The organism is Pseudomonas sp. SWRI179, assembly GCF_014268705.1.
Taxonomy (GTDB): Bacteria; Pseudomonadota; Gammaproteobacteria; order Pseudomonadales; family Pseudomonadaceae; genus Aquipseudomonas; species Aquipseudomonas zanjanensis.
The window spans coordinates 1-57671 of sequence record NZ_JABWRA010000007.1; the positions used below are offsets into that span (position 1 = coordinate 1).

Here is a 57671-nt window from a genome sequence, read left to right on the forward strand (position 1 = left end):
CCTGGCCGTCGGGCAAGGTCTTGAGTTGCAGCCGCCCGGCCGCGTCGCGCTGGTAGCGGGTGACCCATTGCGAACCGTCCTCGCCGTGCTCAATTTTTTCCAGCAGGTGACCGTTGAGGTCGTAGGCGTAGGCGGTGCGTTGGCCGTCGAAGCCGATTTGCTGTCGGATCAAGCCGTTGGGCGTGTAGTCCAGCTGATATTGTTCGCCGGATTCGTTTTCGATCTCGGTCAGCAACAGCCGCGCCGAGTCGTAGCGGTACTTCAGCTCGCTGCCGTCGGGGTTCAGGCGACGGCTGACCAGGTGCAGGTCATCGGCGTATTCGTAGCGGGTGGTGCGGCCCTGCTCGTCGCGTTCGGCAATGACCTTGCCGTAGGCGTTGTAGCTCCAGGCCCGAATGGCGCCGGTGGGCAGGGTGACTTGCAGCAGTCGGCCGACGGCGTCCCATTGGTAGTGCGTGAGGGCGCCGTGTTCGTCCCGGCGGCTGAGCAAACGTCCCAGGGCATCGTAGGAAAAACACCGGCGACCGCCGTCGGGCAGGATTTCTTCGGTCAGTTGGCCCAGGCGACTCCAGGTGAAGCGATGTTCGCCGCCGTCCGGGTCGTACCTTGCCAGCAGTTGTCCGTGGGCGTCGTAGGCATATTCCGTACGCTGGCCGTCCGGGTCGATGCTGGCGATCACATCGCCAAGGTCATTGCGGCGGTAGGTCCATACGGCCTGGCCGCGCTGACGGGTGTGCAGGAAACCGTTGCGGTATTCGTAGGACGTCGGCGCTTCATCTGGAGGAATCAGCGCCAACAGTCGTCCGACGTCGTCGTAGCGGTATTCGCGGACCGCCCCCAGCGGGTCCTGTTCGGCGATCAGTCGGCCCTGTTCGTCATAGGCCTTGAGGTGCTCGCCACCGTCGGGCTCGACCTTGCGCACCAGCCGCGCCCGGTCGTCGTGGACATACACTTCCTGGCTGCCATCCAGATGCCGGACCGTGACACTGCCGTCCTCGCCCCAGGTGTAGCGGCTGTCCATCTGCGCAAACGAGGCCCAATGCCGTACGCAGCGGGCTGCCGCCCCGACGCCTTGCCATTCCCAATAAAAACTCGCGCCGCCGGCCAGTTGCCGCTGGAGGATGACGTGCTGGTCGTCGTAGTCGTAGCGTTCGCTTTCTCCGGCGGCATTGATCGCTTCGATCAGTCGGAAACGTCCGTCGTAGCGGTAGGACACCAGCGTCTGCTCGGTCCGCCAGGCCTCGTCGAGGGTAATGGCCGGGTGGAAGCTCTGGTAATCGACGGCGATCAGGTGGCGCTGTTCGTAGCGCAGGCGCAGGGAACGCCCGGCACCGTTGTCCAGGCGGCAGATGTCGCCGTGGATGTTGCGCTGGAGGGTCAGGCGGTTGTCGTAGCGGTCGCTGAGGGCGATCAGGTGGCCGTCGCGAAAGTGCAGGAACGGAGCGTTTTCCCCCGGTTGGGCGACGATCAGTTCGTCCGGCTCGGCCCCCAGGTAGATTGCTGCGCGGGCCAGGCTGTTGTGGATCGCCGGGCGCTGGGTGGTGGGCAATGGAAAAAGCGTGCGACGGTTTTCCTGGTCGACCCAAGTGACCTGTTCGCCGTCGAGTTCCAGGCGATGGGCCAGGGCATGGCTCCAGCCGCGCCCGAGGCCGACGTCCAGGTCGGCGGCGCTGGTGCGGTATAAACGGGTGAAAACGAACGGCAAACGGCCGTCGAGGGTGCCATCGTCGAGGGTCAGTAGTTCTTCGCCGGTGACCATCGACACCGGGCAGCCGCTGGTCTGGGTCTGGGCGGCGGTGTCGGCGCTGTCGCCGTTGGGGTTTTTCGATTGGGCGGGGGCGTCGTCGTGGGGTTCGTGTTTTTTCAGTGTGGTGTTGCGCTGTGCATCCCAGCGCAGCTGCATCCGGCCTTTTTTTATCCCCGCCGCGATGCCGCGTGCCGCCACGGTTTTGTAGCGGTCCACGTAGGTCATGAAGCCGTTGACCACCGCGAAGATCGCACGGATGAAACGCTGCAGGGCACCCAGCAGGTGCACGCCTACATTCCCCAGGCGCATCGACAGATAAGCGATACCGGCCCCCGCCCCGGTGAAGGTCAGGACGACACCGATCAACAGATCGATCAACAACTGCACCGTCACCCTCGACAAGGCTTCGGCCGTGTCACCAGCAATCTCACTGGGCGGCAACATGTCCAACCAGAGACTGGCGGTGCGCACCAACAGGCACAGTGCAGCTTCGTCGCTGGCCAGGAGCTGCAGCTTGGCCATCACTTGCGGCGTGTCCTGAGCCAGTTTTTTCAACTGATCAGCGCTTTCGCCCAACCGATCAACAAACTGACCGGGATCCTTGAGGATGTCCGAGAGCAAGCTGATGCTGTCCCACACACTTTCAATCGCTGCCCAACTGCCGGCGAGCAACCCGTTCCCCACAGCTGCTGCGGAAGTCGCCAAGGACTGCTGCGCCCATCGCGGCTTGAAACCCTGCCACTCACCGCGCAACCAGTCCGTCAGATCAGTGGTCAGGCCATCGTAGGAAGAAAACAAGTTCTCTATTTGCTTGGCGGACACCTCGCCCTGAACGTGAACCCGATAGGACTTGCCCGCCTCCCCCTTGAAGGTCCCCAGGCCCCGGGTATCCAGAGTGACCGGCGTAACCTCGCCGCCCTCCACCGCCACCACATCCACCACGATGTCGCCCAAGGGGATGTCGTACACCGACTCGAACTTGCTCTCGATCGTCATCACGCCGCCCAGGGGGCACTGGACGACCGTGGAGAGAAAATCATCGTCACGGGTGCTGACGGCAGTGGTGCTGTCGCCGAAACGGATCAGCCGCTCCATGCCCATCAGCGAGGGCAAGTCGGCCGCGTGGCTGGCCCGGTCCGCCGCCCGGCTGTACCAGCGCTCAAGCTGCTCGCGGTAGACCGACAAGGTGTCTTTGAAGCTGTCGAGTTCCTGCTCGATACGGTTCACCTGTTCCATCAGGACAGGGCTCGCTCAAGGGCCGGCAGGAAAAAACGGTCGAACATGGGCAATGTCTCGCAGCACTCAAGGAGCGCGAGACTGTGCCGGGGATGGCGGGGGAATTAAGTCAGGGGAACGGGACAAAGGATGTAGGGCGATTCGCTAAATTCGCCCCGCTGCACCACGAATAGCCTGTGGATAACGCTAAGGGTCGCGGGCTTCGAGGGCCTTGAGTTTGATCTCGGCCAACGGATGCCCGGCTTTCGCCGCCAAGGTCCACCAGCGTGCCGCTTCGAGCGGGTCCGGCGCCTGGTTGGTGGTACCGGCCAGGCTGATCACGCCGACTTGGTAGGCGGCCTTGCCATCACCGGCCAGTGCCGCCAGGCGCAGCAGGCGAATCCCTTCTTCACGGGCGCCCAGCCCTTGGCCGCGAAAGGTGAGGATGTGCCCGTAGAAACTTTGCGCACCGACATCGCCCAGGTTGGCCATGCGCGAGAACTGGCCCTCGAGCCAGGCCCAGCCACGCGGCTGGCGGACGAACCAGGGCCAGTGAAACAACCGACGCGCCAGCCAATAACCGAGCCGCGCCTTGAGTCGCCAGAGCACTCAGGCCTCCGCCGACTCGGGGTATTCGTATTCAAACACCCGGACCACTTCCGAAGCGTGCCAGGAAGCGGCGGCCACCCCATCGGAAGGCCCGGAAAAGCGGCCCAGGCGTTCTACGCACTCGAAGAACCCCGTACGCGGCAACCGGCTCGCGCCCTGGCTGATCACCAGGGAACTGCGCAGCGGCTGTTCTGCCCGGGCGTCCAGCGCCGCCAGATGCTCAAGGGCCGCAGTCAAGGTCTGCATGGCCGGGCTGGGGAGTTGCAAGCGCTCCAGCAAGGCGCGGTAAGTCAATAAATGGCGCTGGCGCCGCGCCTGGTCCAATTCACCCAACAACCCATCCCAATGCTGCCGACTGATGCGTACGCTCACGATTCTTCCCTCCAACCCGGCACCGTCAACTCCCAGGCCAGACTGCGCCGAATCGCGGCATCGGGCTGTCGCTCGCCGCTCTCGATCAAGGCCAGATAAGACGGGCTGATACCTACCGTGCGAGCCAACGCCTCAATGGCGATGCCCTTCCCTTCGCGCAAACTGCGTAATTGATCCAGGCCAGGGAGAACCTGGTCGGGTGCCGCCGCGTGCCGGACTGTCGCTTCGCGCGGCGGAGCTTGATTGACACCTGCTGCTTTCAACAACGCTTGGTACTGATCCCACGGCAAAACCGCGTACTCGGGCTCTCCGTCACGTGTGATTATTTGAATATCCATGTCTACCCCGTAGGACAACAACACTTAGCGAGTCAGCCTTTTTCCTTGGAAGTGTAATCCTAAATGCCGGCTAAGGTCGCGGGGTGATGCATTCTCAGGGGATCAGGGCTTTTTCTGACCTTGGAGCTGGAGTTGTTCCGGGGTGTCGGGAAGCCTTTCGACTTTGGCCAGCGTCTCGGGTGACTGTCGATAACGCCAGGCGCGGAATGCCTCCAGTTCAACGTCGAGGGTTTTCATGATCCAGGCCAACACCGCGATGTCGTCGAACATGCCAAACATGGGCAAGAGGTCTGGAATGGCGTCCAAGGGGCTGAGGAAGTACATGAGCCCCGCCACTATCGACAGCATCGACTTGGCGCTGACCGCGCGGTATTCGCCGCGCCAGTAGGCCAGGCACAAGGCCTGCAACAGGCGCAGGTCCTCCTTGAGCTTGCCCAGCCGCCCACCCTCCCGGGCACCTTTGCTGGCGACGGCGAAGAGCAATGTCGGCAATCGACCGCGGGCCAACAGGCGGCCTGCCAAGGGCAGAAATCGCGCAAAATTCCACGGGGCCTTCATTTTTTCTCCCACTGAAATGTTATCCACACAAATTGTGGATAACCTTGTGAACAGAGCTGCATTTCACCGCTGAAGCCCCCGTTCCATAAGGGCCCGGCTTAGATCGGGCGTTTTTTACTCACATAAAAAAACCCAATATTTCATTGACTTGACCAGCCGACTGCGTCTAGCACAGCGCCTGTAATGCCTATGACTATAGCGTGCGCCGGGCGTTCGTTTTTTTGCCATCTTGCCGCCGCCCAGATGCAACAACGCCCCGCATAAGCGAGGCGTTGTCGTTATAACAGACGCGATTACTTGGCTGCGTCTTCTTTTGCCGGATCCTTGATCGCCAGCAGCTCCAGGTCGAACACCAGGACCGAGTTGGCCGGGATGGCCGGGCTCGGGCTCTGGGCGCCGTAGGCCAGGTCGCTCGGGATGTACAGCTTGTACTTCTCGCCGACGTGCATCAGTTGCAGGCCTTCGACCCAACCTGGGATCACGCCGCTGACCGGCAGGTCAATCGGGCTGCCACGCTCGACGGAGCTGTCGAACACGGTGCCATTGGTCAGCTTGCCGGTGTAGTGAACGGTCACTACGTCGGTCGGCTTAGGCTGCGCGCCATCGGCTTTCTTGACCACTTCGTACTGCAAGCCGGAAGCGGTGGTGGTGACACCGGCTTTCTTGCCATTTTCTTCGAGGAATTTCTTGCCGGCGGCTGCCGACTCTTCGCTCATCTTGGCCATGCGCTCTTCGGCACGCTTTTGCAGCGCGGCAAAGGCTTCGACCAGTTCTTCGTCTTTCAGCTTCTGTTCTTTCTTGCCGACGGCATCTTCGATGCCCTGGGCAACTGCTTTGGAGTCCAGGTCATCCATACCTTCCTGAGCCAGGCTTTTGCCCATGTTCAGGCCGATACCGTAGGAAGCTTTCTGCGCCGGGGTTTTCAGCTCTACGCTGGTCTGCGAGTCGCAACCCGCGAGTACCAGGCCAACCAGGGCTACCGCCGCCGCCAACCGATGCTGTTTCATGCTATTTCCTTGTTCATGCGCCTAAAGGGCAATCGAGTAAAGCCGCGAGCTTATCAGGCGGCCACGACCAATGGCTACCGGCATGTGAGCCGCAAAGTGATGATAAGTTCAGGTCCGCAAACGCTTTTTGATCCCAGGCAAATGAAGCATCTGTCATCCGTTACGCGCAGGGACACCTTGCCGCTCCCCCACAGGCCGGGGCTACTGGCCACTTGCCCGCCGCGCAACGCTGAGGCATAAGGGCATATCAAAAAAAACAAGGACGTAACCGTGCGCCTCCTCTCTCGCATTCTCTTGCTGCTCCTCGCGCTGCTGATCGTCGTCGTGGCCGTGGTGCTTTATTACGTCGCCAATCCCCGGCTGCCGTTCTATGAGCCCATCCAACAGGTGCATTACCTGGATCAATGGAGCGCCGCCGAACGCCAGACCTATTACTTCACGCCCCAGGGCACCCAGGTCAAAGGCCTGCGCTACGACTGGTTCACGGCCCTCGAACTGCCGTTTTCGCAACAACGCTTCGCATCGCCGGAGTATCTGGCGCGCTTTGGCTTCCTTATCGATCCGGCCCAGAAAGCCACGCCCGAGAATCCCGGCAATCTGCCGGTGGGTTTCACCCGGCACCAGAACGCAGGCAGCGCCGACCCATTCCTCGATATCACCTGCGCTGCGTGCCACACCGGCGAATTGCACTTCAAGGGCCAGGCGATACGGATCGACGGCGGCTCGGCACAGCACGTGCTGCCTTCCAGCGTTCCTACGCTACGCGGTGGCAGTTTCGGACAGGCATTAGTCGCCAGTCTGGCGTCTACGTACTACAACCCTTGGAAATTCGAACGCTTCGCCCGCCAAGTCCTGGGCAAGGACTACGACGCCCGCCACGAGGACCTGCGCAAGGCGTTCAAGGACTCCCTGGATACTTTCCTGCGGGTGGCCTGGAACGATACCCATCGCGGCCTCTACCCCACCGAAGAAGGCCCTGGCCGTACCGACGCCTTCGGCCGCATTGCCAATGCCAGCTTCGGCGACGCCATCTCGGCGGAAAACTACCGGGTCGCCAACGCGCCGGTGGACTATCCACAGTTGTGGGAAATGTGGACCTTCGACTGGGTGCAGTGGAACGGATCGGCCCAGCAACCGATGGCCCGAAACGTCGGTGAAGCGCTGGGAGTCGGCGCCACACTGAATTTCTTCGACGCCCAGGGCAAACCGCTGCAGGGCGACGCGCGATACCCCTCCAGCGTGCGCGTGCGGGACTTGAACAAGATCGAAGAGACCTTGCAACTGCTCAAGGCGCCCGTGTGGCCGGAAGCGTTGCTGGGCGCGGTCGATAAACCGCTGGCCGCCAAGGGCCGGGCCCTGTTCGTCGAAAACTGCGCCGGCTGCCATGTGCCCAAAGTGGTCCAGGGGCCCGACAGGCCGGTACAGCAGTTGCATATGCTGCCGGTGAAAGTGATCGGCACCGACCCGGGCACTGCCAATAATATTGCCGACCACCGTTACGACCTGACCAGCCTGCAATGGGACCCGGCCGAACTGGCGAAGCTGGACGTGCAACTGCACCCGACCCCGACGGAGCCGCTGGACCTGAGCCAACTCTCGGTCGCCAAAGGCTTGGCCTACGTCACTGCCTTCGTCGAAAACCGTGCTTACCGTGACGCCGGGGTCACCCCCGCCGAGCGCCCGGCCCTGGACGGTTTCGGCCTGCCCATCGGCGTACGTGAATTGCGCGCCTACAAGGCCCGGCCGTTGGCGGGTGTCTGGGCCACGCCACCGTTCCTGCACAACGGCTCGGTGCCGACGATCTATCAACTGTTGTCCCCCCAGGCTGAGCGGGCGACCACCTTCTATAAAGGCAACTTCGAATACGACCCACGCCATTTGGGCTATCGCACCGAAGCCTTCACTAACGGCTTTAACTTCGATACCCGGGTTACCGGCAATCACAACAGCGGCCATGAATTTCGCGCGGGCGAACGCGGCAACGGCGTCATTGGCCGCCTGCTGCAACCGCAGGAACGCTGGGCCTTGCTGGAGTATTTAAAAGTGCTGGGCGGGCCACTGGAGTCGCAACTGTAATGATGAACCCCACCGGTAAAAGGATGTTGGCATGTTGATCACGCTCTGGCTGCGCCTCGGCGCCTTTTTGGGCAAGACGCTCCTGTGGCTGCTGGGCATCGGGTTGCTCGGCTGGGCACTGTCCTCGGCCTGGTTTGCCTGGCAACACAGGGGACCTGTCCCGGACAAGGAACAGGTGGCACCCGGCGAAGCCGCCATGACCCAGGACATCATCCAGACTGCGATCCGCATCGTCGATCAGCACCGCGAAGGCACACGCTATCTGCGTGATGCCCATGCCAAGGCGCACGGCTGCGTCATGGCCGAGGTCCAAGTGCAGAGCGGCCTGCCTAGCCCGTTGCGCCAGGGGGTGTTCGCCGAACCGGGCAAGACCTGGCAGGCCACGATCCGCCTGTCCAACGGCAACGCTTATCCGCAATTCGACAGCCTGCGCGATGCCCGGGGGATGGCAATCAAACTGCTGAACGTGCCCGGCAAGCAATTGCTGGCGGACCGGCAATCATTCGGCGAGCAGGATTTCGTGATGTTCAATCATCCGAACTTCTTTGTCAGCGATGTCGCCGAGTACCGTCAGAATGTGGCCGCTCAGGCTGACGGGAAGAAGGCGATGGCTTTTTTTCCGAGCCTGGACCCGCGCACTTGGCAGATTCGGCATCTGTTCATCGCTTTGGCGACCCTCTCGCCGGCTCCGGCCAGTCCGACCCAGACCACTTATTTCTCGGTATCGCCTTATAAGTTTGGCGAGGCCAACGCCAAGTTTCGCGTCGCGCCGGATCCGGACAGCTGTCCAAGCTATACCCTGCCACCGCAGAATCAGGATTTGCCGAATTTCTTGCGCAGCGCGCTGAACCAGCAGTTATCCACAGACCGGATGCCGGCGTGTTTTGTCTTGCAGGTCCAGCGTCAGGATCCGAGCAAGTACATGCCGATCGAAGACACCAGTATTGAATGGCAGGAAAGTGATGCGCCGTTCGAAACCGTGGCGCGCATTAAGGTGCCGGCTCAGGATTTTGATACGCCCAAGCTGAATCTGGCTTGTGATAATCAGTCGTTCAATCCTTGGTTTGGGATTGAGGCGCATCGGCCGATTGGGGGGATTAATCGGTTGCGTAAGGCGGTGTATGAGGCGGTCAGCGATTATCGGCATCGTCGAAATGCTGAGCAGTAGACGGGGGGTTGGGTGTATATCCGTTCCGCTATCGCGAGCAAGCTCACTCCCGCACCTGATCTTCAGCAGCCCACAAAGCGTATATACACCGCAGAACCCATTGTGGGAGCGAGCCTGCTCGCGAAGTGGCCGGCACAGCCAACATCAATGCAAACTGCCCCACCGCCTCGCGAGCAGGCTCGCTCCCACAAAGGTCCGCAGCGAACACAAAACTCATGAACACCCAAGATCACCTGTGGGAGCGAGCCTGCTCGCGATGAGGTCAGCCCATCCAACACCTTCATCGACTATGAAACCGTGGTGGGCATGAGCGCTTTGGTTACTTTTGACTGGGCCGGCTTCCGGGCTCTTCAAAGTGACCCGCCGCCAGGGCGGAACCCTAAGTCGCCGTTACTGCAGCAACGGATACACACAAAAAAAGAGAACAAAAAAAAACGACGCTCTCCCCTCGTAAAGGAAAAGCGTCGTTTCTAGTAGCCACCTGGCGTTCAGCATTCCAGGTAACCAAATATGGCGCAGCGGACGGGACTCGAACCCGCGACCCCCGGCGTGACAGGCCGGTATTCTAACCGACTGAACTACCGCTGCGCGTAACATTGAAAGTTTGGTGGGTGATGACGGGATCGAACCGCCGACATTCTGCTTGTAAGGCAGACGCTCTCCCAGCTGAGCTAATCACCCTTCACTTTCGATGCGGGGCGCATTCTCTCACAGTTTTTTGTAACGTGCTGATTTAATTAGCAAATTCAGCAAAAAAAACATGAGCAACACACACCGCGGGAACTGCAAACAGCAAAAAGCCCGCGTTAGCGGGCTTTCCGTGGTGACCTGGCGTTCAGTGTTCCAGGTTACCGAATATGGCGCAGCGGACGGGACTCGAACCCGCGACCCCCGGCGTGACAGGCCGGTATTCTAACCGACTGAACTACCGCTGCGCGTAACACGTTGAGCGAAATGGTGGGTGATGACGGGATCGAACCGCCGACATTCTGCTTGTAAGGCAGACGCTCTCCCAGCTGAGCTAATCACCCTTCGCTTTCGGTGTGGCGCGCATTCTACGGAGCACTCTTTAAGCTGGCAAGCACTTTTTAAATTAATTTTTTCAGGCCTTCCAAAGGCTTAGCGAAGGGTTGGCCTATGGCGCCGCGAAGAGAATAATGCCCCCCTTTGTATAAAGGAGAGACTCACCCCATGTGGTTCAAAAACCTGCTTATCTATCGCCTGACCCAAGATCTGCCTTTTGATGCCGAGGCGTTGGAAACTGCACTGGCCAGCAAACTGGCGCGTCCATGTGCAAGCCAGGAGTTGACCACTTACGGTTTCGTCGCGCCGTTTGGCAAAGGCGAAGACGCGCCGCTGGTGCACGTCAGCCAGGACTTCCTGCTGATCGCCGCGCGCAAGGAAGAACGCATCTTGCCCGGCAGCGTCGTGCGCGATGCCCTGAAAGAAAAGGTCGAAGAGATCGAAGCCGAGCAAATGCGCAAGGTCTATAAAAAGGAACGGGACCAGCTCAAGGATGAAATCATCCAGGCGTTCCTGCCCCGTGCGTTCATCCGTCGCTCGTCCACCTTTGCCGCCATCGCGCCGAAACAGGGCCTGATCCTGGTGAACTCGGCCAGCCCGAAACGCGCCGAAGACCTGCTGTCGACCCTGCGCGAAGTCATCGGCTCGCTGCCGGTACGCCCGCTGACGGTCAAGATGGCCCCGACCGCGACCATGACCGACTGGGTCAAGACCCAGAAAGCCGCGGACGACTTCTTCGTGCTGGATGAATGCGAACTGCGCGACACCCACGAAGATGGCGGTATCGTGCGTTGCAAGCGCCAGGATCTGACCAGTGACGAAATCCAGCTGCACCTGAACACCGGCAAGGTGGTGACACAATTGTCGCTGGCCTGGCAGGACAAGTTGTCCTTCGTGCTGGACGACAAGATGGTGGTCAAGCGCCTGAAGTTCGAAGACCTGTTGCAGGACCAGGCAGAGCAGGACGGCGGCGACGAAGCCCTCGGCCAACTGGACGCCAGCTTCACGCTGATGATGCTGACGTTCGGCGAGTTCTTGCCGGCGCTGGTGGAAGCGTTGGGTGGTGAAGAGATTCCGCAGGGGATCTAAAGGCGGTGATCTCTAGTGTGGGAGCGGGCTTGCTCGCGAAGGCGGTGTGTCAGCAACCCCTATGCTGTCTGACACACCGTCTTCGCGAGCAAGCCCGCTCCCACATTTTATATTTGTGGTGTTCTTAATAATAAGGATCAGGTCATGCGCGCATTGGCTGCATTGAGTCGCTTCGTCGGCAATACCTTCGCTTACTGGGTACTGTTTTTCGCGGTACTGGCTTTCCTGCAACCGCAATGGTTCGTTGGCCTGAAAGTCGCCATCGTGCCGCTACTGGGCCTGGTGATGTTCGGCATGGGCCTAGCATTGAAGTTGGAGGACTTTGCCGAAGTCGCCCGCCGTCCGGGACGCGTGGCCCTGGGGGTGGTTGCCCAGTTCGTGATCATGCCCGGTACGGCGTGGCTGCTTTGCCAAGTGTTCAGCCTGCCGCCGGAAATCGCCGTCGGCGTGATCCTGGTGGGTTGCTGCCCGAGCGGCACATCGTCCAACGTCATGACCTGGCTGGCTCGCGGTGATTTGGCCCTGGCCGTGGCGATTTCCGCCATCACCACCCTGCTTGCTCCGCTGCTGACCCCTGCGCTGATCTGGCTGCTGGCCTCGGCCTGGTTGCCGGTGTCGTTCTCGGCGTTGTTCTGGTCGATCCTGCAAATCGTGCTGGTGCCGATCGCGCTGGGCATCGTCGCCCAACGCCTGTTGGGTGCCCGGGTTCGTCATGCCATAGACGTGCTGCCGCTGATATCCGTGGTGAGCATCGTGATCATTGTGGCGGCGGTGGTCGCGGCCAGTCAGGCGAAGATCGCCGAATCCGGCCTGCTGATCATGGCCATTGTGATGCTGCACAACAGCTTCGGTTATCTGCTGGGGTACTTCACCGGGCGTTTGTTCGGCTTGCCGTTGGCCCAACGCAAAACCCTTTCATTGGAAGTCGGCATGCAGAACTCCGGCCTCGGCGCGGCGCTGGCGAGCGCGCACTTTTCGCCACTGGCGGCGGTGCCCAGTGCGCTGTTCAGCGTCTGGCACAATATTTCCGGAGCCCTGCTCTCGACGTACTTCCGGCGCATGAGCGAAAAACAGGACCGCGAGCTACTTGACCGTCAAGCGGCAGACTGACCGAGTGACTTGACCAAACAGTCAGCATTGGGCACTCTTGCGCCCAATGCGGGGACGACCCCGCAACGCCAAAGAGTTCACTATCCGGGGACGACCCCACCCATCGATGAGGTGCGTGATGTCCTGGATCATTCTGTTTTTTGCCGGCCTGTTCGAAGTCGGCTGGGCTGTTGGCCTGAAGTACACCGACGGCTTCAGCCGCCCTCTTCCCACCGCACTGACCATCGCCGCCATGGCGATCAGCCTCGGCCTGCTCGGCCTGGCGATGAAGGAACTGCCGCTGGGGACGGCCTATGCGATCTGGACCGGGGTCGGTGCCGTGGGCACGGTGATCGCCGGGATCATTTTGTTTGGTGAGTCGATGGCGCTGGTTCGCCTGGCCAGCGTGGCATTGATCGTTGCAGGGTTGATCGGGCTCAAGGTCAGCGCCTGAGCCCTCCCGGTAGGAGCAAGACCTGTGGGAACAAAGAGCTGTGGGAGCAAGGCTTGCCCGCGATAGCGATCTCAGGGACGCCATCGCGAGCAAGCTTTGCTCCCACAGCACCTTGCTCCCACAGGTCTTCTCCTTCAGTTTTTCGTTCTAGCGGACCGTGCCACGCAACTCCCCCACCAACGCTTGCAACTTCGCCGGCTCAGCCACTTCCACCGCAACCGCCGAGCCCGCCACCAACGTCACCCGCGACCAGAACCGACGAAACAGCCCCTTGGCCGGGTCGCGACTGAAGAAACTGCCCCACAACCCCTGCAGCGCCAAGGGAATCACTGGCACCGGGGTTTCCTGGAGGATGCGCGTCAGTCCACTCTTGAACTCATTGATCTCTCCGTCAGCGGTCAGTTTTCCTTCAGGGAAAATGCACACCAGCTCGCCGTCCTTCAAGTATTGGGCAATTCGCTTGAAGGCTTTTTCATAGATATGGATATCTTCCTGGCGCCCGGCAATCGGGATGGTGCCGGCGGTGCGGAAGATGAAATTCAGCACCGGCAGGTTGTAGATCTTGTAGTACATCACGAAGCGAATCGGCCGACGCACCGCGCCGCCAATCAGCAAGGCATCGACGAAGGACACGTGATTGCAGACCAGCAGCGCTGCGCCTTCATCCGGTATCGCCTCCAGGTTGCGATGCTCCACGCGGTACATGGAATGGCTCAGCAGCCAGATCATGAAACGCATGCTGAACTCGGGGACGATCTTGAAGATGTAGGCGTTGACGCCGATGTTGAGCAACGACACCACCAGGAACAGCTGCGGGATCGACAGCTTGGCCAGGCTCAGCAACACGATGGAGACAATCGCCGAGACCACCATGAACAACGCGTTGAGAATATTGTTGGCGGCAATCACCCGCGCCCGCTCGTTCTCCACGGTGCGCGACTGGATCAGCGCATACAGCGGCACGATGTAGAAACCGCCAAAGACGCCCAATCCGAGGATGTCGATCAACACCAGCCAGGCATGGCCGAAACCGAGCACTTCAAGCCAACCGTGGCCCTCGACGCTGGCGGGAATCCCACCGGAATGCCACCACAACAGCAGGCCAAACACAGTCAAACCGAACGAACCGAACGGCACCAGGCCGATCTCGACTTTGCGCCCGGAAAGCTTTTCACACAGCATCGAACCCAACGCGATCCCCACCGAGAACACTGTGAGGATCAAGGTCACCACGGTCTCGTCGCCGTGCATCCACTCCTTGGCATAAGCGGGAATCTGCGTCAGGTAAATCGCCCCGACAAACCAGAACCAGGAGTTGCCGACAATCGACCGAGACACCGCCGGGGTTTGCCCCAACCCCAATTTCAGGGTGGCCCAGGATTGGCTGAAGATGTTCCAGTTCAGACGCATTTGCGGCGAGGCCGCCGCCGCGCGCGGAATGCTGCGACTGGCCAGGTAACCGAGCACGGCGATGCCGATGATCGCGGTAGCCACCACCGGGGCGTAATGCGCCGAGGACATCATGATCCCGGCGCCGATGGTGCCGGCCAGGATCGCCAGGAACGTCCCCATCTCCACCAAGCCGTTGCCGCCGACCAACTCATCTTCACGCAAGGCCTGCGGCAAGATCGAATACTTCACCGGACCGAACAGCGCCGAATGCGTGCCCATGGCGAACAGCGCCAGCAGCATCAGCCACAAGTGATCGAACAGGAAACCCACCGCGCCCACCGCCATAATGGCGATTTCGCCAAGCTTGATCAGGCGAATCAACGCGTCCTTGGCGAATTTTTCCCCGAACTGCCCCGCTAATGCCGAGAACAGAAAGAATGGCAGGATGAACAGCAGCGCGCAGAGGTTGACCCAGATCGAGCGGTCGCCTTCGATGGTCAATTTGTAGAGGATGGCGAGGATCAGCGACTGCTTGAAAATGTTGTCGTTGAACGCGCCCAAGGACTGCGTGATGAAGAACGGCAGAAAACGCCGCGTGCGAAGCAAGGTGAACTGCGAAGGGTGACTCATCTTCCATGTTCCTGAGTGGCGTGGACGCTTATTGGAATGAACGTTTTTCGATCCAGGCCACACATTACCTGTCTTTAGCGATTATTTCGCCAGCCCTGCAATGCAGGGCGACACAAACAGCTCACCGTGCCAGGCGCCCAGCACCGTACGCCGCCCAACGATCAGCCACATCACCACCAGCAAGGCCACCAGCACAGCACCGAACACGCCGAAGAAACCCAGGCCCAGCAGCTCGGAAAGCTTCAGCGTCGTCAGCGCGTACACGCCCAGGGGAAAGGTAAAGCCCCACCAGCCCAGGTTGAAGGGAATGCCTTCGCGCAAATAGCGCGCGGTGATCAGCAGCGCCATCAACATCCACCACAACCCCAGGCCCCACAGCGTGATGCCGGCCACCAGGCCCAAGCCGGCGGCGATGTCGCCCACGCCGGGCAGGCCATTGGCGGCAAAAATCAGCGGGGCATCGTTGCCCAGCAGCAACATGCCCAGGGCACCGGTGCCAATCGGGCCGAGGGCCAGCCAGCTCGAGGCGGCCATGTTCCCGTGAGGCAGTTTGTGCAGGGCCATGCGCAACAGCAGAATCGTCAGGATGCTGAACGCCACCGGCAGGGAAAAGGCCCAGAGCACGTAGCTGGTCACCAGCATGACCAGTTGTGCATGAGCGTCGGCCAGATGCGGCGCCAACAGCCCGCCGCTGGCCGCCGCGACTTCGGCGGCCACCACCGGCAACAACCACACGGCGGTCATCTGGTCGATCCGGTGTTCCTGGCGAGTGAACATCAAGAAAGGGATCAGCACGCCACAGGTCAGCGACATGGCCACGTCTATCCACCATAACGCCTCGGCCACCGCCACCACGCCCTCCCCCCAGCGCGGCAGCCCAAAGACCAGACAGCCATTGATGAGGGTCGCCAGCCCCATGGGAATGGTGCCGAAAAACATCGAGACCGTCGAATGGCCGAAAATCCGTCGTGCTTCGTCGAAGAACAACACCCAACGGGCCGTGTACATGAGGGCGAACACCACGAACAACAGCGTGTTGAACAACCACAACCCTTCGCCCAAGGCGCGCAGGCCCGGCATCTGCGCCGGCCATTGCGCCAGGGCCAGCGCCAGCACACCGGTGCCCATGGTCACGGCGAACCAGTTAGGTGTGAATTGGCGAATGGCTTCCAATGGCCTGGGCAAATGGCTCAACGGGCGCAAGCGGTTTTTCGCGGCACAGCATGTCATGGTGAACTCCTGTCCTCGGATGAGGTGGAGCCATGCTAGAGCGGGTTCGAATATCTATATAACGGGTAATTTCTCTATATGTAATCTGTTTTACAGATAAGCATCAGACGCTGCCCTCGGTTTCGATCACCAGGATTCTCGCTTCGCCCAGAGGCTTGGCGACATGTTCGGTGCCCACCGAGGCGTAGAAAATGTCCCCAACGTCCAGCAGGGTCGCCTTTTCGACACCCTCTTCGCGATAGCACATCCGCACTTGCCCATCGAGCACCACAAAGACTTCCTGACCGTCGTTGATGTGCCATTTGTACGGCTGGTCGGTCCAGTGCAGGCGCGTGGTGATGCCGTTCATGTTGGCGATGTCCAGCGCCGCCCAGGCACGGTCACCGGTGAAGGACTTGCTGCGAATGATTTTCAAGGGATCCGTCCGTAAAAAGATTGAGGTGCCAAGACTAACCTACCGCCAGCGGCACCCGCATGCAGGGTTTCAAGGCCGAACGCCATCGCTGACTGGTTTCACCGACTGACGCAGTCGAGCGGCTGATCAATGTGGTGGTGGCGCCGACGGTGTTCCGCATTCTCTTTGCTAACGCGCCGCTGGAGGTTGGGGAGTTGTATCGGCTGGTGGATATTGCGTTGGGTCAGTAAGGTCGCCATCGCGAGCAAGTTCCCACAGTGGACTTGTGGTGTCAGCCATATCTGCGCTCACCACAAAACCCTGTGGGAGCCGAGCTTGCTCGCGATGGCGGCGGTACATCCAGCATCCCAGTGACAGGTACACCGCCTTCGCGAGCAAGCCCGCTCCCACAGTGGGCTTGCGGTGTCAGCAATATCTGCGTTCACCACAAAACCCTGTGGGAGCGAGCTTGCTCGCGAAGGCGGTGGCACATTCAACATCGATGCAAGCTGACCCAGCGCTTTCGCGAGCAGGCTCGCTCCCACATGGGTTCTCCAGTGGACATAAGATTTGTATCCACCACAGATCCAATGTGGGAGCGAGCCTGCTCGCGATGAGGCCAGCAAAACCCCTGCATAACCCAAGATTCTCCCCACCTGCGACACCCCACCACGCCTCGACCTTGGTCGACACTGACGAACCCGAGCGGGCATGCGAGACTGTCCTGCCGGGCTCAAGCCCCGGTGTCTTTGTCGGGGAGTTTCCATGTCGTTGTCCAGCGGGCTGATCGCCGTTGTCGCCCTGGCCTATATGGCCATCATGTTCGCCATCGCCTTCTACGGCGACCGGCGCAGCACGCCGCTGCCGCCACGGGTGCGGGCCTGGGTCTACAGCCTGTCGCTGGCGGTCTATTGCACCAGTTGGACGTTCTTTGGCGCCGTGGGCCAGGCCGCCGAACAGCTCTGGTCATTCCTGCCGATCTACCTCGGGCCGATCCTGCTGTTGGTGTTCGCGCCGTGGGTGCTGCAGAAAATGGTGATGATCAGCAAGCAGGAGAACATCACCTCCATCGCCGACTTCATCGCCGCCCGCTACGGCAAATCCCAATCCCTGGCGGTGGTGGTCGCGTTGATCTGCCTGGTCGGCGTGCTGCCGTACATTGCCTTGCAACTCAAGGGCATCGTGCTCGGAGTGAACCTGTTGATCGGCGCCGGCGCCGATGCCATGGGCACCCGCGCCCAGGACACCGCGCTGATCGTCTCGCTGATCCTGGCGCTGTTCACCATCGTGTTCGGTACCCGCAACCTGGACGCCACCGAACACCACCGCGGCATGGTGTTGGCGATCGCCTTCGAATCCCTGGTCAAGCTGTTCGCCTTCCTGGCCGTCGGTGCGTTCGTCACGTACGGCCTGTATGACGGTTTCGACGACCTGTTCAACCAGGCGATGCTCGCCCCACGCCTGGAGCAATACTGGAAAGAAACCATCAACTGGCCGTCCATGGTGGTGCAGACCGGGGTGGCGATGATGGCGATCATCTGCTTGCCGCGGCAGTTCCACGTGACCGTGGTGGAAAACATCGAGCCTCAGGACCTGCGCCTGGCCAAATGGGTGTTCCCCGCCTACCTGGCCCTGGCCGCGCTGTTCGTGGTGCCCATCGCCCTCGCCGGGCAAATGATGCTGCCCAGCTCGGTGCTGCCGGACTCGTTCGTCATCAGCCTGCCGCTGGCCCAGGCCCACCCGGCCCTGGCCGTGCTGGCGTTCATCGGCGGCGCCTCGGCGGCCACCGGCATGGTGATCGTCGCCAGCGTGGCGCTGTCGACCATGGTTTCCAACGACATGTTGTTGCCGTGGCTGCTGCGCCGCAACGCCGCCGAACGCCCTTTCGAGGTGTTCCGCCAGTGGATGCTCTCGGTGCGCCGGGTGAGCATCGTGGTGATCCTGTTGCTGGCCTACGTCAGTTACCGTCTGCTGGGTTCGACGGCGAGCCTGGCGACCATCGGCCAGATCGCCTTCGCCGCCGTGACCCAACTGGCCCCAGCCATGCTCGGCGCGCTGTACTGGAAACAGGCCAACCGCCGCGGCGTATTCGCCGGCCTCGCCACGGGGATCTTCCTATGGTTCTACACCTTGGTGTTGCCGATCGCCGCCCACAGCCTCGGCTGGTCGCTCAGCACCTTCCCGGGCCTGGCCTGGTTGCACGGCAATCCGCTGAACCTGCCGATTACCCCGCTGACCCAAGGGGTGGTCCTGTCCCTGGCCGGCAACTTCACGCTGTTTGCCTGGGTGTCCGTGCTGTCGCGTACGCGCGTCTCGGAGCACTGGCAGGCCGGACGCTTCATCGGCCAGGAAATCAGCGCCCGTCCCAACCCCCGCTCGATGCTGGCGGTGCACATCGAAGACCTGTTGCAACTGGCCGCGCGTTTCGTCGGTGAAGAACGGGCGCGGCAGAGTTTCATCCGCTTTGCCTACCGCCAAGGCAAAGGCTTCAACCCGAACCAGAACGCCGACAGCGAATGGATCGCCCACACCGAACGCCTGCTGGCCGGTGTACTCGGCGCCTCTTCGACGCGCGCCGTGGTAAAAGCCGCTATTGAAGGTCGGGAAATGCAGCTTGAAGACGTGGTCCGGATCGCGGACGAAGCGTCGGAAGTGCTGCAGTTCAACCGCGCCCTGCTGCAAGGCGCCATCGAAAACATCAGCCAGGGCATCAGCGTGGTCGACCAGTCCCTCAGGCTGGTGGCGTGGAATCGTCGCTACCTGGAACTGTTCAACTACCCGGATGGCTTGATCAGTGTCGGCCGGCCCATTGCCGACATCATCCGCTACAACGCCGAACGGGGCCTCTGTGGGCCGGGCGAGGCGGAAGTCCACGTCGCCAGGCGCCTGCACTGGATGCGCCAGGGCCGCGCCCATACCTCCGAGCGACTGTTCCCCAACGGCCGGGTCATCGAGCTGATCGGCAACCCGATGCCCGGTGGCGGTTTCGTCATGAGCTTCACCGACATCACCGCCTTCCGTGAAGCTGCCCAGGCGTTGACGGAAGCCAACGAAGGGCTGGAGCAGCGGGTGGCCGAACGCACGCGGGAATTGTCCCAACTGAACCTGGCCCTGACCGACGCCAAGAGCACCGCCGAAGCGGCTTATCAATCCAAGACCCGGTTCCTGGCCGCGGTCAGCCACGACTTGATGCAACCGCTCAACGCCGCGCGCTTGTTCTCCGCCGCGCTGTCCCATCAGCACGACGCGTTGCCGAGCGAGGCCCGGCAACTGGTGCACCACCTGGACAGTTCGCTGCGCTCGGCGGAAGACCTGATCACCGACCTGCTGGATATCTCCCGCCTGGAAAACGGCAAGATCAACCCCGACCGCAAGCCCTTCGCCCTCAACGATCTGTTCGATACCCTCGGTGCAGAGTTCACGGCGCTGGCCCAGGAACAAGGCTTGAAGTTCCGGGTTCGCGGCTCATCCCTGCGCGTGGACAGCGATATCAAGCTGCTGCGACGTATTTTGCAGAACTTCCTGACCAATGCATTCCGCTACGCCAAGGGCCCAGTGCTGCTGGGCGTGCGCCGGCGCAACGGCGAGTTGTGCCTGGAGGTCTGGGATCGCGGGCCGGGCATCGCCGAGGACAAGCTGCAGGTCATATTCGAAGAGTTCAAGCGCCTGGACAGCCACCAGACTCGCGCCGAAAAAGGCCTGGGGCTGGGCCTGGCCATCGCCGACGGGCTCTGTCGCGTGCTGGGCCATAGCCTGCAGGTGCGCTCCTGGCCTGGGCGTGGCAGCGTATTCAGCGTCAGCGTTCCCTTGGCCCAGACACAAGCCGTCGCACCGAGCGCCGTGACCGAGCCCAACGGTCATTTGCCAAGCGGCGCGCAGGTGCTGTGCGTCGATAACGAAGACAGCATCCTGATCGGCATGAACAGCCTGCTGACGCGCTGGGGTTGCCAGGTGTGGACGGCGCGCAACCGCGAGGAATGCGAGCGTTGGCTGGCCCAGGGCGGCCGACCGCAACTGGCGCTGGTGGACTTTCATCTGGACGACGGCGAGACCGGTACCGAACTGATGGCCTGGTTGCGCACGCGCATGGGAGAGCCGGTGCCGGGCGTGGTGATCAGCGCCGATGGTCGGCCCGAGACGGTGGCACTGGTGCATGCGGCGGGCCTGGATTACCTGGCCAAGCCGGTGAAGCCGGCGGCGTTGCGGGCGTTGTTGAGTCGGCATTTGCCGTTGTAACTTCGGCAAATGATAGCTCCTGTGGCGAGGGAGCTTGCTCCCGCTTGAGTGCGCAGCACTCACAAAAAGAGGGCCGCTGCGCAGCCCAGCGGGAGCAAGCTCCCTCGCCACAGGGTGCTGTTTTTGCCTTGAGATCTGATTCAGCCCGAAGGCGGCTTCAGCTTTGGGTTCACTTCAGCCCTGGGTTTTCTCGCTGGCTTCTTCCGGCAACTCCGGCAGCCCATCCGCATCGGTCATCGCCCGTTCGAGCAGTTCGCTGGGCAAGCTCTTGCTGGCCCGGGCGCCGAGCAGCTTGAGTTGTTCGCTGCGGCTGATCAGGTTGCCGCGCCCTTCCGTCAGTTTGTTGCGCGCTGCGCTGTAGGCTTTGTCCAACTGCTGCAAGCGACTGCCGATCTCGTCCAGATCCTGGATAAACAAAACGAATTTGTCATACAGCCACCCGGCCCGCTCGGCGATTTCCCGGGCGTTCTGGCTCTGGCGTTCCTGCTTCCACAAGCTGTCGATCACCCGTAGTGTCGCCAGCAGCGTGGTCGGGCTGACGATCACGATGTTGCGGTCGAAGGCTTCCTGGAACAGGTTCGGCTCGGCTTGCAAGGCGGCGGAGAACGCCGCCTCGATCGGCACGAACAGCAACACGAAATCCAGGCTGTGCAAACCGTCCAAGCGCTTGTAATCCTTGCCGGCCAAGCCTTTGACGTGAGTTCGCAACGACAGCACATGTTGTTTGAGGGCGAGTTGGCCGATGGCATCATCTTCAGCCGCCACGTACTGCTGGTAGGCGGTGAGGCTGACTTTGGAATCGACCACCACTTGCTTGTCGCCCGGCAGGTAAATCAACACGTCCGGCTGGAAACGCTCGCCGTCCGGGCCCTTGAGGCTGACCTGGGTCTGGTACTCGCGGCCCTTCTCCAGGCCGGCATGTTCAAGCACCCGCTCCAGGATCAGTTCGCCCCAGTTGCCCTGGGTTTTCTGGCCCTTGAGCGCGCGGGTGAGGTTGGTGGCCTCGTCGCTCAGGCGCAGGTTCAGTTGTTGCAGGCGCTCCAGTTCCTTGCCCAGGGAGAAACGCTCCCGGGCCTCGGCCTGATAACTTTCTTCAACGCGTTTTTCGAAGGACTGGATGCGCTCTTTCAGCGGATCGAGCAACTGGCCCAGGCGTTGCTGGCTGGTTTCGGCGAAGCGTTGCTCACGCTCATCGAAGATCTTTCCAGCAAGCTCGGCGAACTGTGCCCGCAGCTCATCTCGCGAACCTTGCAGGTCATCCAGGCGTTGCTGATGGCTTTCCTGCTGCTCGCGCAGTTCGGCCTGCAACGACGCCGCCTGGGCATCGAGCCGGCGCAGCTCGGCTTCCTTGTTGGCGCGTTCAAGGTTCCAGGCGTGGGCCGCATCCCGGGCATTGTCGCGCTCGATCTGCAGCAAATCGACTTCGCGACAGGCCGCGGCAAGCTCGGCTTGCTTGGCGGCGTTGGCCTGGCTCAGGTCGCTGATCTCGTCGCGGCAGGCATCGAGCTGGGCGTTGAGGCCATCGTGGGCCATGTGGGCCGTGGCCAGGCGCTCTTCCAGCAGAGCCAATTCGGTCTGGGCAGTGGCGGCTTGGCGTTGCAGGTGCCAGGCCAGTGCCAGCAACGGCACCGCGGCGCCTGCCAGGCCAAACAACAGGCTGGTCAAATCCATAGCCATGACAATTCCTGCCGATCAAATAAAGCCCGAAGGTTAACCAAGCGGCTGGGGGTTGCCCAGCGCAGTCTGCGATTTCAGTCTTCGATTTCACCGAGGGCCCGGCGGGCACGATCATCGCCGGCCCGGGCGGCCTGGCGCAGCAGGTCGTGACCGATGCGTCGATCCCGAGCGTTGCCGCATTCACGGCACATCAACTGCCCGAGGCGACTTTGCGCAGCCACCACGCCTTCACGGGCCGGTTGCTTGAGCAAACGACCGGCCAAGTGCTTGACGCTGGGGCTGTCCCCGAGCCGCGGGCTGTCGAGCAGCCACTCAGCCACCCGCATCGACATACGCTTGGGTGGGGTAACACCAGAGGGTGCTGAAGTAACAGGATTTGATACTGAGCGAAACTTCATAAAACACTGTGGGACAGATCGGAAGGCGCGCCACTTTACTCCTTTTTTCGTACGGGTAAAGCCGAAAAAAAACCGGCACGCCCGTGCTAGAGCAAGCGCTTGGGACAATCCACAGAAGCTGTGGATAACTCAGTGGACAACCCACCCTGAACTCGCGCAAAGCCCTGTGGAACGGGGCCTGCGCTTAAACTGACGATTTTTTCACCAGTAAAAAAAAGCGATGTTTTTCATTGACTTAAATTTTGGATACAGGCACCCACCCCGGATTGTTTCGACATGACAGTAAGGTGACAGGTGGTGCGGCGAGTGTGCACAAGTAACAGCTGAACGGGTTATAACGCTGCGATTTTTTGGCGCATCTGGCGGTATGAAGCTGGGGATAACCTGAGGCCATGGGCGACGCGTGGGTAACCTGACCACACCAGCAATCGTTGGGATCCTGTGCTACTCCTTCGTCCTTCGAAAACCAAACCGTGGCGAGGGAGCTTGCTCCCGCTGGGCCGGGCTGGCGCTCCAGCACGCAGCGGCCCTTTCTTTTGGGGCTGCTGCGCAGCCCAGCGGGAGCAAGCTCCCTCGCCACAGGCCATGCCCGACTTGCTGCCAGGGCTAATTTGAATATTTTTTAACCATCCTCTTCCCTTCATGGGATCGATCCGTTAGTATCCGCGGCGTTAGTACCAAGCTGAAAGTCAATTCCGGGTCAACACATCTCCGCGGTCAGCCATCCTCCAAAGGACGCTCGCCGAAAAAAGGAGACCGACCCCCTCGATGGTTTCCAGGTAAACCTTGCGCCAACACAGCCTTCGATCGAATGCGAAGGGTGTTGCCAGGCTCATTACTCTGACCGAACCAACCTGCAAAATTGATCAGGATCTTCACCCCGGGCCCAGAACCTTTGCCCTCGATGTGTTGCCTGCCCTCCTAAGTACCTACCTGCCAGCCCAAGCGCGCACTTTATATAGCGCTCAAACTGGCTGCTTTGTTCCAGTCGGGTTCTTCGTTCGACCAATGGTGGTCGACGTTACTGGAACGTTTTAACGTTGCACGGTTCTTAACCGTGTCATTTGTAGGAACACCCATAACATGTCTACTCAAATCCAGACACAGGATGCCATCCGCACCCTAACCAACGCTTTTGCTCCAATGAACTGCCTGATCATGGCCGCTCGCAAAGGCTGCTTCAGCTTCACGCTGGTCAACGAACACGGCATCGCCCGTCACAGCGAACGCCTGTACCCCGACCAGTACTCCAGCGCCGAACCGCTGCAGGCCGTGATCGAGCGTACCCGTCAGGCACTGGTTGCCTGAGACGCCAGCAAGGCTGAAACCCCCAAGGCCCCGCCCATAAAGCGGGGCTTTTCATTGCCCGGAATTTCTCGATAAAGCGAAACGGCGTAAGCACCAAGGGATATAACAGTTATAACCGTTCGCCGAAGATGTTTTAAAAACAGTCCTTTACAGCGGGAATATGACACTACACTTCAAGTCAAGCGGCATGATCCGCTTCTGGCGGGGCCTGGACCGATCCACTGCTGCCAAGCCCACACTCTCCAGGCACCGCCCCTTTCACACTTCGAGGGTTTTATGGGTATCGCTGCCAGCGAACTGTGTCGATATGTGATCCGCCCGACGCTCCTCTACCTGGAGTGTCACAGCGCAACCGCGGAATCCTTGTTGCTGGGCATTGCCGCCAGCCAATCCGCCCTGGGTTCAGCCCTGCATGATCGCCGCGGACATGGCTTGTATCGCATCACAGAGCCCCGACACCAGGCACTTTGGGACCATTACCTGGCGCGGGATCCGGAACGGGCCAGCCTGGTGCGCGGCCTGGCCAGCCAGCACGCCTTTCTCAGCGGCCCGCACCTGGAATTGACCGTCAACCTGCGCTACGCCACCGCCATCGCCTGGCTGTTGGTGGAGGAACAGAACACCGCGCTTCCCGACGCCGATGACCTGCTGGGCATGGCCCGCATCTGGCGCCAGACTTTTCATCCCCAAGGGCGCCTGCGAGATTTCACCTGCGCTTGGCGAAGCTGTGTTTCACCGCTGAATCAGGTCGCTTGCTGACGGGAAATTTGGAAAGTTCCTACAACGGTCGCGAATCTGGTCGGATTGTCCTACAAAACCGCTCTAAATCAAGCCATCCAGGCTATAGCGCTTGAACGAAAATGTTGGTAATTTTCGCCCCGGTGATCACCAGGAGTTCTAACAATGAAAAAAATGATGCTCAAAACCACACTTGGCCTTGCCGTTACCTTGGCATCCACGCAACTTTTCGCCAGTGGCTTTGCCTTGAACGAACAAAGCATCAGTGGCATGGGCACTGGTTTCGCAGGTCGTTCCTCCTCTGCCGATGACGCCAGCACCGTGTTCGGCAACCCTGCCGGCATGTCGCGCCTCAAGCGCCAGCAAGTCACCGGTGGTTTCGCCGCCATCGATGCCTCGACCGACATCGACGATGCCAGCGGCACCCAGTCCGGTACCAACAAGGGCGACATGGTTCCGCTCACTGGCGTTCCGATGGGTTACTACGTCAAGCCTATCGATGATCAATGGGCGTTCGGCCTGGGTGTCTACGCACCGTTCGGCTTGATCACCGACTACGAAAATGGTTTCCAGGGCCGGAGTTTCGGCAGCAAGAGCGAAGTCAAAGTCGTCACGTTCCAGCCAACCGTCAGCTATGCCTTCAACGACAAGGTATCGATCGGTTTCGGCCCGACCATCAACCGTATTTCCGGCTCCCTGGAATCGCAGCTCGGCGTGCCAGGCTTGCCTGAGGCCGGCGTGGAGATCAAGGGTGACGATATCGGCTACGGCTACAACATTGGCGTACTGGTCCAGGCAACGGACACCACGCGTGTTGGCCTGACCTATCACTCCAAGGTCAAGTACAAGCTTGAAGGCCACACTGAAGTGAGCCCGGGCGCCGGTACACCGCCCCCCCTGCTCACCGATGGTCGCTACGACGCTTCGCTGGACATCACCACGCCTGAGTCGGTGGACTTTTCGGTCACCCAGCAAATCAATGATGCCTGGACCGTCTACGCCGGCAGCACCTGGACTCGCTGGAGCCGCCTGAAAGAAATCACGGTGGAAAACGAAGGCACCAGCACTGGCGGTGGTTTACTGAACCCAGCCCTCGGCACCATCACCGAAGAACAAAACTGGCACGACACCTGGGCCTACGCCATCGGGACCTCCTACCAGTTGAACAAGCAGTGGGTACTGCGTACCGGCCTGACCTTCGACCAGGCGCCGACCAACAACACCGATCGTTCGCCACGCATCCCGACCGGCGACCGGACCATCTTCAGCCTGGGCGCCGGTTGGAGCCCGACCGATGACCTGACCATCGACGTCGCTTATTCCTACCTCAAGGAAGAAAAAGTCAACGTCAGCGGCAGCAACGCCCTCGGCCAGTCCTACAGCGCCAAATACGAAAACAGCGCCAACGGTTTCGGTGTGGGTGCAACCTACCGCTTCTAATGTTTCACGGCGAACCTGAACCCCTCGCCACCTGAAGCGAAAAAAGCCCCGTTCTCTGCAAAGAAACGGGGCTTTTTCGTGTCGGGCAATCAGGGTTTTGAGGCGATGGCCGTCTCCACAGCCTTGATGAAATCCGGATCGTCAGGCTTGATCCGACTGGAAAAACTGCCAACGACTTTACCCTGGCGGTCCACCACGTACTTGTAGAAATTCCACTTCGGCGCGGCGGATTGTTCAGCCAAGTGCTTGAACAGCGGTATCGCATCGGCGCCGCGCACCGGCTGTGGTTCGGTCATGGTGAAAGTCACGCCGTAGTTGACGTAGCAGACCTTGGCGGTTTCAGCCCCGTCCTTGGCTTCCTGCTTGAAATCATTGGACGGCACGCCCAGCACTTGCAAGCCTTGGTCCTTGTAGCGCTGGTTGAGCGCCTCAAGGCCTTTGAATTGCGGGGCGAACCCACAGAAGCTGGCAGTGTTGACCACCACCAGGGGCTTGCCGGCGAAGCGCTGGCATAAGTCGACGGTTTCCTTGGCCCGCAGCTTGGGCAACGAACCCTCCAGCAACGGCGGGCAGTCGGCGGCCCAGACTTGCCCGGTCACAGCCAGCAACAGGGCGGGGACAGCAAACCAGCGCATCAACATGTCGGTATATCCTTAAAAACGTGTCAGACCCACGACGTTACTCGCCGCGTCCGATGCCGTCCATTGTTCAGCACGTGCCCATGCCCAGTTGCATCAACGCCAAGCCGCCCTGATGCCAACCCCACCAGGCAAACGCCAGCAGCAGGCCGGCACCGACAGCGATCAACCACGGGCCGACGCGACTCATGCCGCACCGACCTGGACTTGCAAGCGCGCCACCGGCCGCTCACGCACCGGCCAGTTCAACGCCGCCGCCAACAGGCTGAGCAGGATCGACACCTGCCAGATCAAGTCGTAGCTGCCGGTGCGGTCGTACACCACCCCGCCCAGCCAACCACCGAGGAACGAGCCCAACTGGTGGAACAGGAACACGATCCCACCCAACATCGAGAGATTTCGTACACCAAACAACGTCGCCACCGTGCCATTGGTCAACGGCACCGTCGACAGCCACAGAAAGCCCATCGCCATGCCGAACAGGTACGCCGTGGTGGTGGTCACCGGCAGCCACAGGAACAAACCGATCACCACCGCCCGCATCAGGTACAACCCGGTCAGCAGGCGCGGCTTGGACATGCGCCCGCCCAGCCAGCCGGCGGTATAGGTGCCGAAAATATTGAACAAACCGACCAGGGCCAACACAGTGGTGCCGACGCTGGCGGGCAGGTGCTGGTCCACCAGGTACGCCGGCAGATGCACGCCGATGAACACCACCTGGAAACCGCAGACAAAAAAGCCCACCGCCAGCAACCAGAACCCGGAATGGCTGCACGCTTCGCGCAAGGCTTCGGCCAGGGTTTGTTCATGGCCGGCCACCGGCAACGGCGCGTCCTTGAGCATGCTCACCAGCGGCACGATCAACGCCACCAGCAACCCCAGCGCCAGCAGCGCCGCCGACCAACCGAGCCAGCCGATCAGCCCCAACGTACCCGGCAACATGGCGAACTGGCCAAAGGAACCGGCAGCACTGGCGATGCCCATGCCCATGCTGCGTTTTTCCGGCGGCACGGCCCGTCCGACCACGCCCAGGATCACCGAGAAAGACGTGCCCGACAGGCCGATGCCAATCAACAGCCCCGCACTCAACGACAAGGACCATGGCGAGTCGGCCATGCCCATGAATACCAAGCCGACGGCATAAAGAACCCCGCCGATGAGCACCACTTTCGCCGCACCGAAGCGGTCGGCCAAGGCGCCGGTGAAAGGCTGCGCCAGGCCCCAGATCAGATTCTGCAAGGCAATGGCGAAGGCGAACACCTCACGGCCCCAGCCGAACTCGGCACTCATGGGCGCCAGGAACAGGCCGAAGCCATGCCGCACACCCAGGGACAACGCCAGGATCAGCGCGCTGCCCACCAGGACCCAACCACAGGTACGCCACATCGATGTCATGCTTATTCTCCGGTCGCGGGTATATACCCACTTATCATCGGAAGAACCGGCGTCACGCCAGTTCATCCAGCAAGGCCAGCAAGGTCGCGCGCTTTTCAGCACCGAGCTTATCGATCAGTTTCTGTTGCGCCGCTTCCCAGGCCGGCAACGCCGCCGCCAACCTGGCATGCCCCGCCTCGGTGAGCACGACGATGCGATTACGCAAATCGTCGCCCTCAGCCAGCTTCACCAGCCCCTCGCCTTCCAGCACTCGCAGGTTGCGCCCGAGGGTGCTGCGGTCCAACCCCATGGCCTCGGCCAGGGATGAGATGCTCGGCTGGTCCAGGCGCGCCAGGTTGTTCAGCAAAGAATACTGGGCAACGTTGATCCCGAAGCCGTCGAGGGCGCCGTCGTAGTACCTGCTGACGCCACGGGCGGCACGACGCAGGTTGATGCACAGACATTGGGAAGGAAGCATGGTGCGTGTATATACCCGGGGTTGGTGGAATGCAAATTTAAATGGAGGATACATTCGCGTCATAGCCCACCCCGACCTCGCGCGCTCCTGACTTTTGCCCATCAGGACAAGCGGTACCCGCCGCCGAAGGGGAATAAATCCCACAACATCAAACGCTTCGGCTGACATCCTTTTCGATCATTCCTCATTAGAGTCCACCACCTGTAATGTCTGACAGGTTTCATCTGGTTTGAATCGGGCTATAAACGAAACCGTGCCTCCAGCCCTGGCTCAGGGGCTGAAGACGGGTCGTGCGAACCATGCCATCGGGAAGTAGGAAGATTCTGCCGTCCCCACGCCATCACTGATGATGAATGGGAGTTTCAGTCATGTACCACAGCACCGCGATTTCTGGACACTCGTCGCCATATCAAGACCATTCCCCCTCTACGGAGAGCAACCAACCCCAAGCGATTCGACTCACCAAACGTGAAAAGGAATTCCTGCTATGGAGCGAGGCCGGCAAATCTTCCTGGGAGATTTCCATGATCGTTGATTGCAGCGAAGCCAACGTCAATTATCACTTCAATAACATCCGCCGAAAATTCGGCGTCGGTTCGCGGCATCTCGCGGGGAAAATCGCGCGCGAACGCGGCTTGATCTAAGCGCTCCGATGGCATCTCTACAACGGTCGGGATGTGCTTGGACCTTGTAGAGGCAGCAATGAATCTGAACCACACGCCTGCACACTGCGATATTTTCGGCCTCAGTGCCTGTGACGATACGCAAGTGTCGCACAGGCCCCCTCCGGATAACCCCATACGCATCATCCTTGCCGACGATCACCCCGTCGTGCTGACGGGCATCGAAATGGTCCTGGCGGGGGCTGGTTTTTCAGTAGTTGCCAAGGCTCGCAATGCCGATGAACTGCTCCAATACTTGGAGCGCACCCCCTGCGACCTGGTGATCAGCGACTATTCGATGCCCGATGGGCAGTTCCCGGACGGCCTGGCCCTGATGGGTTATTTAAAACGCCACTACCGCGCCTGCCCCCTGATCGTGATCACCATGCTGCGCAATCCGTCCGTGTTGCAGGCCTTGCTCAATGCCGGCGTGAACGGCTTGTTCGATAAACGCAGTCCTTTGACGGAACTGAGACAGGCCATTCTCGGTGTTACCCAAGGGCGGCGGTATACATGCCCGGCGTTCCTCGATCTTCTACAAGGGCAATCCTTGGCCACCACCGGCTCGGACGTCAGCCGGGTGAGCCTTTCCGAGCGAGAGTTGGAGGTGGTGAGGTTGTTCGTGCGCGGGATGTCGGGCAGACAGATAGCGGCCCAGCTCAATCGCAGTGAAAAAACCATCAGCCGACAAAAGCGCACCGCCATGGACAAGTTGGGACTTGGCCATGACGGTGGGTTGGTGGAGTTTGCTCGGGTGAGTGGGTTATCTAGATGAATTCACGACCGGCGTAGGCGATATAATTCCGCTTGCCAATTCCGTCGTTGCTCGGAGCTTACCTGCATATAGTCATGGCGTTGATTGTAATCACGATCAAGCTTCAACTCTAACTCGTCTATTCGGCGCTGAGTGCGAGGAGACCACGAGGGCGTTAGTTGAACTTGTTCGGGTTCGGCATTCCGAACTGGCTCTAATCGCATTCGCACTCGATCAGATGGCCGCGTTGATGGGGCAGAAGGAAGCATCGCCCCTTGCCTTGATTGTTTGACACCCCCTTGTAGAGGAGTTATATCGCTACGTTTGGGCGGAGGAGCGGAGTCGATCTCTGTAACCAGTTTTACGCGGGCAGGTGTCCTTTCAGGTACGCCGATTTCCTCATATAGGGGGTTATACTTTACCCTCTTTGCATCCGGCATAGCACTTTTCAACCCAGGATCCTCAAAGACCACATTTGCTCTCTTAGCAACTGAAGACTTTGATTTAAATCCAAAAAACTTTCTTAGAAAACTTAAAACACCATGTCCCGTAGGATCCGTAAAATTAACCGGATCCCGGCAATACGCATACGCATTCATCCCCCCATCCCCAAACGGGCTCCAACTGTCCGGACTATGAAACCTCATCAACCGTGGATTGAACGCCCGATAGCCATTACCCAGCAAATACCACCCCGTCTCATCCCTGACTTCACCGTTGTAGCCCGGGCGTGAAGCAACCGACTGCTCCGCATCACGGTAGCCGTAGGCGGCATAAGCGATTTCCCTCACTTCACCACCGTCAACCTCCCTCAGCACACTGCCGCTGTAATCACCCGCCAACAGTAAAGACTTTGGGCCCGCACCTTCCTGGTGCTCGGCAAGCATCACCCCATCGGCCGATACGTAAGTCCGGCTCTGCGTAGCGCCAACCGAATTAACCGGGGTGCCATTGCGGTAAAACTGTTGCTCCCGGTCGCCATCGCTGCCGCTGGCCGACAATTGATCGCCACCGTCATACCCATAGAACCGACTGCCGTCGGAACCAGGCCCACTCACCTCAACCAAGCGGGACAGCAGGTCATAGGACAAGGTCCGTCCTTCCTCGTCCTTGATCAGGTTGCCATTGGCATCGTATTCAAGTTCGATATCCGGGTAGTCGGCATGGGAGTTGGTGACGCGCGTCAGTTGGGCCGGGTCCGGGTTGTTGTATACGAAAATCGCCGTATTGTCTTCGGTGGTTTGGCCCTTGATGAAGAAGGTGCGCACTCGGTCGTGATTATCCAGCGCATCGAAGAAGAACAGCTGCCGCGTCATCGGGTAGCCAAAAGGGTCCACTGGCGCCTGAGGTCCTTCACAGCGGTATTCTTCGAGCCGCCCGCGAAGTTCATAGCTATAGGTCTCCTTGCGAAGCAAAGTGTCGCCCTGGCTCGCCCCTTCACTCAACTCGCGCCGTTCTATCTGGTCCAGGCCGTTCCAGACCTGTTTCAACCATGACGTGCTGCCGTTGAGATTGAACGTGCGCAGCGTTTCCCGTCCCAGTGCATCGTATTCAAGGTCGATGATGACGGTAGTGTTCCCGTAATCCACCGTCTCGATACGTTCCATCAAACCCTGGCCGTTATACGTAAAGTCACTCCTGATGTAACTTTCGTTGCCCACAACACTCAACTGGGTATAGTTCAGCCGGCCATTGGTTCGATCGTAGTCAAACACCTGAACCTGCCCCGTTACATCCTGGTAACGAATCAACCGCCCGAGCCGACTGTGTACATAAGTCATCTCATAGGGACCAGCGCCATCCGTCACCGTGCGCATTTCAGATTTCAACTCTCCCTGGCCGTCATAGGTACGCCCAAGTTCAATATCGATCTCTGATGAGCGGGTCAGTCGCGCGTCTTTAGGGTCGTATTCATAAGTTGCCTGGATCGCCTTTGGCATTTCTTTCAGGCGGCTCACGGTTTGCTCACCCGCCACAGCGTTGCGAGTGAGCGGCTCATCCGTCAGTTCATAGGCATATTCATAATGAATCACATCGCCGCTGGGCTGGATGACGCGATCGGCCTTACTGTAGGTGGTGTCGTATTCATGCCGGGTGACTCGCCCTCCGGTCGTCGACTGGGTGAGGCGCTCCAGGCTGTCGAACGCCTGCGTGCCCAACTCTGTTGCACCCACTTTGATCAATGTCGGCAAATCGCTGCGGCTGTGGCCTGCGTATTCACGAACCACCTTATGCCCTGTCGGTAATGTGGTTTCAAGCATGCGATCGAACACATCGTAGGTATAGGACGTCTCATATCTCGCTGCATTTTTCTCCTGTACGGTGCGACCCAGACCGTCATAGAGATAGGTGTGCAGGCTGACGGAGTTTTCCTCAAGATCGAAACGCTGGACGCTCACCGGTTTCTCAAGCCGGTTGTTGGTCGTGACGGTCTTGCCCATGCCTTCGGTCCACTCCGTGGTGGTAAAGGCGATGGGATCTTCCACGGTGTGTTGCTTGACGCCCGCAGGGTCAGTGCTGCTGGATTGTTGCCCCCAATCGTCAAAGGTATAAGTGGTTGTCAATGAAAGGGGTTGAAGTTCCAGCCAGTCTATTTCTCGTTCTTCAGTCAGCTGGCCCAAGGCGTTGTAGGTTGCCTGATAGATATCTCTGTAGGCGCCATTGGAAAAATCGGCGTCCTGCTGTTCTTCCCTGATGGCCCGGTTGAAACCATCGAACCAGGTACGGGTCTTGATCTGTTTGACGTTTTCAACCTCCTGGAATGCCTGCCCGGCCATCGACCCATCATCTGTAGGACGGACGAGCCGGTAGGTATAGGTACGCGTCGCGGCGTAGTCGGGATCGTCGGGCGCCACGGTTTCCGTCAACACCCGCATCAGGGCGTCATAGGTGTTGCGAATCTTGATGTCCTTGTCCTGGGTCAAAAGGGGTTCGCCATTGAGCAGCGACCGCTCGGCGCTGACGACTTTGACCAGGCCGTCATGGCCGGTGAAGGTTTCCGTCGTGAGGAGCACGGGCTCGCCAAGCAACACTTCCCCGGCCTGGTTGGTTTTATTATTTTCGGCTTTCTCCTCGTCCGTTTTGATGCGGTACGCGTATTCCGTTGTAGAGACGTACTGATCGCCCCTCCCCACCATCGTCAGCGTTTTCAGTCTCTCCAAACCATGCCTCAACGGATCATCAGTCGCATTGAAATGTTCAAGGCTCGAGGTTTCCAGCAACACTTCGGTCTGTCCCAGCAGGTGATACGAACTTTCCTCGGATATGACCGCCCAGGGCCTTCTAAACTCGCTGTCATCCTCCTCGTCATCTGGATCCGGATCCAACGGCCGCAGCTCGACATAGCTGTACCGAGTTCGCAGTGTCGGCGCCCCGGTTTGCACATCGGGTACCAGCTCCGAGTCCGTGGTCGGCGTGACCGTTGTGTGCTCGACATGCTTGACGAACCCGTAGGGGTCCGCGGGGCACTTGCCGGGGACGCCGCCGCTCGGGTAGTACGATGTCGCCTCGGTGACGCCGCTGGTTTGGACGCTCAAGGTCTGATTGCCGTAAATGTCGTATTCGCTTGTTTCCACGTCTTGACGCCATTCACGCGGGTCGTTCGTCAGCTCCCAGCGGGTGATCGTCTCGTTAGGCAACTGGCATTGGCGTGGTTGTGCATCGAAAGATATTCCATCGGTGTCGTTTGCGTAGTAACGGGTTGCTTGCGTCTGTTGATGCATGCCCTGAACGGTGGTTTCGGATACCAGCAAATGGAAGCGATTGAAGCGGCGGGTGACGCTGCGTACTGCATCGTTCCCGACCATGAGCTGTTCGGTGGTTTCATATTCATAACGGTTCAAGACCTTATAGAGGTTGTCCAGTCCGTCATCCGTCCAATCGGCGTTCGGATAGCCGAGAAAATTATGGCCATTGGCGCTATAGGTGTATTTCACTGTGATAGGCCGCTGGTCCGCGCCAGGCTCGGTAATATGGTCGGTCACTCTTGGCAACTTGCGTTGTTCGTCACCGGGAAAGCCATGGCCCGCATCGTTGTATTGAACCGTTTCATGGGCGCCCAAAGGTGTCCAGACCTCGCTGATGCAATCCAGGCCTTTTTCAGGAAGGTATTTGAAGCGCCAACCGGCATTCTCGGTTGTGGGTAAGGTAATTCTGTCAACATTCCCTTCCTTCATGCTCAGGACCACCTCGGCTAATGGCACACCATTGACGGGATTGAAGCCCAGGGTGACGGTGTTGGTGATGAGGTTGCGGGTGATTTTAAGCAATTGGCCATTGCTGTCTCTTATGGCGCTGAGCATCGGTGCGCCAGAACCGACAGTCACATACTCCAAGGTAATTTTGTGTCCTTGCGGAGAATACATCGCCACCGGCACGGCCACCTGCGGGCTGGCGCCCTTGAGCTCCAGCACTTCGACGAGCCCGGATTTATGAACGATCTTGAACTGGCCGTCAGGCAACTGGTAGAACTGAAACTCCTCGATCTTTTGCTCCTTCATTCGCATTCGATTGGCAACACCTTCGTAGGGGCCGGTGACCTTGAATGTCTGCCCCGAATACACCGAGACGATCTGACTACTTGGGGTGTACTGACTCAGTGCAAGGTTCCAGCCCTTGCCAAAGCCACTGTCATTTGTATTCAGGGGGTTGTAATTGAGCGCTAATGGCAGGGACGGGCCACGCAAATCATTACTGAAAAGATCCGGTAACGATAACGACACGGTATACAACCCGGTTCGCGGGTCTACACCTGTCTGGATAAAGCTCATGAAGTTAAAGGCATTGGAGTGCACAGCGGTGGACGTAGTCATGGTCAGCCTCACCAACGTATAAAAATGGAGGGTTAATACATGCAATGCGACGGACCGCCGCATTGCATGTAAAAAACTTACTGAAAACACCAGTGCACCCCGGGCAACCAGATTCAATTTGCTAGCAGGCGCATCTTACTACTTGGAGCAACTTGCTAATCCCCGCGAACATCCGCGAACAATCGATTACGATCATTGGCCACAAAACCAATGGCCACCTTGTGATAATTACCCTCATCATCCCTCAAATTGAGCTTGATTTTTTCCCTTCTTAAAGGATGCAACTCAGGATATTTATCCTGTCGAATATTGGGTTTATCGGGGGGAGGAGAAACATTATGTGATTCGCGAAACAATCCAATTCGAACTTTATTTAGGGCTAAGGAAGTCAGCATCTGGGGTTTAATTCGTGTACCAAGATTTTTGATCAATACGGGATCGTATTGCATGACATTGCCACTACTTGGTTTTGTCGAATCTTTATAGGCCCAGCCGGTATAACTGAACATGGTTTCATTAGGCGCATCACTTTCCCATTGCACAATCGACCACGGCTCTTCCACCTCCACGGTCAGGAAGTCGACACCGACCTGCTGATCACGGCGATAGGTTAAAGCCCAGTAATCCACCGTCTCCAGAAAGTTGTCAAAATCGTAGTCATCGTTCGGATCTGGGTTATTTCCGCCGCCGCCAGCCACACGTATGCGTTCCATTTTATAATCATCTTTTTGGGGGCTTGGCACGGCTTGGGGAACAAGTGAAATAATTCCGTCTTCGGTCCCCGGGTAAGTGTCCGAGCGCCAGGGATTTCCTAATACATCGTCAAACACCGCATAAAATTGGGTGGCCAGGGTGGAGCGAGTCACCATAAATAAGTTAACTCTGTCGGATGACGCTGAAACCCCGCTTTGCGTTTGTGTTTCGCCAGAGGCCACACCCGGGTACGGTTTGAAGCGATTGGAATCCCTCGTCTGCGCCCACAGTGCCTGCGTCCCGCTAACGTCTTCGATACCTTCTTGCAGAGCCGGCACCTCGGGTACTTGTTGGTTCGATTGGACGTAGAACATCCTCAATGAATCTTCTTCTTCCTGGTTCAGCGGTGCGCCGTTTGTTTGAATAATCGCCTGGAGTTGCAATTGTTGAAAACCATTGGCGAACAACTTCTCGGAACGCATTGCCACCAACTGAAATTTGTTAAGTCCTGTCCAGCGCGCTTCCTCAATATGGGAGGCCAGTTTTATGATGCTGTAGCCCGCATACAATAACCCAAAATCCGGATGAGATATTTCACACCTGACGATATCGTAGGGTCGACGAGGCGCCGCTGGAGCGGTGTAAATGCCATCGCTGCTGACCGTCCCCTCTCCAATCACTTGCCAAGTGCGCGTAAGAGCGTCCGGAGCACCCGACCTTTCCCTTAACGTCACGCTCGCAAAGCGCTCCACACTCGCGCTAAACCGCGGCTCTATATCCAGCGTGGGCGCAACCCGCGTCAACACCACCGAAGCCTCGCCCGTCTCACCGGTGTCATCCTCGACGGTGATGGTGTCGACAACGGTGAACTCGGGCAACGCCAGCAACTGGGCGGCCGATGGAGGAGTATAAGTGGCGGTATGACCCGACACGGAGAGCGTTCCATACAGGGGTTGTTTCCAGGTCAGTGTCGCCCCCCTCAGCGCTGTCGCGACGAAGGTCACGGTACTTGTCTGCCCCTCTATGCGTGACACGACCCCAGGGGAAATAGCCATCGATCGGGTAGAGACCAGCAACAAGGCCTGAACCTTGTGCTCGATTTGCGTCTGAGGATCTGTGTAGGAGGCCGTAACGATATTGCGCACCAGATCCCGGCCTAACTCGGCACCGGTGACGGGCTGGTAAAATCCGGAGGTCGAATTGATCGTACCCGCCGACGTATTCGAATTAAGACTCCTGACGCTCCACGTAACGTTTGTCGCGATGCCGTTAAGGTAAGCCTTGTATTCAAACGGCACGCTACCGGCCTTCATGACGTGAACGCCGGGCTCGATGGTCAATGACGTACTGGAGGGATCCAGGCTGCCGAATATCACCAAGTCCTTGGGAACATGACGGGAATGCTCCACGAACACGTTTTTTTCGCCGGGAAAAAGCAGGCTCTGGATAAGCGCCAGTTTGTCATCGTCGGATCTCGAGACGTACTCTTCGGCCAGCACCATGGTTGCCGAATAGTCACCGTCATCGGGAATCAGATACGGAAAGCGCTCCGGAGACGGAGTTTCTCCGCCGTATTCGCTCCCCCTGAGCTTTATCATGACGACCACGGCGCCATCGGCCGCGTTCTTCGCTCTCGCTACCTCCGCCCCGGGTGCCCGCTGGGTCAGTACGACAAAATCCGTCGGGGTCAAATCACTTTGCCCTTTGAGGTCGAGAATACCCAGCACATAAACCTGCCGTTCAGGCGGCAGTGCCTTGAAACGCTCATCGAAGTACGCGCCAATTTTGGTTTGGCCCGTCGCCGACCCTGGGAGATTGCAGGAAAATCGAGTCCCTTTGGATAAATCCAGTGTCACCCTGCCCAGGCGGTCGACCACACCCACCACCAAGGAAAGGTCCAGTTCCACGGTCAGCGTATAGCCGTGAGCTTCGGTAATATCGAATTCATACAACAAGCCACGGTTTTTTTCATGAACACTAAAGTTCCCGCCCAAAATACTTAATGTCAACTTTGCTCGGGAAGTATCTAGCCGTGCGGGCTCGAACGATAGTAAGGGTTTACCCAGCATGACTTGCGTCATCACGCCATATTCGGTTCCTGAATCATTAAGATCCATGCTGCCGGAAAATACTGGCAAATAGCTGGCGCCATCGTACTTTTCCAACCATTGTTGCTGGAGCACCCTATTAAGCCGCTCACGATTGAAAGCACACACTGCGCCCCAGCCACGGGTAATCGAGCCTGCTTTCATTTTTTCAACGATATCGGCAAGAGAATTACTGGTCATTTTGAGTGTCCTCGACGATTGACGTGACGTTATCCAAAAGCTCATTGGCCTTTTCCCGGGTAGTGGGGTCCAGACAGAGTTCTTCCAGTTTTTCAGAGGCCTCGCTCAAGAGGTTTTTTAGCTCATCGAAAGCAGACGTTTGCGAGTCTTCTTTTTGAGGTTTCGGCGGCAAGGGAGCGAGCGGTAACGGTTGGATAGAAAATCCGTCGTCGTCAATACCAAAGTCAACCGAATACTGCCGGGCTTTTATCAAAACAAACTGACTATTGGTTGTTTGACTTGCGGTGAAGACCCCAGTAACTGAATCAATTGATCCAGCATCTTCAGGCATACAGGACCATGTCAGTCCCGCTGAGATAGGCACGCCGTTCCTTTTGGCAATTAATTTTGCCTGATTTGCTGGAAGCCCCTGGTATTCCAGTGTTACAGACAGCACTTGTGAGAAGTGCTTGACCACCATAAAAGAACTCTGTTTTTGGCCAGTCGCGGTGTTTTCCACAACGACTTCGTCTAAGGTGAACGTGGGTGCCCCAGGCGCTTTTCTCAGCGGGGCGCGGTAGATATTCTCCCCGTTTTCATTGGCTGTCGGGTCGATACTGCCGCCACCGATGACGCTCCACCCCAAGACACCGTCCATGCTATGAGCGCTAAGCTGACGGGTCTCTGTTTCATTTTCCTTGGAAGCATTACAAATCTCGATCAGAGGGTTGAGTGTAATAGCCCTGGCCACTACCGTGACCAAAGCCCTGCTGATATGAGGACCATTGCCGGGTCCGGTCGCAATGACTTTGACCCGTTTGTAAGTGCCTTGGATATCGGCCAACGAAGGTGCAGTATAAACACCCGTGGTTTCATTCATTTGCCCGGCGCCCGGAGTGTTACCATCAAGGTCCTCGACCCTCCACTTGACCCCTGTTATTGGTGGCACCGTCTTGAATGTGTGGTTCTGGCCGTGAGTCAGCATGATTTCAACGGGGTCGATGGCAAATGTAGTCAAACGAGGATTGATAGAACCGAATAGAATCATTTCACCCGGCAGGTCTAATGTTTTGAGTTGTACGGCGTCTTCAGCGTTGAACAGAAGCGTGTGCAAGAGAAAAATATCGATTTCATCGAGCCCGTTGAACACCTTCAATGTCGCGTCAGCGGCGTGGCCAAGTATCTCCCATTTGAAGCGCTCGGAGGTCATATCATTTTTTAGATCTTCGGGAAAATCCTCGGTCCCCTCGGTAATCACCTTCAGATAGCCTTCACGGTCTTGCAGGGTAACCACAAGCCGACGCGAAGTTGGATCGATTGAAAAAGCATAGGTGGCACTAAATCCAAACCCCATATTGAAGACTCTTTCAGCGCTATTGAAATAACACTTCATCTGAGTCAGATTTTGCTCACTCCCCATACCCACTTCAAAATGGGGCTCACCCATAGTCGAGTCGTAAAATGTCATCGTCAACAAATTTTCAGCATTGATAAAAATAGGAATCAGATAACCGTAATAATCAATGCGTCTCCCCCCCCCTACAGTGGCGGTAAACCGCGGAACTTCTAGCGCACCTTGAGTACCCTCCTTAACCTTTATTCGATAAGTGAAGCCATTGGTATTTGTTTCACCTTCAAACTCAGCATTGGGCGCATTAAACGCGCGAGCCGTACCTTTACCAATAATTCCGTGCATCAGGAAACGACTGCCAAATATTGTCAAGGTGTCGAGGTCGGTCCGATCACTGGGCAAAGGATAGTACCAATCCTCCCCGGGCATCCCGCCCTCTAACTCATCATCCATCCTGATACGCATTTCAACGGCACCATTGCCGAAGTTTGCCGCCCCGCGTGCAGCCGCCCCCTCCTCCATAATGGTACGCAGCTTGAACGATTGGGGTTTCATGAATTCTTGGGTGGTCCGCGCCAAGGTACCCAAGGTAAACGTACGCCGTTCCTCATCAGCTTCTCTGAACTTACGTTTGAAGAAAGCCCCGGCCATTCGTCGTTGATGCTCGATCCGATCGCCTTTCACCTCCCAGATATAGCGCTGAGAACCAGCATCGCCCAAGTCCAGCACCACCTTCCCATCCCTAGTGACACTACCCTGAATATCCTTGAGCAGAACCCGGTCAGCGCTCAACTCTGGATGGTCCAACGGGTCGAAGGAGCTGATCCTATTGACCTGAGCGAACCCGGCCACGTCATCCAATTTAATATTTTTACCCCCCATAATGGCCATCTTCATATTGACTTCGGCGGAGTTAGGGTCCGGGTTATTGTCAAAACTCAAGCGTGGCGCATCGGTGACATAATCGATCAACCAACTCCAATCGGTCTCTCCCGGCGAGTAAGCTTCATTAATAGGGGGCATTACCGAGTGTTTATCGTGCTTTTCAATATACTCCTGCAACAGTAACTGGTTGCATTTGCCTTTATCATAAGCCACCAGCGCACTCCATTCACTCGTACGAGGCTTGAGCGCGGCCCATTGCAGATATTGGGCGAGCGTTTTTTTTGGTGCGGACATGGTATTTATCCTCGTATCGTTAAATGACAGGATCGCCGCTGTACCCAACGGGTGAGCTGGCAAGTGCGTTGATACATGGTATGCGGGGGTAAAGGGTACGACCGTTTCCTGTGTTTTCGTTGAACGTTTCCGGGGCAGGTTTAATAGGGAACGGCACGAGCGGTAACGGCTGGAGGGAAAATCCGTCGTCGTCAATATCAAAGTCAGCCGAATACTGCCGGGCTTTTATCAAAACAAATTGACTATTGGTTATTTCACTTGCGGTGAAGACCCCAGTAACTGAATCAATTGATCCAGCCTCTTCAGGCATACAGGACCATGTCAGTCCCGCTGTAATAGGCAAGCCGTTCCTTTTGGCAATTAATTTTGCCTGATTTGCTGGAAGCCCCTGGTATTCCAGTGTTACCGACAGCACTTGTGAGAAGTGCTTGACCACCATAAAAGAACTCTGTTTTTGGCCAGTCGTTGTGTTTTCCACAACGACTTCGTCCAAGGTGAACGTGGGTGCCCCAGGCTCTTTTCTCAGCGGGGCGCGGTAGATATTCTCCCCGTATTCATTGGCTGTCGGGTCGATACTGCCGTCACCGATGACGCTCCACCTCAAGTCACCGTCCAGGCTATGAGCGCTAAGCTGACGGGTCTCTGTTTCTTCATTTTCCTTGGAAGCGATACAGATCTCGATCAGAGGATTGAGTGTCATAGCCCTGGCCACTACCGTGACCAACGCCCTGCTGACATGGCGATTACCAGGGCCCGTCGCAACGATCTTGATTCGTTGGTAAGCCCCATTGATCTGCGCCAATGCAGGCGCGATATAGGCGCCGGTATCTGCATTTATTTGCCCCACGCCCGCCGTATTACCTTCAAGCCCCTCCACGCTCCATTTGACCCCCGGTGTTTCAGGTATTGTCTTGAACCGATAGGCTTGACCGTGGCTCAACAGAACTTCTACCGGATCGATGGCAAACGTACCCAAGCGAGCGCCGATGGAACCGAAAAGAAACATTTCGCCCGTCAGGTCAGCGGTCTTGAGTTGTACGGCATTCTCGGCGTTAAAAAGAAGCGTATCGAGAATGAACGCGTCGATTGCCTCGAGCCCGTTGAATATTTGCCTAACTGCAAGGCCAACGAGACTCGCTAACCCCATATTGAACTCGGCTGTACGCATATAGGCTGCCACGTCCCACGGCAGCAGCACATTTGGATAAAACTCTACAGCCGCGTGAGCCGACTCCAAACTTACTTGCAGACGGCGCGACTCTCGATCCAGCGAAAAACGATAAGTGCCGCTGAAGCCAAGCCCCATTAGACAGTGGAAGGGAACTCCATTTACGGTACATATCATCCAGCGCTTTGTATCGGCACTTCCCATCCCCACGCCCAACGATAGCGATCCATCCGCCCCTCGATAAAGGGTCATCGTGAGTCGATAATCCTGGTTGATATAAATCGGGCATTTATAGTGGCTGAACGTTACTTTCCTGTCGCCAATGCCAGCTTCGAACGGTGGAATTTCCAGATACCCTTCGGTACCAGACTTAACGCCCAACCATTCGATGAAACCTCGGTGATCGATCCTACTGTCAAATTGAGCGTTGGGCGCGTTGAATGCCCTGGCCGTGCCCTTACCAATGATGCTGTGCATGAAAAAGTGTGAACCGAATGCTATCAATGCATCCAGATCGGGTCGGTCGCTGGGCAAGGGGTATAGCCAATCTTCACCCGGCAAGCCACCCGGCGCCTCGCCATCCATGGCAACACGCATTTCAATAAGGCCGTTGCCATAGTTAGCCACCCCACGCGTATCCGCGCCCTTCTCCATAAGCGTGCGCAGCCTGAAAGACTGAGGCGTCATGAAACCTTGGCTGGTCCATGCCAATTTCCCCAGGGAAAACGTTCGCCTGACCGGATCGGCCTCCTGGAACAGACGCTTGAACAATGTCCCGGCCATCCGGCGCTCACGCGCTTCCCGGTCACCTGTCAGCTCCCAGGCATGGGCTTGAGAAAGCGGATCCCCTAGATCCAGCAACACTTCACCATTTTGGTCAACGCTGCCCTGAACATTCTTAAGCAGCACTCCTTCGGCCTCCAGGCGCGGAAAATCCAAAGGGTCAAAGACACTGATCGTTTTGACTTCAGCATGGCCAGCCGTGTCGGCCAGCGATATTTTCTTGCCCCCGACAATGGCCATGCTCATATTGACTTCGGCCGATTGCCCGTCAGGGTCGTTATCGAAACTCAACCGTGGCGCATCGATGATATAGCCCAGCAGCCAGTTCCATGTGTTCTCGCCTGTCCGATAAACCAGATCGACGGGAGGCATCATTGAAGGGTGGTCATATTTTTCGATGTATTCCTGCAACAGTAACTGGTTACATTTGTTTCGGTCATAAGCCACCAGCGCACTCCAACCGTTAGTTCTTGGTTTGAGTGCGGCCCATTGCAAATATTCTGCAAACGTTTTCCGGGACGCGGCCATGATTCGTATCCTCAGTTATCTAACGATAATGAGCTTTAATAAGCCTTCTCAGCTCGCCAATGTGAAGCTGGCGGGCAAATAGAAAGTTTCCGCGCCCTGTTCGTAAGTAATAATGACTTGCACGCTGATGCTTCCAAGTTTGAAAACCTGAAAATCGGACGCCGTGACCGTTTTTGTTATTGACCCGTTCGTGACGTCATTCTCGGCGACAGGATAATTATCAAAAATGGGTACCGCCCGAGGCGAATCGTCGTTGCCTTTGCCATTAATGATGGCATTGACAATTTGACCTTCTCGCATATACGGCCAGCGAGGTAGAGTGAACAATTCACCACCGGACTCAATTCGACTGATATAAATGGTTCCATTGGTCAGTTGAGCTTGGGCAGATTGAATGGTCGTGTAATGTGTTTTGTCGATCGGCAATACACGGACAACGAAAACATCTGACTTGACCGGTCCGGGATCGCCATCTTGCAAGACGGTGTAATACACCGGGACCGCCCTGTCCAAATTCGCAGGAATATGTTCTGGCGGGACGTTGTACGTACGGCTTCCCGGGGTTACGGGTGCTAACGCAGTATATTTACCGCTGGTGCCATAACCGTCCCAATACACTTTGACTTCATCATCGGCGCCATAGTTGGCTTGCGGGTCTATATCAATGGTCACACCAGAGGCGCTCAAACCCAGGACATCCAATACTCCTTCCCCTGACACGGGATCATCCGGGTCGGGGCGGGCATTCTTGACGATGACCATCGGCAGCTTCAGAGGGGCACGTACATTGGCTGGGTAAGGTGTGGACGAAAGGCCTTTACCGGCCCAGGCGTATTCATACCGCAGATCGATGCTGGCCCCTTGGCTGGCGCTGAGCCATGCCGGATCCAACATGAATTCGAAAAACCCTTTGTCCAAGGTCGAAGCGTCGACATTGGCGCGTAACACGACCTGTTCCATGCCGGTGATCGACGAAGTAGCGTGACAGAGCACTTCATCACCGATGCTCATGTCGGGATAACCCTCGATGCGCAATGGCAGCCCATCGGAAAAAAGCAAGGGGTTGATCGTGCCACCGCTATGGCCGACGATCGTCAAGGCCGGCAACATCGCCGCGCTCGGCGCCAGGAGTTGGAAGGTTTGCCGGGTGGAGAACGTAGTTTCTTGCGTGGCACTGGCGTATTGGATGCCGTAGTACAACTCCATCGAGCCGTCTTCGACCCGCAACAGGTCGGAGCGGTTGAGAAACAGGCCAAGCGGCTTGCCCGGTTCACCCTCCCCGACAACAGTCGGATAGGCCAGGGCGGGGGTGTATTCGCTGCCGTCCGGGTAAAACCTGCGGCAATGCAGGGTGACCGTATCGCCCACCGACATCGCCTGATAAGGCACCACCCAGGGTGTAATGATCGCCTCTGCAGTATCCAGGTCCACATGCAGGTCATGGGAATCCCGGATCTGCACCACGGGCAACGCTGCTGCGGCCCTGGGACGCCTGCCGACAAAGAAAAACAAGCGCAACGATTCGTCGCCCGTTGCTTCGCCGGGTTTGCGCACCCGATACGAGTAGAAAACGCTGCCGTTGAGAAGCTGACGCAGGACGCTGTTCTCGATCATCACCGGCATGCCCTCGGGAGTCAGCGCGTCGTCGACTACCTCGGCTTCATCATTGAACTTGTCGACGATTTCACCGTGCTCGCCACAACCGAACCAACTGATGACGATCTTGTCGCCGTCGGCTATGTCGTCGTACTTGACAAATGTTTGCAGATCGTCTGTGCCAAGCCTGTCCAGGTCGATGGCGTTGTCCGGCCCCAGCGTGGGAATGGTCGGCGCTTGGTTTGCCTGCGTCCGAATCGTCATGTTCCGGGTTCCTTATGCTTGAGCATTCTTTAAGCACCGACAGCGCCGCAAAAAAACGGTCGCAGTGAGCGTGCCCCTACAGGTTTACGCTCGAAGCGAGGACTTGGGAACTATCAGAACTGTTAGGTTTACGACGGTGCTTTTTCTGTTAGCTTCTTATGAAATCCGTACTTTCCATGCGCGACGAAAGCACGATTTTATAGAGCGGTCATTGACGCACAACGCAGAAAGGGAAGAAGGAGTGACACATGAATAACTTCAAACACTATCTACCAATACTTTTATTGAGCCTGATCAGCTCGAGTGGCACTGCAAACGAAAACATAAGTAACACAAAGGATACCAGCAATGCCTTAGGACAAATTGAGGTTATTGAAGGTGATGGCATCCACAAGTGCAGCATTCCAGCGTTGGATGGGGAATATGTGGTCTCAAAACATGGCTGCACAAACGATCAAGCCTATAACGTTCGTTTCATTAACGTACCGTCCGCGCTCCGCATCACATTCTTGGATGACAAGTGGACTTCAACATGCAAATGGAGTGCGGGTTGGGAAATAGAAGTTCGCACGATAAAAAACCCCACCACTACTGACCCGATGTCTCTCGATACAATGTTCAACGCACCTGCGGGACAGATCATTGAACCCGGTGTATTGAAGACCCGGCATAGCGGCGGCGGGACGGTCGGTGGACACCTTAGCTGCATAGAGGTCAAATCAGGCACATGAGAATACTAATATTACTCAAGGAATCTTAATTATGGCCACCACCACCGCCGTCCACTCCAACGCCTTCAACTTCCTCAGCTTCGTTCAATCCGGAGTCGACGCGCGCACGGGTCAATACACCATTTCCTTATCTCTACCCGAAGTCAAAACCTGCGAACTCAGCGGCCCGGTGGTGCCCCTGACGCTAAACTTCAATCCCCTCAACACGGTCAACGCCGGTTTTGGCCTGGGCTGGGAAATGGGCCTGACGCAATATGCCCCCAGCAACCAGATCATTTCCTTGCATTCAGGCGAAACATTCAAGGTGACCGGCCCTTACCCCGGCTTCGCCAATCGCTTGCGGATGAAAGAACAGAAAATAGAAAACTTCAAATTATTTACCGTGCCCGACACAGCACAGTTCAAGGTTGTGCACAAGTCGGGATTGGTGGAAGTACTGGAACTGAAGGGGGCCAGCCCGCAAGTGGCCGTGCCAATCAGACTGTATTCTCCACAGGGACATGAAGTCACCCTTGAGTACATTTCCGTCAACGGCAAGCCCATGCTCAGTGCGATGCGGGATAACACGGGGGCGGTGCTGCAAATCACTCGCGACACGACAGCGCATACCGTCACGTTCTCGCTGGGCATCGTTAATGGGACGCCTTCAGCGCGGGTGGTCATGAACCTTAAGGACGACCGCGTAGACCGCATCACGCTGCCGACCACCGAAGGCGCCGGCTGGCGCTTCGAATACCGGACCGAAAAAGACCTGGCTTGCATCAGCGAAGTGTGGACGCCCCTGGGTGCTCATGAAACCGTCAGGTACAACGACGAGGGCCACGGTTTTCCGGGCGGGGACAACTCGCGCAAGTTGCCCCGGGTGACCGATCACATCACCGACCCTGGCAGCGGCGACCCGCCCATTACCGTGAAGTACAGCTACAGTGCCGACGGCCATAACTTCCTGGGCTACGGCAGTTCGATCGACTGGGATGATAGCGGACTGGACAACCTGTTCAGGGTCCTCGATCGTTACACCTACAGTTCCACCGAACGCCTGACGATTGGAAGTGAAACCGTGCGCAGCATCACTCGCACCTTCAACCGCTTCCACCTGCAGACCGAGGAAGTCGTTGCCCAAGGCAACCACCAGAAAACCCTGCGCACGCGCTACTACGCCGATGATGACGACAAGCTGTCCTTCGACAACCAGCCGCGGCAATGCCAACTACCCAGGCAAACATCGACGCTGTGGGCCCTCAGCGATGACCCGCGTTTCTGGCGCCTGGACAAGGAAATTACCGAATACGACATCCATGGCAACCAGACACTACGCATCGAACCCACCGGCCTTACCGAGACGATTACCTACTACCCCAACGACGGTGTCGAAGGCTTTTGCCCGGCAGACCCGTACGGCTTCGTGCGGCATGTCCGGGAGAAGACGGTAACGCCGTCAAGCGACCCCCAGCGCGTCCCGGGCCTGGAGCCCGGCGCGTCGGTCAAGCGCGCCCGGTTTCGCTATGAAACATTGCCGGCCATCAGCGACAGTGCGATCCCACAGCCCTGGTTGTGCGTGGTGGAAGAGCGCCTGTATGAATTGATCGACGAGACGGAGCGACAACTTTCCCTCACGGTCTTTGACTATATCAATGACCCCGCCACCCCGTTGACCCACGGCCGGCGCGCGCGGCAAGCCATTACCCTGGGCGATGACTCCGGGCCGACCTCGGTCATCGATTACAGCTACACGAAGAATCCCAGCAACCAATCCTTGCGCACCGTGCAACAGTTTTCGTCGGATGTCGACAACGCCGTGCGCACGGTGATCGACGAACGCTCGATGCTCAATGGCGAACCTTTGCTGGTCACCGAAAACGGCATACAACACCGTTATGTTTATGACGAGTTGAACAGGGTACAGAGAGAAATCCAGGCACCCGATTCCGATTATCCGGCAACACGTCGCTACAGCTACCGCCTGATCCGTCCGGCCGATGCGGGACAGGACCCGATAACCACCCAGGCTTACCAGCAAATGGAGGACGTCAAGGGCGTCAAAGTCCGCACGCACTTCGACGGCATGAGCCGGGCGGTACGCGAAGAAATGCAAGACGTGGACCATTCCGGCGGCAGCTACCGGGACATCTACACCGCGAAATACAACGCCAAGGGCTTTCTGATCGAGGAAACGAACATCGACTGGCTGGAAGCCACCGACCTGCCCCTGACGACGTCCTACACCTACGACTTGTGGGGGCTGCAGGACAGCGTCACCCGGCCCGACGGTGTGAAGGAGTGGACCCTCAACAATCCGATTGCCTTTACCACCGAAGAATGGATCGACGGCACTGCCCGCACCCGGACCATTACCAATCGTTTCGAAAAAACCGTCAGCGTCGAACAGATCGGGGTGGATGGGCGGCGCATCAGCCAGACCTCGTTCAAATATGACGGACTGGGCAATTGCACCCAAGCGATCGACGCGCTCGGCCAGATCACCCGCTATCGCTACGATGCGTTCGCACGCTTGCTCAGTACCACCCTGCCCGACCTCAGCACCGTCCGTTACACGTACGCCGAACACAGCCAGGCCGAACTGCACACCTCGATCGAGGTGGAACCGGGCAATACCCACCTGCCCACCCGCCGCCTCGGCGAGCAACGGTTCGATGGCCTGGATCGGCTGGTAGGTTTCAAGGTAGGCCCAAGGGACGAGCAACTGGTGTACGAAGCCGGCCATTTCCAACCCAAGCATCGGATCACCCCGGCCGGCAACCAGATCGACTATCAATACAAACACGGCTTGAGCGAGAAACCGACCGTTGTCACCGCCCCCGACGATGAGTCCACTTTCGAAGTCGACCTGCTGGATGCCCGGCTCGACAGCTCGAAGAACAGCCAGGGCGAATATCATTTTTCCTATGATGAAGCCGGCCGTTTGGTCGCCGAAAGCTGGAAGGATGCCGTCGACAACAAAACCTACACCACCCGCTACAAGACCTCGCTCAAAGGCCGACGCCTGAGCCGCACCGACATCGGCAACCATCAGACACTCATGGATTACGACCGCCGCAACGGGCGCCTGCTCAGTATTGAACAAGGTCAATTGCACGCGGCCTTCGACTACGATGTGATCGGTCGTGTGTACCGCACCACCAGTCAAGACAAGGCGACCAACAACACCCTGACCACCACCCTGGAATTCGACGAATTGGGGCGCGAAACCTTGCGCACCCTGGTGCTGCTGGATGCACAAAACCAACCGATCGAAGCCGAACGCTCCATCGAATTGACTTACCTGGCCGACAGCAATGTGAAAACCCGGCACTTGCGGGTCGGCGGCGCCAGCGCCCTGCTGGAAACCTACAGCTACGACCTGCGCGGGCGCCTGGAGCGCTATCGGTGCTCGGGCACCGACCTGCCCAAGGACCGTTACGGCAATGCCATTGTCAGCCAATATTTCGAATTCGATGTGCTGGACAACATCATCTATACGCGAACGGTTTTCAGCGATGGCCGCCTGGACATCGCGCATTTCACCTTTGCCGAAGACGATCCTTGCCAACTGGTCGGCGCCAGCCATAGCCATCCTGACTACCAACAGCTGGAAAGCCGCTTCAGCTACGACCCCGACGGCAACCTGGAGCACGACGAGACCGGTCTACGGCTGCGCTATGACAGCCAGGGGCGCCTGGTACAAGTCACGACGCCGACGGGGCAGTCGGTGACGGCGTACCGCTACGACCCCCATGACAACTTGCAAGCCGTCCAGCCACAAGGCGACACCCAAACCCTGCGCTTCTATCAGGGCACACGGGTCACCGACACCTTGCACGACGATCATCACATTCAGTTTCTCTACCATGAGGGGCAACCCCTGGGGCAACAAACCCCCAGCGACGACGGGCAGACCCTGTTGCTGCTGACCGATGCCAAGCGGTCGGTGATCGGCGAGAACCAGGGCAGCGATGTGCGCAGTGTGGTTTATGGAGCCTATGGCGAACGTGACGAAAACAATGGGCTGCAAAGCTTGCTGGCTTTTAACGGTGAAGCGGTTGAGAGCACGGGGTGGTACTTGTTGGGTAACGGTTACCGCGCCTATAACCCGAGCCTGATGCGCTTTCACAGCCCGGACTCGATGAGCCCCTTCGGCGCCGGCGGCCTCAATTGCTATATGTATTGTGCGGGCAACCCGATTGCTTTTAGCGACCCGAGCGGGCACCGCGCGCAAAGCCTCGTTAATAACTATGGATTCCAGGGAGGGTTATTCGGGGCCTCGATATTCATTGGTATCGTGCTTTCCATTCTGACGGCTAACGCTGCGCCACTTATAGCAGCCGTGGCTGAGGCGGTCGGCACAACAACCACGATGGTGGTCTCCACGGTCAATACCGTGGCGAACATCGTGACCTGGGGCTCGATGGCGGCAGCCGCGGGGACGGAGGCGGCGAGAATGTTCGTTCGGGATGAACAGGCCAATGAAACGTTGGGATGGATCGGTGCGGGACTCGGTTTGATTACGATGCCGAAGGTGAAAGCAGTCAAAACCGGATCACCTCAAGTCCGGGTACATGTCCCCGAATCAATTTCAGAGACGACCAAAACCTCAGTGAACTGGTCTGAAACTGCAAAAAATCACTTCAACTCAACCTCAAAAAAGACTTCTCTTTCTGAGATAGAGTCTGTAGGGGCCTTTCAGACTCCTCCTTCTAAGACCAAGTCTGGAGGGGCCTTTCAGACTCCTCCTTCTAAGGCCGAGTCTGGAGGGGCCTTTCAGACTCGTCCTTCTAAGACCAAGTCTGGAGGGGCCTCTCTCAGAGAGCGGCTGCTGGAGGATCAAAGGAAGGCGACTGAAAATGTAGTAGCTGGTGGCCCTCAGTTTTTCAAGTTCAGGGAAGCGGGCATGCCACACGTTATAGAAGGAGTTCATCGTTCTAAACCCGCCTAACGTGCTGCGCCTTTCGAGGGCTTGCATTACATCAGGAAACATCATTAAACACCCCGCCACCGCAGGCGCTCAAAAGTGAGAGTTCTCTCATATCCCCCCGCCCCACTCCCTACCTAGAATCCGCCCCCGAGACAGCGTCCCCATCGGCGATGTCTCGTGTGCACCCCACTGTTCCATCAAGGATTCTAGTCAATGAAAAAATCTGCACTGGCCGCCTCCCTGGGCCTGATCGCCGCCCTGGCCGGCCATTCGGCGTTCGCCGCCACCAGCACCGGGCAAATCAATTTCACCGGTACCATTAACGCCAACACCTGTCCGATAGACCCCATCGACCCAGGTACCGGCGCCCCGGGCCCAATCAACCTGGGCAGTGTCGCCGCCACCGATTTCGGCGGGGTCGCCGATGCGGAAGCCGGCGGTCGTGAATTCGCCCTGCGCGTCAAGGACGGGGCCACCTGCGGTTTCGGCCCCAGCGATACCGCGACGGTGACCTTCACCAGTACCCACGGCAACGCCGGCACCGGTGGCCGCTACTATGCGATCCAGACGGGAGGTGCCACCGGCGTCGCCCTGACCATCAAGGACAACGAGAACACCCCCATCGACAGCGGCACCCCGTCGAAGGCCTACCCGCTGAACGCCACCGGCGAAACCCGGATGATCTTCCAGGCCCGCTACCGCTCCACGAGCGCAACCGTGGTGCCGGGCCCGGTCATCGCCAACATCAATTTCGTCGCCACTTACCCGTAATGCCGGGCTCTTGGATGCATGGCCAGACGGTCATGCACTCAAGAGCATCGTTCGCCCCGTGTGGACGTCAGCATCGCCCAGGGACTCTCCATGTTTCGATTCATCCAGAAAAACCACAGGGCCAGGGCCGCGCTCATGGGCGTCCTGGCGCTGCTGTGCTACGCCCCGCTCAGCCACGGCTCCTTGACACTGAGCACCACCCGCGTGGTGTTCGACAGCGATAAACGCAGCGTTTCGCTGATCGTCGCCAACCCCAGCGACAAAGTGTTCGCGGTGCAGTCCTGGGTCAATACCAGCGCCGACGACACCACCACCGCCGTGCCCTTCGTGACATCGCCGCTGCTGTTCAGCATCAGCCCCGGCAAGGAACAGCAAGTGCAGATCAATGGCTTGCCCAACACGCTGCCCACTGATCGCGAGACGTTGTTTTATTTCAATGCCCAGGAAATTCCCCAGGCCGAGACGGACCAGAGCAATGTGCTGAACATCGCCATCCGCACCCGCATCAAGTTCTTTTATCGTCCGGCGCAGTTGAAGCAAAACCCGAGCGAACGCCTCAAGGATCTTCAATGGTCGTTGCAAACAATAAACGGCAAGCCAAGCCTGGTCCTGCACAATCCGACCCCCTTCCACTATACGTTCCAGCGCCTGGAAGTCAGCAGTGACGGCCGCTCGAAAACCCTCGACAACCCGACCATGGCCGCACCGCTGAGTCGTGAAATTTATGCACTGGGTGAGCTCAAGACCGGCAGCGCAGCGCAGGTGTCCTTCACCACTATCAATGACTACGGCGGTATCACCCCGCCCATCACCTTGCCCCTGCGGCAGGACCGTTAACCCCGCCGCTCGCAATGTTTGTCAGGACACATGACCATGATCAGATCTTCAGAAGGTCGACGCGTGCGCGCTCGCCTGCGCCTGGCCCATTATTTATTGGTCGGTGGCGGTAGCGTGCTGATCGGGACGGGGCAGGCGATGGCCCAGGCGCAACCGATGTTTCTGTCCGGCTTCATGCGCCAGGGGCCGGACCAGACTGCCGACGCCGGCCAGTTAGCCTTGCAGGCCATGGCTAACGAACAAGGCGTGTTGCCGGGCCGCTATCGGGTGCAGATCCGGCTCAATCAGCAGTATTTGGGCGAGCACGACATCGAGTTCATCCAGGGCGATAAGGCCGCCCTGTCGCCCTGCCTGAGCGGCGCCCTGCTCGATCAGTTCGGCGTGAACGTCGAAGGCGTGGCCGACACGCAATCGCTCGCACGTCCGTGCATCGACCTGCCAACCCTGATTCCCGGCGCCCGGGCCGATTTTGACGCAAGGCAGTTGCACCTGGACCTTTCCGTCCCGCAAATCGCCATGCGTCGCAAGACGGTCGGGTACGTCGATCCACAGCGCTGGGACTATGGCATTAATGCGGCGTTTCTCAATTATCAGGTTTCAGCCCAACAAGGCACGACCCGCTATGCGGGGCACAACGATAGCCAGGATCTGCTGTTGAACGGCGGCATCAACCTGGGCCCCTGGCGACTGCGCACCAACCAGAGCGGACGCCAGGACAGCGATGGCGAACGTAGCTGGACCCGCGCCTACACCTACGCCCAGCGCGACCTGCCCGGCCTGAATGCCAACCTGACCCTGGGTGAAGCGTACAGCGGTGGTGACGTATTCAGGAGTGTGGCGCTCAAGGGCGTGATGCTCAATTCCGATTCGGGCATGTTGCCCGATGTCCAGCAGAATTATTCCCCGGTGGTCCGCGGCGTGGCCTTCAGCCGGGCGCGCCTGGAAATACGCCAGGGCGGCTTTCCGATCTACGCCACTTACGTCAGCGCCGGCCCCTTCGAAATCGATGACCTGAACACCGGCGGCGGCAGCGGCGAATTGGAGATTATCCTCACCGAGGCTGATGGGCAGGTCAGGCGCTTCACCCAGCCTTACGCCTCCTTGGGCAACCTGCTGCGGGAAAAAACCTGGAAATACAGCGCCGCCATCGGACGCTACAACGCCACCGGCCACCTCGATGATCCCTTGCTCTGGCAAGGCACGTTGGCCGCCGGCGTGGGCTGGGGCGCGACACTCTACGGTGGGTTGCAAGCCAGTGACTACTACCAGGCCACCAACCTGGGAGCGGCCAAGGATCTGGGTGCCATCGGCGCGTTGGCGCTGGACGTGACCCGCTCCAGCGCCGATGTCGATGCCCAGGCATCGAACGCGGTGCAGGGCACAAGCTATGCGATCAAATACGGCAAGACCTTCGATTCGCGGACCAGCCTGCGTTTCGCCGGGTACCGCTATTCCACCGAGGGTTATCGCGACTTCGACGAAGCGGTGCGCCAACGCAGCCTGGACTCGACCTTCAAAGGCAGCCGGCGCAGTCGTCTGGAAGCCTCGGTCTACCAGGGCCTCGGCCAGCAGAGTTCGCTGAACCTGACGCTCTCCCAGGAAGATTTCTGGCGCAGCAACGAGCAGCTTCGCCAGTTTCAATTCAACCTCAACACGCGCCATCAAGGGGTGAACTACAGCCTGTACGCCGGCCAATCGCTGCGCAGCAAACAGCAGTCGAGCGATCGACAAGTAGGGCTGAGCATTTCCTTCCCTCTGGATCTGGGCCACACCAGCTCCGCCAGCCTGGACCTGCAGAAGACCGGCCAGACCTTGAGCCAGCGAGCCAGTGTAACCGGCAGCCTGGATCAGAACCGCCTTGGCTACCGGGCCGGCATCGTCAATGAGGATGACCGTCAACAGTCGGCCGAGCTCTCGATGAGCTATCAAATGCCCGTCGGCAACTTCGGCGCGGGGCTGAACTACGGCAGTGCCTACCGCAACCTCTCGCTCAACGCAGCCGGCGCGGTGGTCATGCACAGCGACGGGGTGGAATTCGGCGCCTACCTGGGGGAAACCGCCGGCCTGATCGAGGTGCCAGGCGTGAAGAACGTCGGCGTCGTCAGCTCGCCAGGTGTGCGCACCAACGCGCGAGGCTACGCCTTGGTTCCGTACCTGCGGCCCTACCGGGTCAACACCCTCGAACTGGAGATGGATGAACTGGGGCCGGACATCGAACTGGACAACGGAACCGCCCAGGTCGTGCCTCGGCGCGGTGCGCTGGTCAAGCATTCGTTTACCGCCCGCACTGTCCAGCGCGTGGTCATTACCGGGGCGTTCGAGGGACGTCCGCTGCCGTTCGGTGCCCAGGTCAAAAACGCACAAGGCGAGACCCTCGCCGTAGTCGGCCAGGGCGGCGTGGCGATGTTTGGCATCGAGGGTCATCGACAAACGCTTGCCGTTGCCTGGGGCGAGAAGCCCGGGCAGCAATGCCGCATGCCGATCGACCCCGAGCACATGACGCTGTCCCAGGGCTATCGCTTGCAATCCGTGGTTTGCCAGTGACTCACCTTCATCCAGGCGGTGTTGTCGCTGCGACTGACACCGCTTTCATCGCAGGAAACGTATTGATGAAATTACCGTCGCGACACGTGTTCAGCCTCATCGGCGTGTTGGCCGGCTGCCAATTTGCCCACTCCGCCCTGGCCAACACCTGTCGGTGGGATGCCGCGCCGGGGCCGATCAATTATCAAGCCGACCTGGGGACCGTCTACGTACCCCGTGATGCAAGTGTCGGCAGCGTGATTGGGGTGATCGACAAGTTCGTGTTCAGCAACAGTCCCGGGCCCGGGATCACCTGCAATAACGACGGCAGCGTGGTCTTGGATTTCAATGCCGTGAGCGTGGCGCCCCTGCAACGCCACATCCAAGGCGTCATGGGAGGTTCGGGCAGCAGCGACAAGATCTTCTCCACCAACGTACCGGGCGTCGGTGCCCGCATTACGCTGGAATCAGGTTTCGATGGTCAAGCCGGCAATGCGTTCGTCCCGATTGGCAGCCCGGTCGTGCCGTTCGATGCACGATTGGCGCAAAACCTGATCGTACCGTTCAATCTTTCCAGGCTCAGGAGCAAGGTCACCCTGATCAAAACGGGGTCCATCGCCCCCGGCCCTCAGGTGGTGAACCGGCATATGTTCGACGGCAATTTTTCCAACATCGGCAAGGGCTTTGGCTACAGTTTGAGCGCGACGGTGATGCAAGCCCAATGTGCCGTGGGTGCCAACCCGGTCAGCGTCGATCCGGTGCCGCTGGGGGACTGGCAAGTCTCGGACTTTACCCATCCGGGCTTCACCACTACGCCGACCCGATTCACCATCACCCTGTCCAGTTGCGAGGCCGACCCGACCAACGCCAACCAGGCCAATGCCCACATCCGCCTGGACGGCGCCGATGGCTCATTGCCCGAGGGCGATGGCAGTCGCGGAGTGTTCACACTGGGTAACGGATCGACCGCCGGGGGTGTAGGGATGCAAGTTTTACGCGGAGATGGCATCACCCCCGTCCCCCTGGGTACGGATGTTTCCTTCGGACCTATTGAAGACGGCAGGAACAAAACCCTGGACTTCAATGCCAGCTTCTACCAGATCGGCAACGTGGGCCAGATAACCCCCGGCACCGCTCGGGGAGCATTGAGCTTCACGATTACCTTTCAGTAATACCTCGGCAAAAACCGTGGGAGCCGAGCTTGCTCGCGATTGCGATCTGCCTGTGCCGATGGTATTGGCTGTGCCGCCGTCATCGCGAGCCAGCTCGCACACAGTGGACCTGAGTCGTACACAGCATCTGAGTACGCCACCGAACCTTGTGGGAGCGAGCCTGCTCGCGAAGACGTCGGCACATCTAACATCTGTGGTGCCTGACACACCGCTTTCGCGAGCAAGCCCGCTCCCACAGTGGACCTGAGTCGTACACAGCATCCGAGTACGCCACCAAACCTTGTGGGAGCGGGCTTGCTCGCGAAAGCGTCGGCCCATTCAGCATCTGTAGTGGCTGATACACCGCTATCGCGAGCAAGCTCCCACAGGGATTTATGGCGAACGCGGCATTTGCATCCCCTGGTTCAAGTGTGGGGGCTTGCTCGCGATAGCGGTACGCTCCACGGGGGTTAGGTCGCCGACGAGGCTGCTGTGATCCTCAGAACCATGGTGTTCATACTGACGACTCCAGCCCCTCCACAATGACCGCCCGGATTCAATCAATCAGCCCCGGCGTCAAATGATCGAAAGGTGTCCAGTCCTTACCATCATTGAAGCTGACTTTCGTCTCAACCGTGAATGTTCGATTACTCACCAGAGATACCATGAAGTCCTTAGGCAAACTGACACGTATCCCGGCCGTAACCTCTGCCAGTAGTACCCGGTGCCGATTCAATACAATCCTGCTATCCGTTTCATCCAGGGAAATCTTGCCCGATACCGTGATGGTCACCAGACACGCCTCGCTGATAAAGGCCCATGCCCGCTGAAAGACGGGCACCCCCGTATCAGTAATCCTTCCTTTGGAAACCGGGTCGGTAAAAGGCAATTCAAGCTGAGGCACATGGAATCGGTCCGAGGGGAATGTGCCAATCGCGACCGTCAGTATTCCGGACTTCTTGTTCGACGTGTCGGCCAGGACAACGTCGTAATAAACCGGTACACGCTTTCCGAACATCGCCGCGATATTGCCAGGAGGTATGCGCACTTCTTTGGTGCCCCAGGGCACGGGAACAGGAATAGCGCCAAACTCATCTGGCTCACCGAACTGCATATGGACGACATCATCATCGTAATAAACGGCATCGACAGGGATTTTCGCCGTGGCACCGGCTACTACGTTTGAAGGGGTCAGGTCGGCATATTCCGCGGGGCTGCCTTCGGCTTCGGTGATCCACGGATGAGGCACATAATGTGGCGCGCGCACCACCGATACCAGAAACGATACCGCGGTGGACTCGACTGATTCGTTGCCCGCCCTGTCAGCCACATGATAGGAAATCGACCGTGTACCATCGCCCATCCTGCGTATCAACGCTTCGGTGAAATCCAGCCGTATGGGGTCTTCGTAATTATTCAGGTCGAGGTCCTTGGTGACCTCTTCCAACTGGCCGTTATGTTCATTGCGCCATCGAGCGGTGATCGTGTCGCCAGGGGCGGGCTCCCGGTAAGTGGGGACAGTGACGGTAATGATTCCGTTATGCTCGTTGAGGTATTGTTCGGAGAGGCCGTTTTGGATGATGTCCTGGTCAATTAACAACTGGTTGTTATGAGCAAGGTCAGGCGGCGTCGTATCGAGGGTAATCTCCAACTCAGCAGAGTCATCAGCCTCATTGTTATAAGCCGTCGCCTTGTAGCGCAATCGATGAGGCCCGTCATTACCACGCAGCTCTTCTTGAGGCAACGTCACATATCGGTCTGACGGTTCTATACACTCATTCCAAGTTCGGCAATCCACCCTCTTACCGTCAAGGAACAGCTCAACCTTCTCTTCACTCAACGTCGGATCAGAATGATCCCACAGCTCGAACCAAACCGTCAGATCGCTGTGCGTGGCGGCTTCGGGGAGCAGATTGTTTTGACCACCCGGGACATTTGAAAGCAGTTCCTCCACGCGGGGCGCAGGTAACTCTTTGGGACTATCGGAAGACGGTGCATCTGCTGACTCGCTC

37 protein-coding genes, 4 tRNA genes and 1 pseudogene (1 of these 42 running past the window's edge) are annotated in these 57671 nt (G+C 58.5%); 18 read left to right on the forward strand and 24 right to left on the reverse strand.

Annotated features, from left to right (window positions below):
* From HU767_RS05615 to HU767_RS05640, 6 genes are all read right to left on the reverse strand, one after another.
* A partial coding sequence (locus tag HU767_RS05615) for a DUF6531 domain-containing protein (protein ID WP_186728734.1) occupies positions 1 to 2983 on the reverse strand: 2983 nt, incomplete at its 3' end.
* Between the two features lie 186 nt (positions 2984 to 3169).
* Entirely contained in the window at positions 3170 to 3571 is a 402-nt protein-coding gene (locus HU767_RS05620) for a sel1 repeat family protein (protein WP_186709867.1), read from the reverse strand.
* Positions 3572 to 3943 (reverse strand): hypothetical protein, encoded by a 372-nt coding sequence (locus HU767_RS05625; protein WP_003179080.1) that lies wholly within the window; start codon positions 3941 to 3943, stop codon positions 3572 to 3574. It lies immediately after the preceding gene.
* Positions 3940 to 4281: a helix-turn-helix transcriptional regulator gene (locus HU767_RS05630; protein WP_186709869.1), complete on the reverse strand. Its 342-nt coding sequence runs from the start codon at positions 4279 to 4281 to the stop codon at positions 3940 to 3942. The genes HU767_RS05625 and HU767_RS05630 overlap by 4 nt, the downstream gene beginning before the upstream one ends.
* 102 nt (positions 4282 to 4383) lie before the next feature.
* The gene (locus tag HU767_RS05635; RefSeq protein WP_186709871.1) at positions 4384 to 4839 is read right to left on the reverse strand and encodes a YkvA family protein; all 456 of its coding nucleotides are present in this window, start codon (positions 4837 to 4839) and stop codon (positions 4384 to 4386) included.
* Positions 4840 to 5132: 293 nt separating this feature from the next.
* On the reverse strand, positions 5133 to 5846 hold the full coding sequence (locus tag HU767_RS05640; RefSeq protein WP_030142016.1) for an FKBP-type peptidyl-prolyl cis-trans isomerase: 714 nt from the start codon (positions 5844 to 5846) through the stop codon (positions 5133 to 5135).
* A 270-nt stretch (positions 5847 to 6116) separates the two neighbouring features.
* Here HU767_RS05640 and HU767_RS05645 point away from each other — a divergent pair, with 270 nt between their 5' ends.
* Both HU767_RS05645 and HU767_RS05650 read left to right on the forward strand, forming a co-directional pair.
* Positions 6117 to 7922 (forward strand): di-heme-cytochrome C peroxidase, encoded by a 1806-nt coding sequence (locus tag HU767_RS05645; RefSeq protein WP_186728736.1) that lies wholly within the window; start codon positions 6117 to 6119, stop codon positions 7920 to 7922.
* A 31-nt stretch (positions 7923 to 7953) separates the two neighbouring features.
* On the forward strand, positions 7954 to 9090 hold the full coding sequence (locus HU767_RS05650; RefSeq protein WP_186709875.1) for a catalase family protein: 1137 nt from the start codon (positions 7954 to 7956) through the stop codon (positions 9088 to 9090).
* A 511-nt stretch (positions 9091 to 9601) separates the two neighbouring features.
* On the opposite strand, the gene HU767_RS05655 is transcribed toward HU767_RS05650, so the two are convergent.
* From HU767_RS05655 to HU767_RS05670, 4 genes are all read right to left on the reverse strand, one after another.
* Positions 9602 to 9678, reverse strand: a tRNA-Asp gene (locus tag HU767_RS05655).
* A 17-nt stretch (positions 9679 to 9695) separates the two neighbouring features.
* Positions 9696 to 9771, reverse strand: a tRNA-Val gene (locus HU767_RS05660).
* Positions 9772 to 9948: 177 nt separating this feature from the next.
* Positions 9949 to 10025, reverse strand: a tRNA-Asp gene (locus tag HU767_RS05665).
* A 20-nt stretch (positions 10026 to 10045) separates the two neighbouring features.
* Positions 10046 to 10121, reverse strand: a tRNA-Val gene (locus HU767_RS05670).
* A 160-nt stretch (positions 10122 to 10281) separates the two neighbouring features.
* Here HU767_RS05670 and rdgC point away from each other — a divergent pair.
* The 3 genes from rdgC to sugE all read left to right on the forward strand — a co-directional run bounded on the left by rdgC (position 10282) and on the right by sugE (position 12745).
* Positions 10282 to 11202 carry a recombination-associated protein RdgC gene (gene rdgC, locus HU767_RS05675; RefSeq protein WP_014339706.1) on the forward strand — a complete coding sequence of 307 codons (921 nt, stop codon included), beginning with the start codon at positions 10282 to 10284 and terminating at the stop codon, positions 11200 to 11202.
* A gap of 144 nt (positions 11203 to 11346) precedes the next feature.
* Positions 11347 to 12312, forward strand: coding sequence for a bile acid:sodium symporter family protein (locus tag HU767_RS05680; protein WP_186728738.1), 966 nt, complete (start codon positions 11347 to 11349; stop codon positions 12310 to 12312).
* A 118-nt stretch (positions 12313 to 12430) separates the two neighbouring features.
* A complete protein-coding gene (gene sugE / locus HU767_RS05685; RefSeq protein WP_003204587.1) occupies positions 12431 to 12745 on the forward strand; it encodes a quaternary ammonium compound efflux SMR transporter SugE in 315 nt (104 codons plus the stop codon).
* A 147-nt stretch (positions 12746 to 12892) separates the two neighbouring features.
* Here sugE and HU767_RS05690 read toward each other — a convergent pair whose 3' ends face one another.
* The 3 genes from HU767_RS05690 to HU767_RS05700 form a co-directional block, all read right to left on the reverse strand.
* The gene (locus tag HU767_RS05690; protein ID WP_186728740.1) at positions 12893 to 14767 is read right to left on the reverse strand and encodes an MFS transporter; all 1875 of its coding nucleotides are present in this window, start codon (positions 14765 to 14767) and stop codon (positions 12893 to 12895) included.
* Between the two features lie 81 nt (positions 14768 to 14848).
* Positions 14849 to 15997 carry a TDT family transporter gene (locus HU767_RS05695; protein WP_186728742.1) on the reverse strand — a complete coding sequence of 383 codons (1149 nt, stop codon included), beginning with the start codon at positions 15995 to 15997 and terminating at the stop codon, positions 14849 to 14851.
* Between the two features lie 103 nt (positions 15998 to 16100).
* Positions 16101 to 16412 carry a cupin gene (locus HU767_RS05700; protein ID WP_186728744.1) on the reverse strand — a complete coding sequence of 104 codons (312 nt, stop codon included), beginning with the start codon at positions 16410 to 16412 and terminating at the stop codon, positions 16101 to 16103.
* A 110-nt stretch (positions 16413 to 16522) separates the two neighbouring features.
* Here HU767_RS05700 and HU767_RS28740 point away from each other — a divergent pair.
* Positions 16523 to 16642: pseudogene (locus tag HU767_RS28740) on the forward strand (TetR family transcriptional regulator); the annotation flags it as partial.
* Between the two features lie 514 nt (positions 16643 to 17156).
* On the forward strand, positions 17157 to 20627 hold the full coding sequence (locus HU767_RS05705) for a PAS domain-containing hybrid sensor histidine kinase/response regulator (protein WP_186709884.1): 3471 nt from the start codon (positions 17157 to 17159) through the stop codon (positions 20625 to 20627).
* Between the two features lie 174 nt (positions 20628 to 20801).
* On the opposite strand, the gene rmuC is transcribed toward HU767_RS05705, so the two are convergent.
* The gene (gene rmuC, locus HU767_RS05710) at positions 20802 to 22190 is read right to left on the reverse strand and encodes a DNA recombination protein RmuC (RefSeq protein ID WP_186728854.1); all 1389 of its coding nucleotides are present in this window, start codon (positions 22188 to 22190) and stop codon (positions 20802 to 20804) included.
* A 188-nt stretch (positions 22191 to 22378) separates the two neighbouring features.
* The gene (locus HU767_RS05715) at positions 22379 to 22702 is read right to left on the reverse strand and encodes a sel1 repeat family protein (RefSeq protein ID WP_186728746.1); all 324 of its coding nucleotides are present in this window, start codon (positions 22700 to 22702) and stop codon (positions 22379 to 22381) included.
* A gap of 1083 nt (positions 22703 to 23785) precedes the next feature.
* Here HU767_RS05715 and HU767_RS05720 point away from each other — a divergent pair.
* From HU767_RS05720 to HU767_RS05730, 3 genes are all read left to right on the forward strand, one after another.
* Complete coding sequence (locus HU767_RS05720; protein WP_008051046.1) at positions 23786 to 24010, forward strand: hypothetical protein; 225 nt, start codon at positions 23786 to 23788, stop codon at positions 24008 to 24010.
* 276 nt (positions 24011 to 24286) lie between these two features.
* Positions 24287 to 24769, forward strand: a complete 483-nt coding sequence (locus tag HU767_RS05725; RefSeq protein ID WP_186728748.1) for a hypothetical protein — start codon at positions 24287 to 24289, stop codon at positions 24767 to 24769.
* A gap of 144 nt (positions 24770 to 24913) precedes the next feature.
* Positions 24914 to 26188: an outer membrane protein transport protein gene (locus tag HU767_RS05730; RefSeq protein WP_186728750.1), complete on the forward strand. Its 1275-nt coding sequence runs from the start codon at positions 24914 to 24916 to the stop codon at positions 26186 to 26188.
* Positions 26189 to 26277: 89 nt separating this feature from the next.
* On the opposite strand, the gene HU767_RS05735 is transcribed toward HU767_RS05730, so the two are convergent.
* The 3 genes from HU767_RS05735 to HU767_RS05745 form a co-directional block, all read right to left on the reverse strand.
* On the reverse strand, positions 26278 to 26829 hold the full coding sequence (locus tag HU767_RS05735) for a glutathione peroxidase (protein ID WP_186709893.1): 552 nt from the start codon (positions 26827 to 26829) through the stop codon (positions 26278 to 26280).
* A 183-nt stretch (positions 26830 to 27012) separates the two neighbouring features.
* Positions 27013 to 28221 (reverse strand): MFS transporter, encoded by a 1209-nt coding sequence (locus HU767_RS05740; RefSeq protein ID WP_186709895.1) that lies wholly within the window; start codon positions 28219 to 28221, stop codon positions 27013 to 27015.
* Between the two features lie 52 nt (positions 28222 to 28273).
* Entirely contained in the window at positions 28274 to 28678 is a 405-nt protein-coding gene (locus HU767_RS05745; RefSeq protein WP_186709897.1) for a MarR family winged helix-turn-helix transcriptional regulator, read from the reverse strand.
* 368 nt (positions 28679 to 29046) lie between these two features.
* Here HU767_RS05745 and HU767_RS05750 point away from each other — a divergent pair, with 368 nt between their 5' ends.
* Together HU767_RS05750 and HU767_RS05755 are read left to right on the forward strand one after the other, a co-directional pair.
* Positions 29047 to 29322 (forward strand): LuxR family transcriptional regulator, encoded by a 276-nt coding sequence (locus tag HU767_RS05750; RefSeq protein ID WP_186728752.1) that lies wholly within the window; start codon positions 29047 to 29049, stop codon positions 29320 to 29322.
* A 58-nt stretch (positions 29323 to 29380) separates the two neighbouring features.
* Complete coding sequence (locus HU767_RS05755) at positions 29381 to 30115, forward strand: response regulator transcription factor (RefSeq protein WP_189674281.1); 735 nt, start codon at positions 29381 to 29383, stop codon at positions 30113 to 30115.
* Between the two features lie 2 nt (positions 30116 to 30117).
* Here the strand turns inward: HU767_RS05755 and HU767_RS05760 are convergent, their stop codons facing one another.
* The 5 genes from HU767_RS05760 to HU767_RS05780 form a co-directional block, all read right to left on the reverse strand.
* Positions 30118 to 34905 (reverse strand): RHS repeat-associated core domain-containing protein, encoded by a 4788-nt coding sequence (locus HU767_RS05760; protein ID WP_186728754.1) that lies wholly within the window; start codon positions 34903 to 34905, stop codon positions 30118 to 30120.
* Between the two features lie 155 nt (positions 34906 to 35060).
* A complete protein-coding gene (locus tag HU767_RS05765) occupies positions 35061 to 37886 on the reverse strand; it encodes a hypothetical protein (RefSeq protein ID WP_186728756.1) in 2826 nt (941 codons plus the stop codon).
* Positions 37876 to 40395, reverse strand: a complete 2520-nt coding sequence (locus tag HU767_RS05770; protein WP_186709905.1) for a hypothetical protein — start codon at positions 40393 to 40395, stop codon at positions 37876 to 37878. The genes HU767_RS05765 and HU767_RS05770 overlap by 11 nt, the downstream gene beginning before the upstream one ends.
* Positions 40396 to 40414: 19 nt before the next feature.
* Positions 40415 to 42874: a hypothetical protein gene (locus HU767_RS05775; protein ID WP_186709907.1), complete on the reverse strand. Its 2460-nt coding sequence runs from the start codon at positions 42872 to 42874 to the stop codon at positions 40415 to 40417.
* A gap of 48 nt (positions 42875 to 42922) precedes the next feature.
* Complete coding sequence (locus HU767_RS05780) at positions 42923 to 44734, reverse strand: hypothetical protein (protein WP_186709909.1); 1812 nt, start codon at positions 44732 to 44734, stop codon at positions 42923 to 42925.
* 248 nt (positions 44735 to 44982) lie between these two features.
* Here HU767_RS05780 and HU767_RS05785 point away from each other — a divergent pair, with 248 nt between their 5' ends.
* From HU767_RS05785 to HU767_RS05810, 6 genes are all read left to right on the forward strand, one after another.
* Positions 44983 to 45465 carry a hypothetical protein gene (locus tag HU767_RS05785; RefSeq protein WP_186709911.1) on the forward strand — a complete coding sequence of 161 codons (483 nt, stop codon included), beginning with the start codon at positions 44983 to 44985 and terminating at the stop codon, positions 45463 to 45465.
* Between the two features lie 31 nt (positions 45466 to 45496).
* A complete protein-coding gene (locus tag HU767_RS05790) occupies positions 45497 to 50398 on the forward strand; it encodes an RHS repeat-associated core domain-containing protein (RefSeq protein WP_186728758.1) in 4902 nt (1633 codons plus the stop codon).
* Between the two features lie 192 nt (positions 50399 to 50590).
* The gene (locus HU767_RS05795) at positions 50591 to 51148 is read left to right on the forward strand and encodes a fimbrial protein (RefSeq protein WP_186728760.1); all 558 of its coding nucleotides are present in this window, start codon (positions 50591 to 50593) and stop codon (positions 51146 to 51148) included.
* 135 nt (positions 51149 to 51283) lie between these two features.
* Positions 51284 to 51985: a molecular chaperone gene (locus HU767_RS05800; RefSeq protein WP_238349420.1), complete on the forward strand. Its 702-nt coding sequence runs from the start codon at positions 51284 to 51286 to the stop codon at positions 51983 to 51985.
* Positions 51986 to 52021: 36 nt separating this feature from the next.
* A complete protein-coding gene (locus HU767_RS05805) occupies positions 52022 to 54529 on the forward strand; it encodes a fimbria/pilus outer membrane usher protein (RefSeq protein ID WP_186706995.1) in 2508 nt (835 codons plus the stop codon).
* 65 nt (positions 54530 to 54594) lie between these two features.
* Complete coding sequence (locus HU767_RS05810) at positions 54595 to 55680, forward strand: fimbrial protein (protein ID WP_186706996.1); 1086 nt, start codon at positions 54595 to 54597, stop codon at positions 55678 to 55680.
* 535 nt (positions 55681 to 56215) lie between these two features.
* Here HU767_RS05810 and HU767_RS05815 read toward each other — a convergent pair.
* A protein-coding gene (locus HU767_RS05815; RefSeq protein ID WP_186728762.1) for a hypothetical protein crosses the window boundary here: on the reverse strand, positions 56216 to 57671 show its 3' portion. The gene runs 2 nt beyond the window's last position; only the last 1456 of its 1458 coding nucleotides appear in the window; the start codon is cut by the window's right edge — 1 of its three bases falls inside, at position 57671; it ends in the stop codon at positions 56216 to 56218.

Bases quoted from the DNA above. Each gene is read 5' to 3' on its own strand.
- HU767_RS05640 (WP_030142016.1), bottom strand. From the start codon at position 5,846: ATGAAACAGCATCGGTTGGCGGCGGCGGTAGCCCTGGTTGGCCTGGTA.
- HU767_RS05740 (WP_186709895.1), bottom strand. From the start codon at position 28,221: ATGACATCGATGTGGCGTACCTGTGGTTGGGTCCTGGTGGGCAGCGCG.
- HU767_RS05720 (WP_008051046.1), top strand. From the start codon at position 23,786: ATGTCTACTCAAATCCAGACACAGGATGCCATCCGCACCCTAACCAAC.
- HU767_RS05690 (WP_186728740.1), bottom strand. From the start codon at position 14,767: ATGAGTCACCCTTCGCAGTTCACCTTGCTTCGCACGCGGCGTTTTCTG.
- HU767_RS05635 (WP_186709871.1), bottom strand. From the start codon at position 4,839: ATGAAGGCCCCGTGGAATTTTGCGCGATTTCTGCCCTTGGCAGGCCGC.
- HU767_RS05790 (WP_186728758.1), top strand. From the start codon at position 45,497: ATGGCCACCACCACCGCCGTCCACTCCAACGCCTTCAACTTCCTCAGC.
- HU767_RS05800 (WP_238349420.1), top strand. From the start codon at position 51,284: ATGGGCGTCCTGGCGCTGCTGTGCTACGCCCCGCTCAGCCACGGCTCC.
- HU767_RS05745 (WP_186709897.1), bottom strand. From the start codon at position 28,678: ATGCTTCCTTCCCAATGTCTGTGCATCAACCTGCGTCGTGCCGCCCGT.
- HU767_RS05680 (WP_186728738.1), top strand. From the start codon at position 11,347: ATGCGCGCATTGGCTGCATTGAGTCGCTTCGTCGGCAATACCTTCGCT.
- HU767_RS05775 (WP_186709907.1), bottom strand. From the start codon at position 42,874: ATGGCCGCGTCCCGGAAAACGTTTGCAGAATATTTGCAATGGGCCGCA.
- HU767_RS05735 (WP_186709893.1), bottom strand. From the start codon at position 26,829: ATGTTGATGCGCTGGTTTGCTGTCCCCGCCCTGTTGCTGGCTGTGACC.
- sugE (WP_003204587.1), top strand. From the start codon at position 12,431: ATGTCCTGGATCATTCTGTTTTTTGCCGGCCTGTTCGAAGTCGGCTGG.
- HU767_RS05760 (WP_186728754.1), bottom strand. From the start codon at position 34,905: ATGACTACGTCCACCGCTGTGCACTCCAATGCCTTTAACTTCATGAGC.
- HU767_RS05765 (WP_186728756.1), bottom strand. From the start codon at position 37,886: ATGACCAGTAATTCTCTTGCCGATATCGTTGAAAAAATGAAAGCAGGC.
- HU767_RS05810 (WP_186706996.1), top strand. From the start codon at position 54,595: ATGAAATTACCGTCGCGACACGTGTTCAGCCTCATCGGCGTGTTGGCC.
- HU767_RS05725 (WP_186728748.1), top strand. From the start codon at position 24,287: ATGGGTATCGCTGCCAGCGAACTGTGTCGATATGTGATCCGCCCGACG.
- HU767_RS05695 (WP_186728742.1), bottom strand. From the start codon at position 15,997: ATGACATGCTGTGCCGCGAAAAACCGCTTGCGCCCGTTGAGCCATTTG.
- HU767_RS05715 (WP_186728746.1), bottom strand. From the start codon at position 22,702: ATGAAGTTTCGCTCAGTATCAAATCCTGTTACTTCAGCACCCTCTGGT.
- HU767_RS05785 (WP_186709911.1), top strand. From the start codon at position 44,983: ATGAATAACTTCAAACACTATCTACCAATACTTTTATTGAGCCTGATC.
- HU767_RS05730 (WP_186728750.1), top strand. From the start codon at position 24,914: ATGAAAAAAATGATGCTCAAAACCACACTTGGCCTTGCCGTTACCTTG.
- HU767_RS05750 (WP_186728752.1), top strand. From the start codon at position 29,047: ATGTACCACAGCACCGCGATTTCTGGACACTCGTCGCCATATCAAGAC.
- HU767_RS05795 (WP_186728760.1), top strand. From the start codon at position 50,591: ATGAAAAAATCTGCACTGGCCGCCTCCCTGGGCCTGATCGCCGCCCTG.
- HU767_RS05770 (WP_186709905.1), bottom strand. From the start codon at position 40,395: ATGTCCGCACCAAAAAAAACGCTCGCCCAATATCTGCAATGGGCCGCG.
- HU767_RS05755 (WP_189674281.1), top strand. From the start codon at position 29,381: ATGAATCTGAACCACACGCCTGCACACTGCGATATTTTCGGCCTCAGT.
- HU767_RS05650 (WP_186709875.1), top strand. From the start codon at position 7,954: ATGTTGATCACGCTCTGGCTGCGCCTCGGCGCCTTTTTGGGCAAGACG.
- rdgC (WP_014339706.1), top strand. From the start codon at position 10,282: ATGTGGTTCAAAAACCTGCTTATCTATCGCCTGACCCAAGATCTGCCT.
- HU767_RS05805 (WP_186706995.1), top strand. From the start codon at position 52,022: ATGATCAGATCTTCAGAAGGTCGACGCGTGCGCGCTCGCCTGCGCCTG.
- HU767_RS05780 (WP_186709909.1), bottom strand. From the start codon at position 44,734: ATGACGATTCGGACGCAGGCAAACCAAGCGCCGACCATTCCCACGCTG.
- HU767_RS05705 (WP_186709884.1), top strand. From the start codon at position 17,157: ATGTCGTTGTCCAGCGGGCTGATCGCCGTTGTCGCCCTGGCCTATATG.
- HU767_RS05630 (WP_186709869.1), bottom strand. From the start codon at position 4,281: ATGGATATTCAAATAATCACACGTGACGGAGAGCCCGAGTACGCGGTT.